The sequence below is a fragment of the Candidatus Margulisiibacteriota bacterium genome, assembly GCA_041658645.1.
Taxonomy (GTDB): domain Bacteria; phylum Margulisbacteria; class WOR-1; order O2-12-FULL-45-9; family XYB2-FULL-48-7; genus JBAZZV01.
This window is the reverse complement of the sequence record JBAZZV010000009.1, coordinates 1-57,671: the sequence shown is the minus strand read 5'-3', so window position 1 is coordinate 57,671 and position 57,671 is coordinate 1. Positions and strand designations below refer to the sequence as shown.

Genomic DNA, 57,671 nt, shown 5'->3' with positions numbered 1-57,671 from the left:
GAGAAACATCCCGAGTCCCCCTCTTTCGCCAAGGACCTCGATTACCTGAAAATGAAGGTTGAGGCGGGGGCCGAGTTCATCATCACCCAGCTCTTTTTCGATAACCGCCTCTTTTCCAGCTTCGTCCAGAGCTGTCTTAGGGCCGGGATAACTACCCCTATTTTACCTGGCCTTATGCCGATAACCAGCCTCCACCAGATCAAGCGCTTTACCGGGATTTGCGGCGCCACTATCCCCCCCGAGCTGATGGCCAAACTGGAAAAACATCAAGCTGACCCGCAGGCAATTAAGCAGATTGGCACGGAATTTACGATCGCCCAGGCGCGCGGGTTGCTGAAGTCGGGCGTCAAGGGGCTCCACTTTTTTGTCATGAACCAGGCGGAACCGATCTCGACCGTCCTTAGCGAATTGGGGTTTTAAAGCGATTTTCGTTATAAGAGGACCGTCGCCGCGCCGTTGTCGATAAAGAGGAAACCGCCCTGACAGTCCACCCCACCCTGCTCCCCGTTCTCCGCCAGATAACTGACCCGGCCAGCCGCTAAAGCGGTCGCCAGCGGGATGTGGCCAGCCAAAATGCCCAGTTCGCCATCAATGGCGCGGGCGGTCAAGGCGGTGATCGCCCCGGAGTAGACTTTCTTTTCCGGCGTCCTGATCTCCAGTTGGAATCCGGTCTTCATCACTTTGTTTCCGCCTTTGCTTTCGCCTCTTCGATCGTCCCTACCATGTAAAAGGCCTGTTCCGGCAGGTCGTCACAGCGGCCGGAGACGATCTCGTCAAACCCCTTGATGGTATCTTCGGTCTTGACGTATTTCCCCGGGATTTGGGTGAAGTTCTCACCGACAAAGAAAGGCTGGGAGAGGAAACGCTGCAGCTTGCGCGCCCGGCCGACCAGGATCTGGTCATCGGCCGGCAGTTCGGAGACGCCGAGGATGGCGATAATATCCTGCAACTCTTTATAGCGCTGGAGAATCTTCTGGACTTTGCGGGCGACGGCGTAATGCGCCTCGCCGACCACCGAGGGATCGAGGATGCGCGAAGTGGAAGCCAGCGGGTCAACCGCCGGGTAGATCCCCATCTCCACCAGTTCGCGGGAGAGGACGACGGTCGAATCAAGATGGGCAAAGGTCGCCGCCGCGGCCGGGTCGGTAATATCATCGGCCGGGACATAGACCGCCTGGACCGAGGTGATCGAGCCCCGCTTGGTCGAGACGATCCGTTCCTCGAAACGGCCGACCTCCGCCGCCAGGGTCGGCTGGTAACCGACGGCTGACGGGACACGGCCGAGCAAGGTCGAGACCTCGGAGCCGGCCTGGACAAAGCGGAAGATATTATCGACAAAGAAGAGAACATCTTTCCCTTCGCTATCGCGGAAATACTCGGCCATGGTCAGGCCGGAAATGCCGGCGATCATCCGCGAACCGGGCAACTCGTTCATCTGGCCAAAGACCATCACTGTCTTGGCAAGGACACCGGATTCCTTCATCTCCAGCCAGAGGTCGTTCCCCTCGCGGGTCCGCTCACCGACCCCGGCAAAGACGGAGATGCCGCCGTGCTCGGTGGCGATGTTGTGGATGAACTCCATGATCAGGACCGTCTTGCCGACCCCGGCGCCGCCGAAGAGGCCGATCTTACCACCCTTGGCGAACGGGATGAGGAGATCGACCACTTTAATGCCGGTCTCAAAGACCGCGGCGCGCGGGACAATTTCATCAAAGGGGGGCGGATCGCGGCGGATCGGGGCGAGTTGGACATCTTTAACTTCACCCAACCCGTCGATCGGTGAACCAAGAACGTTAAAGACCCGGCCGAGAGTTTTGGGGCCGACCGGGACGGAGATCGGCCGGCCCAGATCCTCGACCTCGGTACCGCGTTTCAATCCCTCGGTCGGATGGAGGGCGACCGCCTTGACCACCCCACCTTCGAGCAGCATGGCAACCTCGGCCACGATCGCCGGCTCCTTGATGACCAGGGTGTTCCGGATCTTCGGGATCGCGTCGGGCGGAAAAAGGACCTCGATCACCGCCGAACTGACCGCGATAACCCGGCCTTTGTGGTTAGTCATCTTCGTTTCTCCTCATCGCTTCGGCGGAAGAGATCACTTCGGCCAGGTCGCCGGTGATACTCGCCTGGCGCATTTTATTTATCCTGACCCGTAACTCGTCGATCAAGTCGCTCGAGTTGTCGACCGAACCGTGGAGGACCATCAGCCGGGCGGTCAGCTCGCTCAATTTAGAGTTGACCAGGAGCTGGTAGAAACGGGCCTCCAGGAAATGGGCAAACAGGCGCTCGACCAAACCTTCCGGCGTCGGCTCGAGGGTCATCTCGGCCAGTTTTTTGTCCGGCGTGAAATCTTGCGGCAAAGGATAGAGCCGGTAAATGGTCGGGGTCGTATTGATACTGCCGCGATAGTTGTTGTAGGCGACGTAGATCTCTTTATCGGGAGAGAAAAGTCCCCGCCAGAGCTCGGCCCCCCGGGCGTAGGTTAATTTTCCTTCATCGGCCAGCTTGACCAACTCGGCCCTCGGATGTTCTTTCTGAAAGCCTTCTGCTATCTGCAAAGCTTTTTCGTTAAAACCTCCGCAGAGTCCCCGCGCCGACTGGAGAACGATCACCTTCCGGCCCACCGTCTTGACCGGCTCGAGCCGGCCGTAGAGAACGTGTTTCATCGGCCGGAGATAGACCTCGGCCTGGGCGTAGCGCTCTTTCAGGCGCTGGAGCTGGACGGTCGTCACCACCTCCATCGCCGAGAGGATCGAGTTCAAGCTCTTGACCGCCCGGAAGCGGCCGCGCAGTTTCAAGACCGACATTAGAGCTGCTCCTTGGCCGCGGCTAATAGTTTTTTCAGCCGCTCTTCCGTCTCTTTCGAGAGGGCCTTCAATTCGGGGATCACCCCGGGATCGCTCTGGCGGACAAAATCGATCAGCCGCCCTTCCCAGCGGGTAAATTCCTCGGCCGGGAGATGGTCAAGATAGCCGTTGACCGCCGCGTAGATGATAATGATCTGGGACTCGATCGGCAGGGGACGGTTCTTCCCCTGCTTTAAAACTTCGGTCATCAGCGCGCCCCTTTTCAGCTGGCGGCGCGTCTCCTCATCGATCTCCGAAGCAAAGAGGGAGAAAGCTTGCTTCTCGCGGAACTGGGCAAGGTCAAGGCGGAGCCGCCCGGCGATCTTCCTGATCGCGGGAACTTGCGCCTTGCCGCCGACACGGGAGACCGAGATGCCGGCGTTGACCGCCGGCCGGATGCCGGAATTGAACAGATCGGCCTCGAGAAAGATCTGCCCGTCAGTGATCGAAATGACATTGGTCGGAATGTAGGAAGTGATGTCGCCGAGTTGCGTCTCGATCAACGGTAAGGCGGTCAACGAACCACCCCCCAGTTCGGGCCGGAGCTTGGCCGCCCGCTCGAGGAGCCGCGAGTGAAGATAGAAGACGTCGCCCGGATAGGCTTCGCGTCCCGGGGGCCGGCGCAGCAGGAGCGAGATCATCCGGTAAGCCTGGGCATGTTTGGTCAGGTCGTCGTAGATGACGAGCGCGTCGCGTCCGGAGAACATGATCTCTTCGGCCATGGCGCAGCCGGAGTACGGGGCCAGATATTGGAAGGCGACCGAGTCGGAAGCGGAAGCGGCAACCACACAGGTGTAAGCAAGCGCGCCATGTTCGCGCAAAGTTTCGACCGTGGCCGCAACGTTGGCCGCCTTCTGGCCGATCGCCACATAGAAACAGAGGACGTTCTGGTCTTTCTGGTTGAGGATCGTGTCGATGACGATAGTGCTTTTGCCGGTGGCGCGGTCGCCGATGATCAGCTCACGCTGGCCCCGCCCGATCGGAATGAGAGCGTCGATCAGCTTGTAGCCGGTCTGAAGCGGCTGGTTGACGGGGGTCCGATCGATGACGCCGGTCGCCAACCGTTCCACCGGGCGGAATTTATCACAGTTGATCGGGCCGAGACCGTCGAGCGGTTCGCCCAGGGCGTTGACCACCCGGCCGATCAGCGCGTCACCAGCCGGCACTTCGACGACCTTGCCGGTCAGCCGGGCAAAATCACCTTCCCGAACCGCGGTGTGCGGCCCGAAGAGGACCGCCTGGACGACGTCGCGCTCGAGATCAAAGACCATCCCGGAGTAGCCGTTCGGGAACTGGAGCAACTCCCCGGCCATGGCGTTGGGGAGCCCGGCGATATGGACAATACCGTCGCCCGACTCGACCACCATGCCGACCTGTTCGATGTCAGCCTTCGGCCGGAAGGCCTCCAGGTTCTGCCTGATTATGCCGGAAATATCTTTTTCATCCACCAGCCATTACCTCTTTTAATTGTTCCAGCCGTCCCCGGAAACTATCTTCAAAGAAACGGCCGTCGCTCGTCTTGACGCGGACCCCGCCCAGCAGGTCTGGCCGCAAGCTAAGCCGCAAGCGGACCTGGCCGCCGAGAAACTCTTTTATTTTCGCCTGCTCACCGTCGGTCAGCTCAAAGGCCGACTCGACCTGGGCATAGACCAGGCCGAAACGCCTGGCCGCCAGTTGCGAGAACTCTGCCGCGATCGAGGAGAGCTGGTTGCCCAACTGGTGGTCGACCAGCAAACCGACCACCCGGTAAAAAAGCGGCAACGCTCCCGGAAAAAGAGCGGCGATCGCCCCTTTCTGGCTGTCGGGGGAGACCAGCGGATTGTCCAGGAACATCCGCAGTTCGTGGTGGCCCGAGATCAGCCGCGACAGGTTATGGAGCGTCTCGCCCAGTTCGATCGCCTCATCGCCGGCGATCGTTAAAAGTTGTTCCAGATCGACCGATCTCACCTTCGCAAGCTCTCCTCGATCAATTGTTTATGGTCGTTGAGATCGACGGTGCGGCCCAGCACTTTGCTGGCCGCCAGGGCGACCAGGCTGGCCGCTTCGCTCCTAACCGCATCCAGCGCCTTATCTTTCTCCCGGGCGATTTCGAGCTTCGCCTCTTTCGCCAGGAGGGCCGACTGCTCGCCGACCCGTTCGACCAACTCCTTCTTCAGCCGGTCACCGGCGTCACGCGCCTGCGCCAGGATCTGGTTCGCCTGACCGCGCACCTCACGAAGCTCGGCCTTCTGTTTTTCAAGCAAAGAGGCGCGCTCAACTCTTCCCCGCTCCGCTTCGGCCAAAGAGGAGGCGATCAGCTTCTCCCGCTCCGCCAGAAATATTAGAATCGGCGGCAAGGCGACCTTGTATAACAGGACGACCAGCAGGCCAAAGGCCAGCGTCGTCCAGATCATTAAACCTGGTTCGAACTCGAGCATTTAGACCTTTGTCGCCAGGATGAGACAGACGACCAGAGCGTAAAGTGCAATCGCTTCCACGAAGGCGATCGCGAGGATCATGCTGGTCCGGATAGTATTCGACGCTTCCGGCTGGCGCGCCATCCCTTCCAGCGCCTTGGCCGCCAAGATACTGACCCCTATCCCCGTCCCCGCCGCCGCGAGTCCCATCCCCAGACCCGCGGCTAAAAAAGCCCCAAACGTAGCATTCATCATTTTACCTCCTTCTAATGTCCTTCTTGGGCCGTAGCAATATACAAAGCCGAGAGATACGTGAAGACAAAGGCCTGAATAAAGGCGATGAAGAGTTCAAAAGCGAGAAAAACCGTGTCGCCGACGACCGGCAGGGGGACGACCAGCCAGCTGTGAAAGAGGACGATCATCGAGAGGATGAGAAACATGACCGCGTGGCCGGCGAACATGTTGGCGAACAACCGCATCGCCAGAGAAAAAGGTTTGGCCAGCGTGCTGATCAGTTCGATCGGTACCATGAAGACGGCGATCGGGAGCGGCACCCCCTCCGGGATAAAGCTCTTGAGATACGGGAAGAAACCGTGCTCCCTGACCCCAACCACCTGAACAACAAAAAAGACGATCAGGGCGAGGGCCGCGGTCGTATTGATATTGGCGGTGGCGCTGGCAACTCCGGGGACTAGGCCGAGCAGGTTACAGGCCAGGATAAAAGTGAAAATGGCTGCCAGGAAAGGGAGCCAACGGTCCCGAGTATCGCCTAACTGGCCGCCGATCTCATCGCGGATAAACAGGACGAGGACCTCGGCCAGGTTCTGCATTTTGCCGGGGACCGGCCTAAGTTGGCGTGAGACTAGCCAGAAAAAAACAGTGACGAGCAGGACAGCCAGCCACATCGCGATGACCCCGTTGGTGATCGAGAGGTCGATCCCCCCGAACTGCAGCGGGCAAACAATTTTCTGGCTCAAGTGCTCAATTACGTTCATTTTATTGCCAGTTTATACGCGCTCCAGAAACCGGCCACCGCTCCCAGGACGACCCCGGCCGCCAAGCCCCACGGAGAACTGTGCCACCAGCCGTCAACCACGTAGCCGAGCCAGGCGCCGGCAAAAACCGCCGCCGCCATCTCGACCCCGAGCGAAGCCGCTTTGAGCCAATCAGCCGGCCGCAGGACAGGAGGCTGCGCCGCCATTTACTTAACGGGAGCCGCTGATTCTTTCTTGTTCAGCCAGATGGCTAAGCCGATCATGCTCACACTGACCGCGATGACCGTAAATCTGATCGCCGGCGCCGGCTGGGCCAACACGATCGGCACGAGCAACAGGGCGACCAGGTTCATTACTTTGATCATCGGGTTGAGCGCCGGCCCGGCGGTGTCTTTGAATGGATCGCCGACGGTATCGCCGATGACCGAGGCCTTATGGGAATCGCTCCCTTTGCAGTGCTCTTCCCCCATATGGCCCATTTCGATCGCCTTCTTGGCATTGTCCCAGATGGCGCCGGCGTTGGAGAGAAGGACCGCCAGCAATTGGCCGACCAGGATGACGCCGGCGAGAAATCCGCCGAGCGCCGCAATACCAAAGGAAAAGACAACCGCAACCGGGGCAAAGACCGCGAGCAGAGCCGGGCCGACCAGTTCGCGCTGAGCCGCGGTGGTAACAATATCGACACAGCGGTCATATTGCGGCTTGTTCTGGCCGGTCATGATCCCGGGGATCTCCCGGAATTGGCGCCGCACTTCTTCCACGACCAAAAAGGCCGCCTTGCTGACCGCGTTGATCAGGAACGAGGAGAAGAGGAACGCGACCCCGCCGCCGATCAGCAGGCCGATAAAGACGTCGCCCTGGTTGAGCTGGATGCCGACCTTGGCCAGGCCACCCTCTTCAATGAACGATTTAAAGAGGGCGATCGCCGCGATGACCGCGGTGGCAATGGCAAAACCCTTGGTCAGGGCCTTGGTGGTGTTGCCGACCGCGTCGAGCTCGGCGACGATCATTTCGGCGCGCGAGCCGCGGGTCTTATTAACGCCCGACATCTCGAAGATGCCGTTGGCATTGTCCGAGATCGGGCCAAAAGTGTCCATGGCCAGGATGAAACCGGTGGTCGTCAGCAAGCCGAGGCCGGCCAGAGCGACCCCGTAAGCGGAAAGAGCGACATTGCCGCCGAAGATCGCCATCGAACAGAAAATAGTGGCGGCGATCGCCAGGACCGCCCAAAAAGAAGATTCGAGACCTAGGCCGAAGCCGGTCAGGATCAGCGTCGCCGGACCAGTCTTGGAGGCGCGAGCAGTCTGTTTCACCGGCTTATGCTTGGTATGAGCGAAGTAGTTGGTCATCTCTTCGATCACCACCGCCAAGACGATCCCGGTCAGGGTCGCCAGCGAGAAACGCCAGTCGGGGAGCCCGGTCCGCGGATCTTTCAGGTAAAAGTAGTTGATCGTGACAAAACCAACGATGGACGAGAGCGCCGCCACCCAGAAGCCGAAGTTGATCGGCTTCATCGGGTCGCCGATCTTTTCGGTCTCCTTGGCCCGGACCGACCAGGTGCCGAGCATTGAGGCAAATACGCCAATGGCGCGGACGAGCAAAGGATACATCACTAACTTCAGCGCCATGAGCGAAGCCCCCGCCCCATACAAAGCGACAAAGCTCTTGTCGGCCAGCGTCGCCGCACCCAGGATGATCGCCGCGACCAGGGTCACTTCGTAGCTTTCGAACACGTCGGCCGCCATGCCGGCGCAGTCGCCGACGTTATCGCCGACGTTATCGGCGATGACCGCCGCGTTGCGCGGATCGTCTTCCGGGATCCCCTGCTCCACTTTGCCGACCAGGTCGGCCCCGACGTCAGCCGCCTTGGTATAGATGCCGCCGCCGATCCGCATAAAGAGCGCCACCAGACAGCCGCCGAAACCAAAGCCGACCAGGACCTTCATCGCGTCCTGGCGGAAGATCAGGAAGATGGTCGTGGCGCCGAGCAGGCCGAGCCCGACGGTGAACATGCCGGAAACGGAACCGGCCTGGAAAGCGGTTTCTAGCGCTTTCTTGAAACTGGTCAGCGCGGCGTTGGCCACGCGGACATTGGCCCGAACAGCCAAGCTCATTCCGACAAAACCGGCCCCGGCTGACGCACAGGCGCCGCAGAGAAAAGCCAGAGCAATGCCGATCGGGATCATTCCATTATGCGGATAGACCGGCCGGTAAAGAAAATAAAGGCCGACCGTGATCAGAGCGATAAAGATCGCCATGACCTTGAATTGGCGGGATAAATAAGCGGCCGCCCCTTCCTGGATCGCCTTGGCCACATTGACCATCTCGGGCGAACCTTGCGGCTCCTTGAGGACCTTCCAGGTCAGAAAAGCCCCGTATAATAGAGCGATCACGGCAGACCCCAGCACGAACCAAAGCATATTCATCTCGACGGCACGGAGCGCGGGCAGGACAATACTTCCTTCAGACATTTTTCTTTTCCTCCTCTTCGTTTTTGACCACTATCTTCAACTTCTCACGGTCGAGCTCGGCCAATTCAAACTCACCGGTCACCTCCAGCGCCCCCTTCAGGCAGGAATCGACGCACTGGCCGCAATAGATGCAGCGACCCAGGTCAAGGTCCATCTCAAAGCGCTTGTCGCCCAGTTTCTTGATGACGATCGCTCGGGCCGGGCAATCGCGGACGCAGAGCTGGCAGCCGATGCAGCGTTCGGGGTAAAACTTCAGTTTGCCGCGGAACCCTTCGATCGCGCCCGACTTATCATAAGGATACATTAAGGTGGCCGGCTTTTTCAAGAGAGCTTCGAGTAATTCGCGGAGCATCTGTCCCGGCCATCTCATCGGTAAAGCGCTCCTTTCACTATCAGATTTAGCAGCAGCTGGAGAAAAGCGAGCGGCGCGAGATATTTCCAGCAGAATTCGATCATCTGGTCGAGCCGGAGCCGGGCCAAGAGCGACCGGGCCAGGGCGACCAGGAAAACGATGAAGAATATTTTAATTAAGAAGATGACCAGGCCAAGGGCCGGATAGACATTCAGGCCGAACGGCAGGAAAACCGCCGCCAGCAGGGCCGAAGCAACGATCGTTTCGACGTTCATCGTCAGGCGGAGAAAGGCGAGCCGCTGGCCGCTGTATTCGGTGAACGGCCCGGCGACCACTTCGGTCTCCGCTTCCGCGATATCAAAAGGGACCTTCTCCAATTTACCGAGGAGGGTGACCAGGGCGACCCCAAAACCGAGCAGGTTAACGAGCCAGAGGCCGGGATGCGCCGCGTAAAAAGCGGTCAGGCCGCTCAGCGACCAGGTATTGGCCAGCAGGGCCGGCGCCAGGATCGCCAGGAAGAGCGGCACCTCATAAGCGAACAGTTGGATGAGGGCGCGGACCGCGCCAATCATCGAATAGACCGAACGGGAGTACCAGCCGCCGAGGAAAAAAGTGAGCGACGGGATGATCAGGAGATAAAGGACGACGATCAGGTCGCCGTTGAAAGAGAAGAGAGCGTTGGCCCCCCAGAGCGGGATATAGAAGAAGGCGGTGATCGTCGCGGCCAGGGCGATCGCCGGCATCAGGCGGAAGATCTGCAGATCGGAGCCGACGACCGTAACATTTTCTTTCCCGGCCAGCTTGATAATGTCGGCCAGCGGCTGGAACCAGGGGGGGCCCACCCGGTTCTGGAAGCGGGCGACCAGGTTCCGGTCGATATACTCCGCCGCCAGGCCGGCGACCAGGAGGAAGAGCATCCCCGGGAAGATAAATATCTGGAACAACGACATGATCATAGTTTAATTTTCATCCTTGAGAAATCGACGCCCTTATTTTTATACCAATCGATGCTGTAGCGGCGGAGGTCCTCCCAGTTCATCGTCCCCTCCTGGTCACCGGTCACTGTGATCAGCCGGTCGGTGCAGGAGAAACAGGGATCGATCGCCGCGACGACGATCGGCAGGTCGGCCAGATAGCGATCTTCCAGCATTTTAGAAACCGCCTGCAGGTTGGCCAGGGTCGGGGCACGGAGCTTGACCCGTTCCGGATTCTCCGTCCCGTTGGCGCGGACGTAATGGACATCCTCGCCGCGCGGCGCTTCATAGCGGCTAAGCACCTCCCCGGCCGGGATGCGGCGCGGGGCTTTAACGGTCAGCGGTCCATCCGGCAGCTCTCGGAGCGCCTGGCGGACGATCTTGTACGCTTCCATCAATTCGCCGACGCGGACCAGGGTCCGGCCGTAAACGTCACAATGGTTATCGGTCACTACCTTGAAATCTAGCTCGCCGTACGCGGCGTACGGGTCGTCGCGGCGGACATCTTGGTCGACACCCGAAGCGCGGCTGGTCGGGCCGACCGCGCCAAGGGTCACGGCGTCTTCCGGCGAGAGGTAGCCGACCTTGGACAACCGGTCGATCAGCGTCGGCTCGCTCGTCGCGATCCCGGCGTAATATTTGGTCCGCTCTTCGAGCGTGTCGAGCGCCTTGAGGATATCGCCGGCCAACTCCTTTCCGATATCGCGGCGGACGCCGCCGAGCGTGTTCATGGCGTAATTGACCCGGTTGCCGGAGATCCGCGCCAGCAGGTCCATGACGATCTCCCGGTCGCGCCAGGTATACATTAACAAAGTATCGAAGCCAACCTCGTGCCCGGCGACGCCGAGCCAGAGGAGATGGCTGTGGACCCGCTCGAGTTCCCCGACGATAGTCCGGAGGTAGCGGGCCCGCTTGGGAACTTCCAGCCCGGCAAGCTCCTCGACCGCCTGGATGAAGGCGCTGGAATGGGAATGCGAGCAGATCCCGCAGACCCGCTCAATGAGGTAGAGAGCTTGGGTATAATTGCGCCCTTCACACGCTTTCTCGATACCGCGATGGTTGTAGCCGAGCTTGACGCTGGCCGAGGTGATCTTTTCTCCGCGCAGGGTCAGCAGGAAACTCTCCGGCTCTTTCAGCGCCGGGTGCTGGGGGCCGATCGGTATTTTTACGTCATCAGGTTCAAACATTCTTCTTCTCCTCGTCCAGGCAGGAGACCCCTACCCAGTCTTTCCGCAGCGGATATTGCCCGGCCGGCCAACCGTCGGGGAGCGGATAGCTGTTGCCGGGAGGCAACCCTTCAACTTTGATCCCCAGCAAGTCGACCAATTCCCGCTCGTATATCTCGGCCGGAGGATAAATATCCATGACGCTCTTGAGGACTGGCGTTTCGCGGGAGATTTTGGTCTTGAGGTTCAAGACCAGCCCGGTCCCGTCGCTTAAGTGATAAATAACCGCAAAAGCCTCACGCTCGTCGAGGCCGGTGATCGTCAGAAGCTGGTAGAAATTTTGTGACTGGCGTAAATATTTCAGGACCTCGGGGAAATTGGCCATCTCCACCTCGACCCAGAGGCGGCGCGCCCGCTGTAACTTTATTTTTTCTTTAAGGAAGTTGAACTTATTTTCTAAAGAACTAATAATCTCTTGTTCGGTCATGTCAGCCTCCTTTATCCAGCGTGGCCAGTAATTTAACCACGGCATCGATGATCGCTTTGGGGCTGGCCGGGCACCCCGGGATGTAAGCTGAAACGGGGATCGCCTTGTCGATCCCTCCCTTGACGCTGTAGCAATCGTGGAAGACCCCGCCGGAACAGGCGCAGGTCCCGACCGCCAGGACGAACTTCGGCTCGGCCATCTGGTCGTAAATATTCTTCAACCGGCATTCCGTTTGCCGGGTGACCGGTCCGGAGCAGACCAGGACGTCGGCGTGGCGCGGTGATCCTTTCAAGATCATGCCGAAGCGCTCGATGTCGTAGCGCGGGGTAAGCGCCGCGATGATCTCGATATCGCAGGCGTTACACGCCCCGGTATTGAAATGGATGATCCAGGGCGATTTGATCCGCGCCCAGGTCACTATTTTCTTGACTAAACCCATCATTTACCTCCGCAACAGGATAAGCAGGCCGATCGCCGCCGTCGCCATGTAGGCCACGGCCAAACCAAAAACTTCCGGCGTCTCCACCGGCACCGTGGCGATGATCATCGCCACGACGTGCAGGATGGTGAAGAAAAAAGCGTAAGGGAAGAACTGGCTGTAATCGGGCTGGATCAGATGCTCCTCAAAATCTTCGCCGCAGGAATACGGGTCGGTCAGCCGCTCGCTTTGCCGGGCGGAGAAGATGTTGAGCAGCCGCGACAAGAGCCAGACCCCGGCCAGGACGACCAGGAAAGTGACCGGCGGGAGTAATAACCAGTTGTTCATCCCTTTAATTTCCTCAATTCTTGCGAATCGATCGTCCCGTAATGGCGGAAGAGCCAGAGGATGATCCCCCCGGCGACGACCATCAGGACGACCTCGATCACGATCAGGGTAATGACCAGGGCCTGGGCGGTACCGAGATTGCCGGTCAGGTAACCGGCCAGGATCAGCGAGAGGGTCGCCCCTTTCATTAAGATCTCAATACCGATGATCGCCCGCATTAAATTAAATGAAGCAATGAGGCAATAGAGTCCGCAGATCGTCACCAGGATAATGGCGACGCTGTAATAATAGAAAAGCTGTGAGGCGAGTTCGTTCATTTCTCCCCTCCCCGGAAAAAGATCACCGTGCCAAAAATACCGATCAGCAAAATAGCGATCTGGCCGGCCAGATCGAGCTGGCGCAGGTTCCAAATGACATTACGCGCGTCAAGCGCCTGCCCGGCCGCCAGTTGCGGGATGAGCGGCGCCTTAACGAACATTAAAAGGGCGGCAGCGACCACGGCCAGGAGGATCGGGAGGGGCCAGAATTTACTCCAGCGCTCTTTTTGCCGGACGAGGAAACGGGCCGCGCTGACCCGCTCGGTAAAGCTGATCGTAGTAACAAAGATGACGGAGATCAACCCGGCGCAGACCGAGAGCTCAAAAACGGCGGCCAGCGGCGAATTGAGCCGGAACATGATGATCGTCAGGATAATACTGGTCACGGCCAGCCCGATGACCGAGCGGAGGAGCCGCACCGTCATCACCGTCCAGAGGGCGGAGAGGAGGAACAAGACCAGCATTAATATATCTAAATTATTCATGGCAACACCACTAAAGCCTTAATTGGCAAGATCAACCCTTGCATCACAAAAGGAAAGCAGACCCCAACCCCCACCGTGATCAACGCCAGAATGATCGCCGTCGTAGTGATCCCCCACCCCGCTTCGCGCACCCCGTCCAACCCCGGGACCAATTTACCAAAGAAGACCCGGCGTTGCAGCGAGAGGAAATAAGCCAGGGTCAGAACGCTGGCCAGCAGAGCGAAAAGGGCGTAACCGGACTGGCCTGCCTGCCACAAAGCGAGAATGATCATCAGCTTGCTCCAGAAACCGGCCAGCGGCGGGATCCCGGCCGCGGAGAGGAAACCGATCACCGAAGTGAAGCCGGTCACCGGCATCCGGGCGGATAAACCGCCCAGCGCGTCGATCTCCTGGGTTTCAACTTGCTGCTCGATCGCCGCCGCGTTGACGAAGAGGAGCGACTTGAAGACCGCGTGGTTGAAGAAATGGAAAACCGCCCCGGCGATAGCGAGCGGCGTGCCGCAACCGAGCGCCAGGATAATATAACCGACCTGGCTGATGCTCGAATAGGCAAGCAGCCGTTTGAGGTTTTGCTGGGTCAGCGCGGCCAGCGCCCCGATCAGGATCGAAGCGGCACCGAGGAACATGACCGCGGCGTCGATCCGGCTATCAAAGCCAAAGACCGAAACGAAGAGCCGGATCAGGACGTAAACGCCGGAAACCTTGGTAATGATCCCGGCCAGGAGGACCGAAGCGTAGGTCGGCGCCGCCGTGTAAACATCGGGCAGCCAGCCGTGAAAGGGGACTACCCCTGACTTGATCAGCGCGCCGCAGACAAAGAGGGCTAGCGCCAGCCGGGCCGGCCAGGTACCGGCCGAAGCCGCGACCGCCGGCCCGACGGCGGCAAACGAAGTGCCGCCGGCGAACAGGATGACCAAAGAGAGCGCGGTCAGCATCAGGACCGAAGAAAGGGCCGAAAAAAGGAGATATTTGAAAGCTCCTTCCAGGCCGAGCGGATCTTTGCGGAAAGCGATCAGAATAAAAGAGGCGATCGCCGCGATCTCGATGAAGAGATACATGGTGAAGAGGTCTTTAGCCAGGGCCAACCCGTTCAGACCGATCAGGACAAGCATTAACAGGTTGACGAAATAGAATTTTTTCTTTGGCTCTTTGATGAGATGTTCCGCGCAGAGGAGCGTGGCCAGCGCCACCAGACCGACCGCCAGGATGACAACCAGGCTGATCGCGTCGACCGAGGCGTCAAAATGAAAGAAACATTCGAGCGGGTTGAAACGCATATCCCAGAGGCCGGTCGGCAGAAGAGCCACGACCGCCAGCTGGGCCAGGATGACCAACAAGCCGAGCCAGAAAGCCCCTTTGATAAAACCTTGCTTGAAGTGGAGGTTGAGCACCACCAGACAAGCTAACGGCACTAATATTAATAATAATGACATATTTTCTTTTCCTTATCGGAACGCCAGGAACAGGACGAACGAGCCGCCGACTAGGATCCAAACGATATAGACGGCATAATTGCCGCCGTGCGCCCAACGGATAACCCGGGAAGAGAGGAGCGCCAGCCCGGGGGCGAGCGTTTCGTAGAACCAATCGATCATTCGGTCAATAAAATAACCGGTCCGGGCGACCAGGTCGGCCAGTTTCAAGCCGAGATCGTAGGGATCGTACCAGCGTTTTTCCGCTCCGTCATAAATTTGTTTTAGCCCCGGCGCGTAATGGATATGGTCGACCGCCTTTAAGCCTGAACCGAATTTCTTCACTCCGAACAGATGGTTAAGGTATGCTCCCGCCAGGACGACCACCGTCATGACGATCAGGAAGAGGTTGCGCGGCAAGCCGGCAAAGTCCTGTCCTTCGAGCCGGGCGTGACCGAGGACCGGCTGGACCAGGCGATGGAGCGGCCAGTGGTTCATCAGGCCAAAAACGATACAGACTGCGGCGATCAGGAGCATCGGCACCAGCATTGGCCAGGGGGCTTCTGCCACCCCCACCCTTTTCTTTCCCCAGAAAGCGGCGTGGCCCAGTTTCAAGAACGAGGCGGCGGTAAAGAACGAACCGCCGACCGCGGCCAGGTAGAAGATCCACCCCCGCTCGAGCGCCGCGTCATAGACCAATTCTTTGGAAAAGAAACCGTTGAAAGGCGGAACGCCGCAGATCGAAGCGGCTGCGACGCAGAAAGCGCCAAACGTCAATGGCATCGCCCAACCGAGCCCGCCCAGTTTGGCCAGGTCGGTCGTCCCGGCCTGTTTCTCGACGGCGCCGCCGGTCAGGAAGAGACACGACTTGTAGAGGGCGTTGTTGATCATGTGGAAAAGGCCGCCGACGATCCCGGCCGGAACGCAGGTGCCGATGCCGAGGATCATGTAACCGACCTGGCTGACGGCGTGGTAAGCCAGGAGCCGCTTGTAATCTTTCTGGACCAGCGCCATCATCACCGCGAAAAGGATGGTCAGAGCACCGACGATCATCATTAAATAACTTAGCCACGACTGGGGGACAAGCTGGTAGAGCTGAAGGGAGATCCGGCCCAGGAAATAGATACCGAGGAGCTTTTCCAGCGAAGCCGGCAAGATCGCCATAAAGGGGAGCGGCGCGTCGAGGGCCGCGTCGGGGATCCAGCTATGGAACGGCATCGCACCGGCCTTGGCGATCGCGCCGATCATCAGGCAGACAAAAGCGACCGTCGCCAATGGCGAAAGCGGGATACTGATGGCCGACATGGTCAAGGTCTTCGCCAAATAGCCGGTCAAACCGATCCCGAGCATCAGGCAGAGGTCGGAAATACCGATGATAATGAACGCCTTGGTCGCCGTCTTGATCGCCTCCGGGCTGCCCAACCGGATCAGACCGAACATGGCCAGGAGTAAACCTTCCCAGAAGAAGAGCATCACGACCAGGTTGTTGGCCAGGACGGCGCCGTTGACCAGGGCGACCGAAAGCAATAAATATGAATAGAACTGGTTCCCCCGCTCCTTCCCGAGCATGAAAGCGGTCGAATAGAGGGCGATCATCAGGCCAAAGAAAGCAGCGCCCAGGAGGATGAACGCGCTAAAGCTGTCGAGCCGGAGAGCGAACTCTATCCCGTAACCGGCCCACGGTAATTTAAGGGTTTCATTTAAGGGGAAAAGCCGGAACGCCAACCCCATGACCCAGGTCGAAGCGATCAGCGTGACTGCTTCGCGCAGATACTTGGCCCGTCCCGGTATCAGCAGGACGGCTAACCCGGCGATCGCCGGGACAAGGATCGGCCAGAGTAAGATCATGGGAGCATCCCCCGCACCACTGATTGGACCAGATCAGCCGGATAATTGATGAACACGCCGCCAGCCAGGGACAAGATGGCCAGGATAACGACCGAGGCGATCATCATGACCGAGCTTTCTTTCGCCGGCGTTTTTTTCGCTTCGCCCATAAAGACGGCGTTGAAAAGACGGAAAAGGTAGAGGACAGTCAGGAAGGCCGCGACTATAAAAAGCAGGGCGACCACCGGCTGTTTGGCCTGGAGCGCCCCGGCGATCACCATATATTTACTGAAGAAACCGCCGAAAGGCGGGATCCCCATGATCGAGAAAGAGCAGAAGAGGAAAGCAAAAGCGGTCCACGGCATCGTCTTGGCCAGGCCCCCCAGCTCATCGATCCGTTTCGTTTTGGCATTCTGCTCCACTATCCCGGCGCAAAGGAAAAGCCCGCCTTTGGCCAGGCCGTGCATTAATATGTAAAGGAGCGCCCCAGCCACCCCGATCGCCGTCCCGGAAGCTAAACCGAGGAAGATGAAACCGATCTGGCTGACGGTCGAGTAAGCGATGATCCGTTTCAGATCTTTATCGATCAGGGCGGCGCCGGCCGAGACGAGCGCGCTGACCAGGGCGATCCACATTACCAGCACCTGCCAGTCGATTGGCAACGGCCAGGTAACGACAAATAAGCGGGCAAAGACGTAGACGCCGATCTTGACCAGGACGGCGGCATGGAGGAGAGCGGTGACCGGTGAAGGGGCGACGCCGGCATCCGGGAGCCAGGTCTGGAAAGGTAAAGTGGCCGATTTAGAGAGGATCCCGGCCAGGATAAAGAGAATAGCTAGGCCCGGAAGCGCCTGCCCCCTGACTACCGCCAGGTCAAAAGACCCGGCCTGCTGATAGACCATGATAAAACCGGCTAACATTAATAAGGCGCCGGTCACGGTTACCAGGAACGACTTGTCCGCTTTCAAAATCTGATATTTCTCCCGGAAGAACCCGATCAGCCGCCAGCTGGAAAGAGCGGTCATCTCCCAAAAGATGTAGAGGAGGATCAGGTTGGCCGAGAAGACCAGGCCCATCATTGAGCCGAGGAAGAGGAGTACCATCAGGTAGTATTCGTTCTGGTTGTCGTAATGGCTGATGTAGTCGAAAGAATAAAAGACGATGATCGCGCTGATAAAGGAAGAGACAGCCGCCATGAAGAGGGCCAGGCCATCGGCGGTTAGGGCGAAGTTCGCTCCCAGCGGAAGTGGAAAGTTGATCGTGATCGTTTGGCCGCGGTAGATCAGCAGCAGCACACTGACCAGAGGGACCAGCGCTAGAAATAGCGCCGAAAAGTTACGCAGCTTGGGGGAAAGCTTGCCTAACAAGGGCAATAGAAAAGCCCCTAATATAGGAACGATGACAGCGGCGAGTAACAAGCGCAAAGTTATCCCTTTCTAGTAAGATGACTCTCTTACTGGGTCATTTTATCATTATTCGACCGGGCTGGCAAGATAACGGCTGACCCCGGCGGCCGCCTGCCGCCCCTCGCTAATCGCCCAAACGATCAGAGCTTGCCCGCGCCGGGCGTCGCCGGCGGCAAAAACCCCGGGGAGCGAGGTCTGGTAATATTCATCGGTCTTAAAGTTCTTTCTGGCATCCAGTTCAATGTCTAAACCTTTGACCGGTTCAGGGTGGAGAAAGCCGAGGGCAAGCAGTACCAGGTCAGCTTCAATCTCAAATTCCGTCCCCGGTATCTCTTTTAACTTAGCATCGACCTTAACGCATTCTAATCCCGTGACTCGTGATTCGTGGTTCGTGAATCGTTTAGTCAACACCGCCCACTGCCTCTCCCCGCCCTCCTCATGGCTGGTCGAGGTCTTTAAAACGACAGGATATTTCGGCCATGGTTGTTCCGGCGGCCGGGTTTCGCCCGGTTTCGGCAATAATTCGATCTGGATAACGCAGGCCGCTCCCTGGCGATGCGCCGTCCCGACGCAATCCGAGCCGGTATCTCCCCCGCCGATGACGACGACTTTTTTACCTTTGGCGTGGATCGTGGTTCGTGATTCGTGGTTCGCGACTATTTTATTAGCCTGGGTTAGATATTCTAGCGCAAAGTGGATTCCCTCAAATTCGCGGCCCGGCACTTTGAGATCGCGCGGGACCCGGGAACCGCTGGCCAGAACGACCGCGTCAAACTCATCACGCATTATATCCAGAGTTAGATCGACCCCCACCTTGACCCCCGTCTTAAAGGTGATCCCCTCCTTCCGCCAAAGCCCGATCCGGCGGTCGAGGATGTTCTTCTCCAGTTTGAAATCAGGGATGCCGTAACGCATCAGACCGCCCGGCTGGTCGTCTTTTTCGAAGACCGTGACCAGGTGCCCCGCCCGGTTCAGCTCCGCGGCGCAGGACAATCCGGCCGGACCGGAGCCGACGACCGCCACCCTCTTGCCGCTCCTGATCCGGGGGGGACGCGGCTTGACCAGGCCATGCTGGAAAGCGTATTCAATGATCGCCAGCTCGTTCTCGCGAATAGTGACCGGATCGTCATTGATCCCGAGGACGCAGGCGTATTCGCAGAGGGCCGGACAGACCCGTCCGGTGATCTCGGGGAGATTATTAGAAGCATCAAGGAGTTCAAAAGCGTGTTCCCAATTGCCATTATAAGCGCTATCGTTCCACTCCGGAATATAATTGCCGAGCGGGCAGGCCCAGTGGCAGAACGGGGTGCCGCAATCCATGCAGCGCGACGCCTGTTCTTTGACTTGCGGAATAGTCCGGAGCTTAAAGACCGGCGCGTGGTCCTGGACCCGGTCGCAGACCGGCCGGTATTCCCCTTTTTGCCGCTTTATTTTCAGGAAACCTTTCGGATTACCCATCGGAGACCCCCAACTTATTGAGCTCCTCCTGTTTCATCGCCCGTTCTTGCAAGACTCGCTTGAATTCGATCGGCAGAACTTTGACAAAGTGGCTGGTTTCCTGACCGAAGTTGTCCAGGATCGTCTTGGCTATCCCGCTGCCGGTCGCCGCGTGATGGTCGTGCAGGAGTTCGCGCAGCATAATTTCATCCAGCTCGTCCAAGGCATCCAGCCTGACCATTTCCCGATTGCACTTCTCGGTAAAGTCGCCCCGCTGGTCATAAACATAGGCTATCCCGCCCGACATCCCGGCGGCAAAGTTACGCCCGGTCGGGCCAAGAACGACGACCCGGCCGCCGGTCATGTATTCGCAGCCATGGTCGCCCACCCCTTCGACGACGGCGTACAGGCCGGAATTGCGGATGCAGAAACGCTCTCCGGCCACGCCGCGAATAAAAGCGCGGCCGGCGATCGCCCCGTAAAAAGTGGTGTTGCCGATAATGATATTCTTTTCCGGCCGGTAGGTCGTTCGGCTGTTCGGATAGATAATAAGCTTACCGCCGGAGAGCCCTTTACCGACATAATCGTTGGCCATTCCCTCCAGCTCAAAAGTGATCCCGCGCGCCAGCCAGGCGCCAAAGCTCTGCCCGGCCACGCCGCTGAATTTGATATGGATCGTCCCTTCCGGCAGGCCCGCTTCGCCATGCAGCCGGCAAACCTCGCCGCTCAACATCGCCCCGGTCGTCCGGTTAAAGTTCTCCAGCGGCAGCTCGGCCTTGACCTGGCGGCCGTTGACCAGGGCCGGCTGGGCTAATTCGATCAGCTTCCGGTCCAGAACCTGATCGATCCCGTGGTCCTGCTTCTGGGTGCAGCGCGCCGCCCCCTGCGGCTTAAAAAGTATCTTCGAATAATCAAGTTTTTTGGCTTTCCAGGGGAGGATCGCCTGGTCCAGCTCCAGCCGGTCGGTCTGGCCGACCATCTCGTCCAGGGTTCGGAAACCTAAGGAAGCCATGATCTCGCGCAGCTCCTCAGCCACAAAGCGCATGAAGTTCATGACATATTCCGGCCGGCCGGCAAAGCGCTGGCCCAGATATTCGTCTTGGGTCGCCACGCCGACCGAGCAGTTGTTGAGATGGCAATGGCGGAGCATAACACAGCCGCAGGCGACCAGGGTCGCCGTGCAAAAACCGAACTCTTCCGCCCCGAGCAGGGCGGCGATCGCCACGTCGCGTCCCGTCCGGAGCTGGCCGTCGGTCTGGAGCCGGACCCGGCTCCGCAGATCGTTCAGGACGAGGGTCTGGTGCGCTTCCGATAAACCAAGTTCCCACGGCAGGCCGGCATGTTTGATCGAGGTCAGCGGCGAAGCGCCGGTCCCGCCATCCCCGCCGGAGATCAGGATCATATCGGCATGCCCCTTGGCTACGCCGGCCGCGACCGTCCCCACGCCGATCTCCGAAACGAGCTTGACGCTGATCCGGGCGCGCGGGTTGACGTTCTTCAGATCAAAGATCAGCTGGGCCAGGTCCTCGATCGAATAAATATCATGGTGCGGCGGCGGCGAGATGAGCGTCACGCCCGGCGTGGTAAAACGGGTCCGGGCGATGATCGCGCTCACTTTATGGCCGGGGAGTTGGCCGCCTTCGCCCGGCTTGGCCCCCTGGGCCATCTTGATCTGCAATTCGTCGGCATTGACCAGATAATTGGTATTAACGCCAAAGCGGCCCGAAGCGACCTGCTTGATGGCGCTCCGCCGCTCGTCCTTGAACCGCTCCGGCTCTTCCCCACCCTCGCCGGTATTGGAGCGGCCGCCGAGCCGGTTCATGGCGATCGCCAGCGTCTCGTGGGCGCCGCGGCTAATCGAACCAAAGCTCATCGCCCCGGTGGCGAACCGTTTGACCAGGCTCTCGACCGATTCAACTTCCTTTAAGGGAATGGGTTGGCCGATCTTGAAGCGGAGCAAACTGCGCAAGGTCGTCGGGTTCTTCGACTGGTCGTTGATCAGGTTAGAAAATTCCTTGAAACGGCTGAAATCTTCTTTCCGGACCGCATCCTGCAGGGCGGCAATGCTCTCCGGGTTCCAGAGGTGGAACTCACCGTCGCGTTTCCACTGATAAACGCCGCCGGTCGAAAGAAGCGGCCGGTCGTTGGCAAAAGCGGCCTTGTGCCGGGCCAGGGTTTCACTGGCAATGACGGCAAAGTCGGCGCCGCCGATCCGCGAGGTCGTCCCCTCAAAACAGCGCTCGATCACTTCGTCGTTGAGGCCGAGCGCCTCAAAGATCTGCGCCCCGCGATAACTATTCAGGGTCGAGATCCCCATCTTGGAGAAGATCTTGAGCAGACCATGGTGGACCGCCTCCCGGAAATTGTCGGCCGCAGTCAGGGTGTCATGGGTCAGGTCATTTTCGTTGATCAAGAGGTCGATCGCTTCATAGGCCAGGTAAGGATTGACCAGGTCGACGCCATAGCCGAACAGCAGGGCAAAATGATGCGTTTCGCGCGGCTCGCCCGATTCCAGAATGATCCCGATCTTCGTCCGGAGCGACTTCTGGACCAGATGGTGATGGACGGCGCCGACCGCCAGCAGGGCCGGCAACGCGGCATGTTTGGCGTCCACGTCACGATCGCTCAAAATGATAAAGGTATAGCCCTCTTCGATCGCCGCGACCGCCTCGCCGCAAACCCGGTCGAGCGCCTCCATAAAATACTTCTCATTCTGAACGTGGAATAACAGCGAGATCGTTCTGGCACGGAAACTATTTTTCCGGATCGAGCGGATCTGTTCCAGCTCGCCATTGGTCAGGATCGGCGTCTTGACCCGGAGCTTGTGGCCATGTTCCGGCGTCTCGGCCAGGAAATCGAGCTGGGGACCGACGTAACTCTCCAGGCTCATGACCAGCTCCTCGCGGATCGGGTCGACCGGCGGGTTGGTCACTTGGGCGAACAGCTGTTTGAAATAGTTATAAAGGGGCTGCGGCCGTTGCGAGAGGACGGCGTGCGGGGTATCGTTCCCCATCGAGCCGATCGGCTCGGCCCCGCTCTCGGCCATCGGTTTGAGGATGATCTTCAGGTCTTCCCGGCTGTAACCGAAGGCGCCTAAGGTTGATATCAAATCTCGCGGCGGTTCCACGGTCGGCGCGACGCGCGGCAATTTTTCCAGCTCGACCATCTGGTCGTTCAGCCAGTCGCCGTACGGTTGGCGGCCGCAGATCTCGGCCTTGACCTCGGCATCCTGGACGATCCGACCCTTGGCCGTATCGATGTAGAAGATCTTGCCCGGCTCGAGCCGGCCGGAGAGCTCGATCTCGCCCGGTTCGATCGGCAGCACGCCGACTTCGGACGCCATCACCACCAGCCCGCTCTTGGTCACCAGATAGCGGGCGGGGCGCAAGCCGTTCCGGTCGAGCACCGCTCCGACCGAGACCCCGTCGGTAAATGCGATCGCCGCCGGGCCATCCCACGGCTCCATAAAGCAGGCGTGGTAGCGGTAGAAATCCCGGGCTTGCTTAGCCATCGCTCCGTTATGTTCCCAGGCGGGCGGGATCAGCATCATCATGGCGTGCGGGAGGGAACGCCCCTCCAGGACGAGGAGCTCAAAAACATTGTCGAGCGCGGCCGAGTCGCTCCCGCCGGGGACGATGACCGGTTTCAAGCCGCTCTCCCGCGCCCGCATCCAGTTGATATTGCCGCGCAGGGTGTTGATCTCGCCGTTATGGGCCAGAAAACGGAACGGCTGGGAGAGGTCCCAGGTCGGGAAAGTATTGGTGCTGTAGCGCGAATGGACCAGGGCCAGGGCGCTCCGCAGCGCCGGCTCTTTCAGGTCAAGGAAATAGCGGGCCACCTGGCGCGGCATCAGCAACCCCTTGTAAGCGACGGTCCGCGACGAGAGGTTGGTGATGTAGAACGAGGCTTTTTGTTTCAGCTCGCAGATCCGGACGATATTCTCGATCCTCTTGCGGATACCATAAAGCCGTTTTTCCAGCTCCAGCTGGCTGTTGACCTTTTTCCCTTTACCGATAAAGACCTGTTCGATCGCCGGCTCGCTCTCCCGGGCGCTTTTGCCGATGACGGTATTATCGACCGGCACGGTTCGCCAGCCGATCAACTCCTGCCCTTCTTCCTCAACCACTTTAGCGAAAAGCTCTTTGCAGTATTGCCGCTCTGCCAGGTCGGTCGGGAGAAAAATGAGCCCGGTCCCGTAAGCGCCGGCCGGCGGGATTTTTAGTTGCGCGGCGTAGAACTCATGCGGGATCTGGAGGAGGATGCCGGCGCCGTCGCCGGTGTCGGGATCGGCCCCGACCGCGCCGCGGTGAGCCAGCCGCTCGAGGACGGCCAACCCCTGGCAAACGATCTCGTTCGACCGTTTCCCCTTAATATCAACGACGAACCCGACCCCGCAACTGTCGTGTTCGTAGCTTGGATCATATAGACCCTGTTTTTTTGGATAACTATTCATTTTCAATCCCTAGTCCCCGGCACCTAGCACCTGATACCTAACTTCCTCATCTTCGCCCGCAACGTATTCCGATTGATCCCGAGGATCCGGGCCGTCTTCAACTGGTTGCAAAGGGTCATCGCCAGGACCTTCTCGATCAGCGGCTTCTCGACTGATTCTATCAAATTTCGATAAACTTTACCCGAATTCTCCTTGATGAAAAAGTCGCTAAGTTTATTGACTTCGTCCGTTATCGCCATCGTTACTCACCTCCTCCTGGTCATGCCCATATTTTGGGCATCTAAGAGCAAAAATAAGCGGGACATTGCTGCCCCGCTTAGCGAATAAACAGGATCACAATATCGTTAAAAGTTCCTGGTACTTAGCCATCGGCCAGAACCGGTCGGCGACCAGAGTTTCGGCCTGATCAACGCTCGAGCGCAGATCGGCTAAAGCATTGGCCCCATTCTTGGCGTACAGTTTTGCTTTCTTTTCCAGGTTTTCTTCCCGCTCGCAAATAACAATAGCTTTCTCCAGCCCCTTGATCGCCGCTTTGATATCGGCATAGAGAGCGGAAGCGACCTTCAGATCAGCGGCCATGGCACTGGCTTTGGAAGTCGCTTGGACAGCTTCGCCTAACAGCGCGATCTGCTCCAAAACAGCAGGCAGGACCAGCGTTCTGGCAATGTCCAGGCCAGCCTTAAGCTCAACATCCTTAATCTTGATGTAGGCATCCAGCTTGATCTCCACTTTTGAATGGAGCTCCCGCTTGGAAAGAACGCCGTATTTCTCAAAAAGTGCCGCGTTATCTTTCTCCAGCATCAGCTCCAGCGCGTCTGGGGTGTTCTTGGTATTGGGCAGTCCCCTTTTGGCGGCTTCTTTGTGCCAGGCTTCTGAATAATTGTTCCCTTCAAACCGGACCTTCTTGGTCTCTGTCAGGACGTCCTTCATGACCAGGATCGCGTTTTCCTTGACGTTCCCGCCTTTTTTCGCTGACAGCCGTTTTGCTATCTCATCATAGCCGTAAGCCACGACCAAATTAAGTGTGGTCGCTGCTTCCGAGCAGTTCTGGGATGAACCCACGGCGCGGAATTCGAACTTATTGCCCGTAAAAGCTACCGGCGAGGTCCGATTCCGGTCGGAGGTATCCTTGGCCACCTTAGGCAGGTTCTTAACGCCTAAGTTAATGTGAGAAAGGATCTTTTCGTTCACTTTATTGCCGATCCCCTCGATCTCATCCATCAATCCGGCCAGATATTCGCCCAGATAAACGGACATGATGGCCGGCGGTGCTTCGTTCGCGCCGAGCCGGTGATCGTTCCCGGCGTCCGCTACTGCCGCCCGCAACAGGCCGCCGAATTTGTTCACCCCAAGCAGGATCGCGCCTAGGGTGAGAAGAAAATTGATGTTCTTGACCGGCGAATCGGACGGTTCCAGGTAATTTGTACCGCTGTCATCTCCCATTGACCAGTTGAAATGCTTGCCCGAGCCGTTGACCCCCGCAAAAGGTTTTTCATATAGTATTGCTACCATCCCGTGCTTATCGGCGACTTTGCGGATAATATCCATCAGCTGCAGGTTGTGATCGATGGCCAGGTTAGCTTCCTCATAAAGAGGCGCTATTTCGAACTGGTTGGGAGAAACTTCATTATGCCTGGTCTTCGACGGGATCCCGTGCCGGTAAAGCTCGGTATCAAAATCTTCCATGAACATCATCACTTTGTCTTTGATCGCGCCGAAGTAATGGTCTTCCAGCTGCTGGCCTTTGGCTGGTGGCGCGCCAAAAAGTGTCCGGCCGGTTATGCGCAGATCGGGCCGCGTATCGTATTGCTCCTTGGAAACCAGGAAATATTCCTGCTCTGGCCCGCCGTAAACCTTCATCCTTTTGACTGAATTGTTCCCTAACAGTTTCTGCAGTTTTATCGCCGCTTCGGTCAGGGCCTTCATGGAACGGAGGAGCGGGGTTTTCAGGTCCAGCACCTCGCCGGTCCAGGAAAGATAAACTGTCGGGATGACCAGGGTCTTGGTATCCCCTGCTTCCAGCAAAAATGCCGAGCTGGTCGGGTCCCACGCGGTATATCCTCTGGCTTCAAATGTGGAACGTATTCCGCCGGAGGGGAAGCTGGAAGCGTCCGGCTCCGACTGGATCAGCTGTTTCGCGCTGAAACGCTCGGTCATCTCTCCATCTTTTCCATAGCTAAGGAAAGCATCGTGCTTTTCAGCCGTGCCGCCGCGCTGCGGCTGGAACCAGTGCGTAAAATGCGTGGCGCCATTCTCCATGGCCCATTCTTTCATCGCATGGGCCACGTCGCTGGCGATAGTTTCGTCCAAGGGGGCCCCGCCATCCAACGTAGCAACCAACTTGGCGTAGACCTCTTTACTTAATTTTTCCTTCATCACCTTTTTGCTGAAAGTGAGCTCTCCGAAGATCTGACTCGCGGTTTTTACCATGGCGATTCTCCTTTATCTTGGAATTGATGGTTTTAGTAAAGCAACCTTATTGCCAGCCACAACCCCTCTTAGGCAAGACAATTTTGTATATTAGGGCAATATCTGCTACATTTTTGTGCAATCAAAGGGCCTTGGCCCCCTGTTCGCCGGTCCTGGCCTGGTAAAATTTACGCTATTTTTACTGTTATAGCTTGTATTTTTACAACAATTTGACTTGACAGAGTGTTACTATTTATCAGTCCGATCAAAATAATGCTGAACAAGGCTATTATTTTTTAGGCTCTAACGGGAGGAAGCTATGGCTATTGTTGCCGGGATAATATTTATTGTTATATTTAATATTTTGCTGTTTGTTGCGGCATACTATATTGCCTTGGCTGTTACCATATTAATCCTAAAAGCAGCCAATAAATTGAGGGGGATAAAATTATGGGCTTTATTTTGGCCGGAATAATAGCGGCCGCTTTGCTGGTTTATCTTGCTTACGCCATGTTCAATCCTGAGAAATTTTAATGTAGCGGCGACCTTTAGGTCGCCATGAGGGGATAGAGACCTAAAGGCCTCCTCTACATTTTATTTTAACCAGTTTCATAACAATCCTTTAAGGAGAAGTAATTTATGAAAGTGACCGATTATTTACAGGTATTTATTTTTTGTTTAGCGCTGATCGGCCTAACACCGCCTTTGGGGCTGTACCTGGCCAGGGTCTTTGAAGGCAAGAGAACATTCATGTCGCCGGTGCTGGGCTGGCTGGAAGATCTGCTCTACAGCTTGTGCGGCATTAAGAAAGACGAAGAGATGGATTGGAAAGTTTATACCAAAGCCCTGCTTTATTTTAACCTGCTCGGTTTTCTCTTTCTTTTTGGGCTGCAGCTGGTCCAGAGGTTCCTCCCGCTCAACCCGGCCAACCTGCCCAATGTCGCCTGGGACGCTGCTTTCAACACAGCCGTGAGTTTTACTACTAACACCAACTGGCAGTCATATGCCGGGGAAACGACCATGAGCTATCTGACCCAGATGATCGGGTTAACCGTGCAGAATTTTCTTAGCGCGGCGACTGGGATAACCGTTTTCCTGGCCCTGACTCGCGGTTTGATCTCCAAATCAAAAAGTTCGCTGGGCAATTTCTGGGTCGATCTGGTCCGCTCGCTGGTCTATGTCCTTTTGCCTCTATCGATCCTACTGGCGGTGGTTTTAAACGCCCAGGGGGTCGTGCAAACACTGTCTCCCTATAAAGATGTCGTGACTCTGCAGGGGACGAAACAAACTATTCCCTTAGGTCCGGCCGCTTCGCAGATCGCCATCAAACAGCTCGGAACCAACGGCGGCGGCTTCTTTAACGCCAACAGTGCCCATCCATATGAAAATCCAACGCCACTGGCCAATTGGCTGGAGATGCTGGCCATTCTGCTGATCCCAGCCGCGCTGGTTTATACTTACGGGGTGATGATCGGCAATCGGAAGCACGGTTGGCTGTTATTTTTTGTCATGTTCGCTATATTTGCGGTCGGTTTGGGAGTCGCGCTTTTTTCAGAATTCTCGGTTCCCGGGACAATTCACGAAGGGCAGGAAACCCGATTCGGTATTACCAATAGCGTGATCTGGGCGATGGCAACGACCAGTGCTTCCAACGGTTCGGTTAACGCAATGCATTCATCCTTAACGCCGCTGGCTGGAGGAATGGCACTATTCAATATAATGCTCGGTGAAATTGTTTTTGGCGGGGTCGGTTCAGGACTATACGGTATGCTCCATATCGTTTTGCTGACGGTTTTCTTAGCCGGCCTGATGGTCGGACGCACACCGGAATATCTTGGCAAAAAGATCGAGCGAAAGGAAGTGCAGATGGTCATCCTCTCCATTCTGCTCCCTGCGGCGGCAATTCTGATCGGGGCCGGGGCTGCCTGCGTTTTACCGGTTGCGCTGGCCAGTTTATCCAGTAAGGGGCCGCACGGCTTAAGCGAGATCCTCTACGCCTTTACTTCGGCCTCGCAAAACAACGGCAGTGCCTTTGCCGGCCTGAACGCCAACACAGTCTTTTATAATATAGCGCTCGGCCTCTGCATGATCATCGGCCGGTTCGGCGTTATCATTCCGGCCATGATCATTGCCGGCAGTTTAGCGGTCAAAAGGATCGCCCCGGTCTCGGCCGGGACTTTTACGACCGACAACTTTCTCTTTGCCGCCCTGCTGGTCGGCGTCCTTGTCGTGGTCGGCGTTTTGACCTTCTTCCCCGCTCTTTCGCTCGGGCCACTAGTCGAGCATTTACTAATGCTTAAGGGAAGGGTGTTCTAAAATGACCAAGAATATAGAAACAAATGATAACAAGATTATGTTGACTGCCATTAAGGATTCATTCTTGAAACTGGACCCGAGGGAAGAGATGCGTAACCCGGTCATGTTCGTGACCTTTGTCTGCTCCGCGATCACAACAGTTTTCTTTTTTCATCACCTGTCCGTCGGCATTTTTTCCCTGTTCGAGCTGCTGATCAGTATCTGGCTCTGGTTCACCGTCCTGTTCGCCAACTTTGCCGAGGCGCTGGCGGAGGGGAGAGGCAAGGCCCAGGCGGAGAGCCTGAAAAGATCAAGAAAAGAGGTCATGGCCAGACTGCTGATTAACAGTAAAGAAACGTCCGTTCCAGCGGGAAGACTGAAGAAAAACGATGTCGTCGTCTGCGAAACTAACGATATTATCCCCGCTGACGGCGAGGTGATCGAAGGGATCGCCAGCGTCGATGAATCAGCGATCACCGGAGAATCCGCCCCGGTCATCCGGGAGAGCGGCGGCGACCGGAGCGCCGTGACCGGCGGGACCCGGGTCATCAGCGACCGGATCGTGATTAGAATTACCGCCGATCCGGGCGGCAACTTTATCGACCGGATGATCGCCCTGATCGAAGGAGCTAAACGACAAAGGACCCCCAATGAGATCGCTTTAAGTATTGTCCTCTCCGGGCTGACCATCATTTTCCTGTTAGCCGTTGCCACTCTGAAACTGTTCGCCGATTACAGCGGCGCAGCGGCCGGCCAGAACCTCTCCTCGATCGTCACGGTGCCGGTCTTGGTTTCTTTGTTAGTTTGCCTGATCCCGACGACGATCGGCGGGCTTTTGAGCGCGATCGGCATCGCCGGGATGGACCGTTTGATCAGGCGGCACGTCATCGCCAAGAGCGGCCGGGCCGTCGAGGCAGCAGGCGACATCGATGTCCTGCTGCTAGATAAAACCGGCACGATCACTCTGGGCAACCGGATGGCGGCCGAGTTTATCCCCGCAGCCGGAATTGAGCAGAAGAAACTGGCAGAGGTCGCCCAGCTCTCTTCGCTTTCTGACGAAACTCCGGAAGGCCGTTCGATAGTTGTACTGGCCAAAGATAAATTTGAACTGAGAGCGCAAAGCCTCCACCCCAACGACGCTACCTTTATTCCTTTTTCCGCCGCCACCCAGATGAGCGGCGTTGATTTTCACGATAAAGATAAAAAGGTTTACCGTTCGATCCGCAAAGGCGCGGTCGAGGCGATCAAAAAGGATATTGAAGCGCGCGGCGGCGTTTTCCCCGCCAATCTGGAGGCGGAAGTGAGAAAAGTCGGCAGCAGCGGAGGCACGCCGCTGGCGGTTTCCGACGGTAATCAAATTCTCGGCCTCATCCACCTGAAAGACATCGTCAAAGGCGGGATCAAGGAACGATTCCGGGAACTGCGTAAGATGGGGATCCGGACCGTAATGATCACCGGCGACAATCCAATCACCGCGGCCGCCATCGCCGCCGAAGCCGGCGTGGACGACTTTATTGCTCAGGCGACACCTGAATCGAAGATGGAACGCATCCGCAACGAGCAGGCGGGCGGCCATCTTGTGGCCATGACCGGAGACGGGACCAACGACGCGCCGGCGCTGGCGCAGGCGGACGTCGGCGTCACGATGAACACCGGAACACAGGCGGCGCGCGAAGCGGGCAACATGGTCGATCTGGAAAGCAATCCGACCAAACTTATCGAAATTGTTGAGATCGGCAAACAACTGCTGATGACCAGAGGAGCGCTGACGACTTTCAGTATCGCCAACGATGTGGCCAAATATTTTGCGATCATTCCGGCAATGTTTGGCTTGCTTTACGCCGAAGCGGGCGAGAACGGTCCGTTGTCGGCCCTCAACATAATGCGCCTCCATTCACCGGAGAGCGCGATCTTAAGCGCGGTGATCTTTAACGCGATCATTATTGTCATTCTTATCCCGCTGGCCCTGCGGGGCGTAGCCTATCACAGTCAGAGCGCCCGCTCCTTGTTGAAGCGTAATTTGCAGATCTATGGATTGGGCGGCCTGGTCTCGCCATTTCTCGGCATCAAATTGATCGATCTGTTGATCGTTTCTTTACGGGTGGTGAAATAATATGAAAAATATAGTAATTGGCGTCAAATTCTTTATCGCCGCAACGATCCTGACCGGCCTGTTTTATCCGCTGTTTATAACCTTGATCGGGCAGACCTTTTTTTCACCAAGCTCGAACGGACGCCTTGATTTGATCGCCCAGAAGTTCGACCAGGATAAATATTTCTGGTCCAGGCCTTCTTCCCAAGACTATAATCCCCTACCCTCAGGCGGCAGTAATCTTTCAGCGACAAGTAAACAGTTAAAAGATACGGTCGAAGGAAGAAAACAGCAGCTGCTTAAGGCCGATCCAACCAAAACTGTCGCTGAGGTGCCGGCCGATCTCATCTACGCTTCCGGCTCCGGGCTGGACCCGCACCTCAGTCCTGCCGCAGCCGTCTTCCAGCTTACCCGGGTGGTGAAGGCCCGCGGACTTGATTCAGCTATGAAAGGTGAGATAATTAAACTGATCGCGAAATCGACGGAAGGCCGGGATTTGAACCTTTTCGGCGAACCGAGGGTTAACGTCTTAAAATTGAACGCCGAACTGGATAACATCCGTTAAGTGAGGACCTAATTGGAAGACTTTTCGCGCCGGTTGACCCCGGAAGAAGCCTTAAAGATAGCCACTGAACATCCCCAGCGGGGCAAACTGAAGATCTTTATCGGTTACGCCCCCGGCGTCGGCAAATCTTTCACCATGCTCAACGAGGGGAACCGCCGCCGCCAGCGGGGAGAAGACCTCGTCATCGGCTACGTGGAACTGCACGGCCGCCAGGAGACCGAAAAGCAGATCGGCACCCTGGAAGTAGTCCCCCGCAAAAAGATCGAGTACGGCGGCAAGCGCCTGGAAGAGATGGATACTGAGGCTATCGTAAAGCGTCACCCCACCACCGTCCTGGTCGACGAACTGGCCCACACCAACGTCCCCGGCTCAAAATACGTCAAACGCTATGAAGACGTGGATGAGATCCTCCGGGCCGGGATCAATGTCATCACTACGCTGAACGTCCAGCACCTGGAAAGCCTGAACGACGTCATCAAACAGATCACCGGCGTCACGGTCCGGGAAACGATCCCTGACGGGATCGTGGAAAACGCCGATGAGATCGTCGCCGTTGATATCACGGTGGAAGCCCTGCTCAACCGGTTAAAGCGCGGCGACATCTATAAAAAAGATAAGATCACCGACGCTTTGAGCAACTTTTTCCGCGAAGGCAACCTCAACGCGCTCCGGGAGATCTCCCTCCGGCAGACCGCCCAGGAAGTCGACGAAGAATTAGAGCTGTACATGAAAGCGCACGGCATCCGGGAAAGCTGGCAAACCACCGAACGGATCCTGGTTTGCGTCAGCCCGAGCCCGAACGCGAAAAGATTGATCCGCCGGGGAGCGCTGATCGCCAGGCGGTACCGCTGCGAATGGTTCGTCGTCGCCGTTGAAAGCACCGGGTTGTTCTCGCAAAAATGGAACCAGAAAGACAAGGAAGACCTCGAGAACAATTTTTCGCTGGCCAAACAGCTGGGGGCGGCCGCGACGATCCTCTCCGGCCGGAGCATTTCGGACGCGCTGGCAAAATTCGCTAAAGAAAAGAACGTCACTCAGATCGTGATCGGCCACTCCGAGAAAAGCCCCTTTCAATCGCTCTTCACCGGCTCCACCGCCGGCGCGCTGCTCAGCGAAACAAAAAATATCGCCATCCATGTGATCCCGACCGGCGGCGAGACGCCGGCCGGCGAGAACTGGCTCAAGTCGATCTTCGGCTCGGAAACGCCAATGAGCGACTTCTGGAAGACCGCGATCATTATTATGGCGATTTCGCTCATTAACTATCTCCTCTCCCCCTACCTCGGATACGAGGCGATCGGCTTCGTCTTTTTCTTTGCCGTCCTGATCTTAAGCCTGTTCGTTTCGTTCATTTACATCGTCTTGTTCGCCGTCTTGAGCGCTTTGATCTGGAATTTCTTTTTTATCCCGCCGACCGGGACTTTTGTCATCGGCAACCCGACCGATCTCGTCATGAGCGTGGTCTATATTATTACCGCGATCGTGACCGGCTATCTGACCAGCAAGATCAGAAGGGACGAAAGGCTGCTGGCGCTAAGAGAAGCCCGGACCGACACGATGCACCGGATCACGACGATCATCGCCGGGGCCAGGGACAGCCTGACCTGCGTTAAAGACATTGAAAGGGAGATCGGCGTGATCCTCCCCGGGAAATGCAAGGTCATCGTCAAACGCGACAAGACCAAGTTTGATGAATCCTTGCGCCAGACCATCACCGGTGACGAAAAAGAACTATCGGTCGCGATGTGGGCTTTCGAAAAAGGGGAAACGGCCGGTTGGTCGACCGACACCCTCTCTTTTGCCGGCGCCCTGTACCTCCCGCTCAAAGGCCCGTCGGAAAATATCGGTGTCTTGTTATACCGGCCGGAGCATTATCGGACCTTGTCCCAAGATGAAAAGAATTTTTTAAGCGCGGCGGCCAATCAGCTGGCTATATATCTCGAGCGGGAGATATTAAAAGAACGCTCGCTGGAAGCGGACGAGCTGAAAAAATCGGAAAGCCTCTACCGGACGATCCTCGACAGCGTTTCTCACGAGATCAAGACGCCGGTCACTTCGATCGTCGGTATTTCCTCGGCCATGCAGGATGAGAATATCATTTGCGACCGGAATAAAATGGCCGAACTGGCCCGCGACCTGGCCGATTCGGCGGAACGGTTGAACCGGATCGTCACTAATTTACTGGATATGTCGCGGCTCGCTTCCGGCATGCTCTCGATCAAGAAAGACTGGCAGGAGGTCCGCGAGCTGGTCAACATTTGCGTCCTCCGCTTGAGCAATAAACTGGCCAAACATCAGGTCAGGATCGAGATCGCGGACGGTTTGCCGCTGGTCAAGATCGATTTTGCCCTGCTGGAGCAAGCCTTGCAGAATGTCCTCTGGAACTCGCTCAATTACACGCCGGAAGGGACGGAGATCGTCATCCGGGCCATTAGGGAACAGAACAGGATCGCTATTATCGTTGCCGACAACGGTCCCGGAGTAAAAGAAGCTGAATTACCGTATATCTTTGATAAGTTCTACCGGACCAAAGAAGCGCCGCCCGGCGGCACCGGCCTCGGATTGGCGATCACCAAGGCGATCGTGGAAGCGCATGACGGCGAGATAACGGCCCGAAATAGAAAAGAAGGGGGCCTGGAGATCAAGATCACTCTGCCGATCGAAGAGCAGCCGGTCCTCAAAGAATTGCCCGATGAGTAACGGGGCCAAGATCCTGGTCATTGACGATGAGAAGTCGATGCGCAAACTGCTGGAGATCAGCCTGACCACCGAAGGCTATCAGGTTGAGTCGGCTAAAACCGCCAAAGAGGGACTGACCCAGTTAAGTAATTTCCGGCCTGACATCGTTATCCTCGACCTGGGCCTGCCGGACATGACCGGCAATGAGGTCATGAAAAAGATCAGGGAAAGAACGGGCACGCCGGTGATCGTTTTGACCGTCCGGAATTCCGATCATGATAAAGTTTCCTTACTTGACGCGGGAGCCGACGATTATCTGACCAAACCCTTCAATCTCCCCGAATTATCGGCCCGCATCAGGGTGGCTTTAAGGCACAGCCTGAACCTCAAGGAGGAACCGGTCTATCATCACGGGCCGCTGAAGATCGATTTCACTCTTCGCGCCGTAGAAATAAACGGCGAGCCGCTAAAACTGACCAACACCGAATTCGACCTGCTCAAGGCGCTGGTCCAAAACGCGGGCAAGATCGTCACCCAAAAACAATTATTATCAGAGATCTGGGGGCCAGAGTCAGTCGAGCAATCCCATTATCTTCGGATCTATTTCAGCCAGCTGCGCAAAAAACTGGAAAAACACGATCTGTCCGATATTATTGTCACGGAACCTGGCGTCGGTTACCGGTTAGCGATCTGACTACAGGGCCTTGGTCCCCTGCTCGCCGGTCCTGATCCGGATGACATTCTCCACCGGGGAGACAAAGATCTTGCCGTCGCCGACCTTCCCGGTCGTGCAGACAGTCGTGATCACCCCAATGGCCATCTCAACCTTCTCGGCCGCGACGACCATCTCCACTTTAATCTTGGGGATGAACTCTACCCGGTAATCACCGACCCGCCACTCGAGAGTGATCCCCTTCTGGGCCCCCCGCCCCTTGACCTCGGTCACGGTCATGGAAGACAACCCCTTGGCATCCAACGCCTCCCGCAGCTCCTCCAGTTTCTCCGACCTGATTATTGCTTCAATTTTCTTCATATTATTTCCCCCTTAAACCGTTTCCGCGTGCTGGGAAATATCGAGCCCGACCAGCTCCTCGTGCTCCTTGACCCGCAGTCCGACCAATCCATCGATCACTTTGGCAATGATATAAGTCACCGTGAAGGAAAAGAAGGCGACGAAGCAGGCAGAGAAAAGCTGGATCCAGAACTGATGCTGGCTGCCAAAGAAGAGGCCGTTCGCTCCGGCCGCGTTAATGTTTTTATCCGCAAATAGACCGACCGCGATCACCCCCCAAAAACTCCCCATGCCGTGGCAGGCAAAAACATCGAGCGACTCGTCGATCCGGAGTTTCATCCGGAGGACGATCATATAGTAGGCGATGAGCGAAGCGACTGCGCCGATCAGCATCGCGAAAAGCGGAGAAACATACCCGGCAGCTGGTGTAATAGCCGCCAGACCGACGATCGCTCCCGTCGCTACCCCCAGGACGCTCGGCCGCCGCTGCATCCAGCTCAAGATCATCCAGACCGCCGCGGCAGCCGCCGCCGAAGCATTGGTCACGACAAAGGCCGAAGTCGCCAGGCCATTGGCCGCCAGCGCCGACCCGCCGTTAAAACCGAACCAACCGAACCAAAGCAAGACCGCCCCCAGCAGGACAAAGGGGATATTGCTCGGTTCCATATTGTCTTTACCATAACCGACCCGTTTGCCGATGACCAGGGCGATCGCCAGGGCGGAAAAACCGGCCGTGATGTGGACAACAAGTCCCCCGGCAAAATCGAGCGCCCCAAAGGCTCTTAACCAGCCACCGGTCGACCAGACCCAATGAGCGACCGGATCGTAAACGATAGTCGCCCAGATCAGGGAAAAGAAAAGGAAAGTTGAGAATCTGATCCTTTCTACGAAAGCGCCAACGATCAGGGCCGGGGCAATGATCGCGAACGCCCCTTGAAAGACCATGAAAGCGAGAAAAGGGATCGTCGCCGCATAGGCGGCGTTTGGCAATGCGCCAACACCAATCAGACCAAGCCAATCAAAGTTACCAATCATTCCCCGGACCGAAGGGGCAAAAGAGAGGGTAAAGCCGACCAGGAACCATTGCAAACTTAAAACGATCAGGACCGCGAAACACATCATAACCGTAGACAAAATATTCTTTTTCCTGACCATACCGCCATAAAAGAAACCAACGGCAGGGGTCATCAGGATAACTAAAGCGGTTGAGATCAAAACCCAGGCCGTATCACCAGCGTTTATCATGGCGAGCCTCCTTCACTTCTTCAAGAAGGAAGCAATAACATTGCCACGCTTAACCCAGGCTGCGCAGCCGGTAAAAAGATACGTTTTTGTATTTTCTGGACCGTTTATCTACAATATTAGATGGCGCCGTGTCCCTTTTCTTTGGTCCGGATCCGGATCACTTCCTCGACCGGCGAGATAAAGATCTTGCCGTCGCCGACCTTGCCGGTCGAACAAACTGACAAGATCGTTTCAATCACCTGATCGACCATTTTAGCGTTAACAACCAGTTCTACCTTGATCTTGGGGATAAACTCGACCCGGTACTCACCAACCCGCCACTCGAGGGTGATCCCCTTCTGGGCCCCCCGCCCCTTGACCTCGGTCACGGTCATGGCCGAGAGTCCCTTGGCATCCAGCGCTTCCCGCAAGTCGTCCAGTTTCTCCGACCGGATTATCGCTTCTATTTTCTTCATTTTATCTCCTCCATTTATACGCTTTCCGCGTGCTGGGAAATATCGAGCCCGACCAGTTCCTCGTTCTCGCTGACCCGTAGGCCGATGAAAAGGTCGATCAACGTGGCCAGGACATACGTAACAACAAATGAGAAACTAGCCGTGACCGCGACCGTCACGATCTGGACCCAGAGCTGGGCGGGGTTTCCAAAAAGCAGACCATCAGCTCCCGCCGAATTGATCGCTTTACTGGCAAAGATCCCGGTGGCGATAGATCCCCACAGCCCACCCATCCCGTGGCAGGCAAAGACGTCAAGCGATTCGTCGATCCGTAATTTCATCCGGAGGACGATCATATAATAAGAGATGATTGCAGCAATACCGCCAATGGCCAGGGCCGCTAACGGATCAACATACCCGGACGCAGGCGTGATCGCGACTAAACCGACAACCGCTCCGGTGGCGACGCCAAGAACGCTCGGCCGCCGATGAAGCCAGCTTAAGATCATCCAGACCAGGGCCGCTGCCGCCGCCGCCGTGTTGGTCACTACGATCGCGGAGGCCGCCAAACCGTTCGCCGCCAGAGCGGAGCCGCCATTGAACCCGAACCAGCCGAACCATAATAGGACGGCGCCGATGACGACCAACGGGATGTTGCTCGGCTCCATATTGTCCTTGCCGTAGCCGATCCGCTTCCCGATGACCAGAGCAATGGCTAAGGCGGCAAAGCCGGCCGTAATGTGGACCACCGTTCCGCCGGCAAAATCGAGCGCGCCTAATACCCGGAGCCAGCCGCCAACCCCCCAAACCCAATGGGCGACCGGGTTATAGACCAGCGTTGACCAAAGAGCGGTAAAGATCAGGAAAGCGCCAAATTTGATCCGCTCGACAAAAGCGCCAACGATCAGTGAGGGAGTGACAATGGCAAAAGCCGCCTGGAAAAACATGAAAGCGAGCGCCGGGATAGTGGCGGCGTAATCCGGGTTAGGCGCTTGGCCCACTCCGAGCAGGCCGAACCATTTGAAGCTGCCGATCAGGCCGCCGTGGGTCGGCCCGAAGGAGAGGGTATAGCCGATCAGGACCCACTGGACACTGATCAGAAAAAGGGCCGCGAAACACATCATGATCGTGGAGAGGATGCTTTTTTTACGCACCATCCCTCCGTAAAAGAACCCGACCGCCGGCGTCATCAGGATCACCAGAGCGGCTGAGACCAGGACCCAGGCTGTATCACCACTGTTGATCATTATAATCGCCTCCTTAAATATTAATGTCCAACTGCGTGGTCACAGTTGGCTTAGCGCCATTATTATACGTGCCGTAACCAAATATTATAGAAGTGTTGGGGGCGAATAACCAGGAAAATCCGTAAAAAGTGGCGCCAAGCGTTGATTGTCCGCTGGCATAGTCAACGCAAGCCCAGACTTTATCGGTCAAGGCTTTATCCCAGGTCAGGATATAACCCTTGTTGTCGGCGCCAATCGTGGCCGCGTTCCCGGTGAAATAACCGGCTGATATCCTGCCCAGCGGAAAGGTTTTAGCCGCCAGGCCATAGATCACGTTCATATCGGTCAAACCAGGCAGGGTCCCCAGACCGTAACTACCCAGCGCCAAGGCCGGCAGGACTTCCCCCTCCGGGAAACCATATTTGGCGTTAAAGAGCAGGCCGCTCCCCGGCAGATTTTGCGGCAACATTGCGTCGATCCCAACTTCCAACCCCGGCAGTAAGCCATAGGTCAGCCCAACGTCGGTCGGGAACGCATAGCCACCCGAAGTTCGGTCCTCAACCGTGAAATAATCATCGATCCCAAAGTGCCAGGCCCCCTTCGCCTGGATATCGGTCGACGGGTTCCAGATCTGGGTCGACGGTGTCGCTCCAGCCGGAATGGCTAACAATAATCCGCCCAGGAACAGCCAATTAAATAAACAACGCTTCATTATGATACTCCTCCCTTTCCTTAATTTTGAAAACCAATAGTTCATTTCTTTCCTCCTTCCTGATAGTAAACGGCCATAACTTTTTCCACTGGTCGGTCAACGCCATCCCTGGCTGTTTATTAATATCTTCAGTTTTGATCGTGTTTGGCATGACACTGTTAGGGGAGCAAGTTTATTGCCAAGAAAAAAGAGCCGTCGACAGGCGTCGCAGCTCCATTTTTGTAGACCGTTATACTTTTTTGTAGATACGGTCTTCAGTCATTGCTACTACGTAATCTTGTACTTGCCGATCTTATAACCGAGCATCCGCTCGGTGATACCGAGCGCTTTGGCCGCCTTGCGCTGTGATTTGTGCTTGGCCAGAGCATCGCTGATCCGCTGCTTTTCGATCGACTCGACGATCTCGGGGAGGCTGGCGCCGGCCGAAGGGACGTCTACCGCGTCACCGCTCCGGATATTCTGGGGAAGTTCCTGGGCGGTGATCAATTCTTTCTGGCAGATGACGACCGCCCGCTCGACCACGTTCTGGACCTCGCGCACGTTCCCCGGCCAGCCGTAGGCCAGGAGCATGTCGAGGGCAGACCGGTTGATCCCCCGGACCTTCTTATTGTTCTCTTTGTTGAATTTGTGGAGGAAATGGTCGACCAGGAGGGGGATATCTTCTTTCCGGTCGCGGAGCGGCGGCAGGTTGACCGGGAAAACGTTGATCCGGTAATAAAGGTCTTCGCGAAATTTACCGGACTTGGCCATTTCCGCCAGGTTGCGGTGGGTCGCGCAGATCACCCGGACATTGGTTTTGACCGTCTGCGTACCGCCGAGCCGCTCAAATTCCCGCTCTTGCAGGACTCGCAGCAATTTAACTTGAGTAGCCGGGGTCAGGTCCCCGATCTCATCGAGAAAGAGGGTCCCGCCGTTAGCCAGCTCGAACCGTCCCATTTTCCGCTCCAGCGCGCCAGTAAAGGCCCCTTTTTCGTAGCCGAAGAGCTCGGACTCGAGGAGATTCTCCGGCAAAGCGGCGCAGGCGACCTTGATGAACGGCTTGTCGATCCGCGGGCTGGCGTAATGGATGGCCGAAGCGAAGAGTTCCTTGCCGGTCCCCGATTCCCCGAAGAGGAGGACCGTCGCTTGGCTGTCGGCAACTTGCAGTGCTGCTTCAAGCGCCGACTCCATCACTTTGGAGCTGTAAATGATGTTGCCGAACTTGTATTTTCCCCGCAGTTCGCGTTTTAGCTTAAGATTTTCGAAGACGACCGTTTGTTTGTCTTTTTCCGCCAGCTGGCGGATCATGACCGCCTGGCCAACCATCGAGGCAATGATCGTCAGCAGCCGGATATCCTCCTCATAGGAAATATCACCACGGAAAAGATGGTCGACCGAGAGGGCGCCAATGACCTTGTTGCCGGCCTTGACCGGAACACAGAGAAAAGCAAAGTTCCGCTCTTTCAGTTCGCGGCGGGCCTGCGTCCGATTGAGAAAAAGAGGCTCCGCCTTGATATCCCGAACGATCATCGGCTGGCCACTGGCCACGACCTGTCCGGTTATCCCCTCGCCGATCTGGTAGCGGCCCCGCTCCTTTTCCGCCGGCGACAGCCCCTGAGCGACCTCGATATGCAGTTCATTGGTCGCCGGGTCGACCAGGGTGATCGTGCCGCGCTGCATCTCCAACTGGTCGGTCAGGATCTTGAGGATAGCGTTGAGGGTCTTCTCGATGTCGAGCGAAGAGGCCAGCGCGCTGCTGATATCGACCAGGACTTTGACGGTTACATCTCGGGTCGGAGTCATAGTACAATATTGTAGCACCACCTACATATTTGTCAAACACCTTATGGTATAATATTATTAAGAGGTGCAAAAATGAAAAAACTGACGATCGGGCTTTTAATTGGCGCGGGGGCCGGACTGGTCTTGACCGGTTGTTTTCCAGCTGCGCCTCAAACCAAAACGATCCAGCAGTTAAACACCCCGGCTTTGGCCAAAGGAGTGAAAAGTACCCAAATGATAAAAACCGTAGAGATCATCGTCGCCAATGAAGACGGTAAACCGATCAAGCGGCAAAAAGCCGGCACCTGCACTTTTTTTGCTGATTATTCATTCAAGATAAGCAGCGCTCAACCAGAAGTGGTCAATAAACTGACGGCCGCGATCAAGCGCGCCCGGCAAAAAGCCAGCCTGCTCCTCCGCACCGAAGAGAAGGTCGGCGACACCCTGGTGATGTCGGGAGAAATGCTCCAGCCGGGTGACCAGAATTATATTTACGCCTTGATCATTGAATCGACCCGCTTGCTGAACGAAGAGAGCCCGGGCCAATACTTCAGTTTGGAATGAGGCTGAATAGTCGTATAATACTACATTATTGCCCCGGACAAGACCACCCGCTCCCCTCAACCCTGCCAGGGCGAATGGAAATTCGAGTTCCTGATCGTTGATCTAATGAATAACAACCAAGAAGACCTTGGCGCCCAGCAGGAACAACAGCGGCAGGCGGCGGCCGCCATCACCACCACTACTACCTCAACAACGACTACGGTCAAAAAGAAGAAATAACCCGCCGTCGTTAGTAGCCGCGATCGAAATCAAGCAGTTCCCTGACCAAGCGGGCGTCCCGTTCCAACCAGCAATAGGCCGGATAATATATTTTCATATTTCCTGAACAAGATCTTTTTCCCGGAATACTCAACCTCTCCTTCAATATTTCTGGAAACGATCAAACCGCCCAAAGTATTCGGATAGTTATCAATAAACACCTTGAAAGCCCTGGGAACCTCCAGCCCGCCTAGGGTTGTCTTTGCTTCGATCAAGAAAGGTTTTCTGTCCCGGAGCAAAACAAAATCGATCTCCAGGCCAGCCCTGTTTCTCCAGAATTTAATTTCCATATTCGGCCTTAGAATACTAAGAACTTGCAGCAGAACAAATGTTTCATGTAACGCCCCTTGGTCAGGCCTTGAATCAACAGCAGAAAAGTCTTTTAACAATGCCGCCCTTATGCCAAGATCAAACAGGTAGATCTTTTGCGATTTTTTCAGCTCGTTAGCAAGATTACGCGAATAAGAATGGACGCGGTGGCAGATATAGGTTTTCTCCAAAATGGAGAGATACCTGTTCACCGCAGCCGCGGTAAGCCCAATCTCCTTGGACAGGTTGTTTTCTGAAATAAGCGAACCCTGGTATTGCGCCAACAAATACAAAAGATTATTGAACGCCCTGATATTTTCTTCTTTAACCAGCGATTTAATGTCTTTTTGAATATATGCCTCAAGGATATCATTCAACATCTTTATTTTCTGGTCTGGTTCGGCAATATTGATCAAACCGGGCATTCCTCCGTAGAGCAAATACTCTTCCAAACTTTGTGCCGGGTCATGATTAGATGGTTTTTGCTTGAACTCCTCAAAAGAAAGCGGAGCTATTATTGACACAAAACGCCTTCCAGATAAGCTTTCCTTTAAATGTTTGTGTATTTCAATGGAGGACGACCCGGAAACAAATATTTTGATCTTTTGGCCGCTGTCAAAGACCGCTTTTAATATCTTGGAAGCGTTTTTCAAATAATGGAACTCATCAATAAAAACCACGTCCCCACCAGCCAGGATCAGGTCAAATATTTCCGAATCGGGTTTATTAAACTGCATTAAGTCATGGGGAATCTCAAGATTATAATATGTTGTTTTTAAATTCTGTTTTTCCGCTATTTTTTTTAATTCCTTCAATAAGAAGGTCTTGCCTACCTGTCTCGGGCCTAACAATATTGAAGATTCCGGAGAATTTAATTCTGTTACCAAATGGTCAAGCACAGCTCGCTTAATTACAATCATAAGACGATTTTATACCACCACTATAAACTTGTCAATATGCTGATTATTTGCTGTTATTATGCCTATAACTTAATAGCCGCGATCGAAATCAAGCAGTTCCCTGACCAAGCGGGCGCCCCGCTCGGACTCGGCCAGCAGGCGGGCCGTTTCACCACGGGAAAGTTGTTCAAAAGGACTAAGATAATTCGTTTTGATGTACGACAGCCGGCCCGCTTGCTTGGCCCCCTGCACCAGCTCGCTCGCCCAATTGCCCGCCGGCAGGTCCACATAGGGTGGACCATCGCCCAGTGGGGCGGACAGATGATCGAAACGGGCGATCAAGGCTATCCCCTCGAGGCGCGTGATGGTGTTATCCGGCCGGAAGGTCCCGTCGGGAAAGCCGGTCATCAACCCCAACTCACTGCTTGACCTGATCGGCTCGGCCGCCCAATGCGACGACGGCACGTCGCTAAACGCCCTGGGAGGGTATCTCCTGCTTTCATTTTTAGCCAATTTAACGATGAGCGCCGTCAGCTCGGCGCGGGTGATAGAGTTATTCGGCAGGAAACGGTTATCAGGATAGCCCCGGATCAAGCCGAGAGTCAGCATCCGTTCAACCGGCTCTTTTGACCAATAGTCTTTAGTCAGGTCAGCGAATGTCGCCAGGCGGAGGACCCGCCGCGTGGCCAAAGAGAGGACCTTACCACTCCCATCCAATATTTCTATCTGGAGCAAGTTCTTGCCGATAGCCAGCGGAATCTCCTGGTTAAAAGCTCCACCCGCCTGCGGCAGGACCGGTAATTTTTGAACAATGAGCGCCGAGGAGCCTGCAACAGAGGCTTTCCCTCGGACCATTGCCGACTCATCGTAAGTGATGGCCCGATCATCGGGGGAGAAAATGACCAGATCAGGGTTTGGCGCGGCCAGGACCGTCCCCGTCAAAATGAGCAGGCAGGCCCCCACCCGTTTAAGCATGGTAGCGGTTGGTAATCGGCAAACGCCAATCTTTGCCAAAGGCGCGCGCGGTAATGCGGGGCCCGGGGGCGGCCTGCCGGCGCTTGTATTCCGACCGGTCGATCAGCCTGATGACCTGCCGGACCGTCTCTTCGGCCAGCCCCAGCCGGACGATCTCTTTGACGCTTTTATTCTCTTCGACATAGGCGGCCATGATCCGGTCCAGGACATCATAAGGGGGGAGCGTGTCCTGATCGGTCTGGTCAGGCTTTAATTCCGCCGTCGGCGGCCGGTCAATGACGCTTTGCGGGATAATTTCCCCGCTCCGGTTGCGCCATTTGACTAACTGATAGACGGCCGTCTTCGGCACATCTTTTAAAACAGCATAACCCCCGGCCATGTCGCCGTAAAGAGTGCAGTAGCCGGTCGACATTTCCGACTTGTTGCCGGTCGCCAGGACCAGCCAGTTAAATTTGTTGGAAAGGGCCATTAAATAATTGCCCCGGACCCGCGCCTGCAGATTCTCTTCGGTAACATCCGCCGCCCGGCCTTTGAAGTTCGGGTTAAGCTTATCCAGATAGGCCGCGGTCACATCGTTGATCGGGATAACGCTCAACTCAACACCCAGGTTTCTGGCGACTTTCTCGGCATCCTGCCGGCTCTGCTCGGCCGAATACTGGGAGGGCATATAAACGGCGTGGACTTTATCTTTCCCCAGGGCATCGACGGCGATCGCCAGCGTCAGGGCCGAATCGATCCCCCCCGACAACCCGATCACTACCTCACTAAAACCATTTTTCAGCACATAGTCCCTAGTCCCTAGGACCAGGGCACTGTAAATTTCGAGCTCTTCCTCCATCCAGGCCGTTTTCATCCGGTCATTCTCCAGATCGACGATCAACATCTCTTCCCGGTATTGGTCACAGCTGACCGCCAGCTTCCCCCGGGGATCAAAAAGCATGCTCCCGCCGTCAAAAACAAGTTCGTCCTGGCCGCCGACCATGTTGACGTAAGCCAGGTAGGCTTGGCTCTTTTTGGCCCGGCCGCTTAACAATTTTTGCCGTTCGGCGACCTTGCCGACGTGATACGGGGAGGCGTTGATGTTGATGATCAGTTTCGCTCCCTTTTTAACCTCCGCCCGGTGCGGTCCCGTCTCCACCCAGATATCTTCGCAGATACCAAGGCCGATCTTTAGCCCCTGATAACTGACGACTGACGGCTGACGGCCTTTATGAAAATAACGTTTCTCGTCAAAAACGCCATAATTCGGCAGGTTCATCTTGTGGTAGATAGTTTTGATCTTCCCATCAACGATAAAAGCGCCGGCGTTGTAGAGCCTCCCTTTTTTTTGGTCGACAAAACCGACATAAGCGGCGATCCCCCGGCTCTTTTTAACTACCAGATCGAGCGCCTGGAGATTGTCTTTAATAAACTGCGGCTTGAGGAGGAGGTCTTCGGGGGGATAACCGGTAATGGCCAGCTCCGGGAAAATAACGAGGTCAACTTCTTCTTCCCGCGCCTCGTCCAGGAGGGAAATTATCTTCACAGCGTTAGCCGTCAAGTCGCCGACGGTCGGATTGATCTGGGCGAGAGCCAGTTTCATGACCGAAATTATACCATTTCTTTCAAGATCATAGCACCGGCGTTGAAAAAGAAATAAAGCAGAGCAGACAGTATTAAATATAAAACTGTCAGCACGCCCAGCCGCCAGGCAATACCGGTCAGCATGGCGGAATAATCTTTTACCCCCGCCACTTCCGGCAGGGCGTTTTCCAGGACAAATTTTGCCGCCAGATAGATCAACGCCAGCACCAAGCCTGCGCTGATCACCCAGATGACCAAGTCTCCCAACAACGACATGTTGAACGCCCGCTTGACCTGGAAGGTTTCATAGACCAGAGAAAATGTATTCTGGATCTTAACCCAAATGAAAAGGCAAGCCAGGACCGGTTGATACAAGATATTCAATAAAAGTTCCATTGTTCCCTCCTCAAGGGGAGTTTAGAGCCATTTAGGTCAAAGTTCAAGCTTGACGGCCGTGACAGTCCGCCCCTTGGTGTCCGCCTTCCAGAACCCCGCCTGGAACCAGGCAAAAGTAAGCAGCGCCAGCACGATCTGAGCGATAAGTATCGCGACCCAGATCCCCGTGAGCCCCATCGTGCCGGAAAGATAAAAAGCCAGCGGCACCTGGATGAACCAAAGCGCGATAAGCGTAAAGACGGCAGGCGGCAAACTGTCTCCTGCCCCGTTGAGCGACCTGCCCAGCACCAGCCCAACCACGACAAAAGGCAAGCCTGCCGCGGTATACCGGAGGAGCTCGGCGCCAATACTTATGACCTGAAGCTGTTCATTGAAGACCATCATCAGCCGCTCCGGGAAGACTAAAAACAACACCCCCAGCAAGATCGATATGACCAGGTAATAACCGACCGCCAGCCAGGACGAGGTCACCGCCCGCTCCGGTTTTTTCGCTCCGAGGTTTTGGCCGACCAGGGTTCCGGCCGCATTGGCCAGAGCAAAGCCGGGCATCATGGCCAGCATATTGAGCCGCAGGCCTACTCCGTACGCGGCGACCGCCGCCATACCGAACTTCGCCACGATAGCGATGAGCGCGATCCCCATCAGGCCGCGCAGGCTCATTTGGACCGAGGCGGGAAGCCCAATTTTTAAGATGCGCCACATCACCGGCCAGTCAATCCTAAGGTCGGCCAGCTTCACCTGAACGCGCGAGCGGCCGTGCAGCAAAACCTCCAGCGCGATCAGCGAGCCGATCCCCTCGGCAATGACGGTCGCCCAGGCGGCGCCATTGACCCCCATTTTGGGGAAACCGATGCCAAAGATCATTAGGGGGTCGAGAACGATGTTGAGCAGAACGGAGATCGCCAGGACCACCATCGGGGTAATGGCGTCCCCCGCCCCCTGAAGGATAGCGGCGATAAGGAACATAAAGAACATGACGATCACTCCGATGAACATGATCTGCAGGTAGCCGGTCCCCAGACTGGCCACGGTCGGGTCCGCCCCGAGCAGTGTCAATAGGAACGGAGAAATAAAATAGCCGATCAAGCCGAAAAACACCGAGCCGATCAAGCCGAGCACCAGCGATTGCATGGCAAAATGGTCCGCCTGCGCTTTTTCCTTCGCGCCGATCGCCCGCGCGACCAGCGCTGTCGTGCCGACCCCGACCCCGATCATGACGAACATCAGGACCATGAGGATCGAACCACTCATGGAAACCGCCGCCAGGGCATCTGGGCCGAGCCGGCCTACCCACGCCATGTCGACCAGGTTAAAAGCGGTTTGCAGCAGGTTGCCGATCATCATCGGTACGGCCAGGACCCAGACCGCTTTGGAGAGCGAGCCGCTCGTCAGGTCGCGCTCGCGGGTAAACTTGTGCAGTAGATTTCTGATCATTCCGATCCAGGGGATAATAATTTATGGATCGCCTTGGCCGCCACTTTGCCGTCACCCATGGCGGAAATGACGGTCGCGGCGCCGCGAACGATGTCGCCGCCGGCATAAACCCCGGGGAGCGAAGTTAATCCTTCCGGGGTCACGATCACCCCGCCCCATTTTTCGGTGCGGAGCGCCGGGGTGCGAAGCGGAATTAATGGATTCGGCGCATTGCCGATCGCGACGACAACGGTGTCAACCGGAAGTCGGAATTGGGAATTAGGAACTTCAACTGGTCGGCGCCGGCCGGAAGCATCAGGTGCCCCCAGCTCCATTTGTAAACACTCGGCTTCCGCCACCCAGCCCTCTTGATTAGCATGATAGGCGACCGGGAGGGTCAGGATCTTGAAAACGATCCCCTCTTCAACAGCCCGCTTGATCTCTTCGATCCGCGCCGGCATCTCTTCCTCGGTCCGGCGGTAAAGTATGCAGACTTCTTCCGCCCCCAAGCGCAAGGAAACTCGCGCCGAGTCCATGGCGACATTGCCGCCGCCGACCACCGCGACCCGTTTACCTATTTTAACCGGGGTCAGTTGTTCGGGAAACTGCCAGCCTTTCATCATGTTGACCCGGAAGAGGTATTCGTTGGCCGAGTAAACGCCTTCCAGATTTTCGCCCGGTATCCCCATGAATTTAGGGAGCCCGGCGCCGGAGCCGACAAACACGGCCTTATATTCTAATAGTAATTCTTCGATCGTATAAACATTGCCGACGAGCATATCGGTTTTGACCTCAACGCCGAGGCTTTTGACATATTCGACCTCCAGCTCAACGATCTTTTTCGGCAGGCGAAACTCGGGAATGCCGTAAGTTAAAACCCCGCCAGTCACGTGGAGCGACTCGAAGATGGTGACCTGATAACCAAGCCGGGCGAGATCACCGGCACAGGTCAACCCGGCCGGGCCGGAACCGATCACTGCCACCTTAACGGAACCTGCGGCTGAACGCCGCGGTTCCTGTGTTCTGTGTTCCGTGTTCTGTGTTCCGTGTTCCCTCTCCCAATCCGCCACAAATCGTTCCAGCGTTCCGATCGCGACCGGTTCCCCTTTGACCCCCAGGACACATTTCAACTCGCACTGCTCTTCCTGCGGGCAGACGCGGCCACAGACGGCGGGGAGGCCGTTCGTCTCTTTGATCTTTTGGGCCGCTTCAGCGAATTTCCCTTCGGCTAAGAGCTTGATGAACTCGGGAATTTTAACTTCAACCGGGCACCCTTTGACACAGGGCGGGTTCTGGCATTGGATACAGCGTTTCGCTTCCTCGATCGCCTCTTCCGGCGTAAACCCAAGCGGGACTTCATTAAAGTCGCGGGTCCGCTCCGCCGCCGAGCGCTCTTGCATGTGTTGTCTTTTCTTTTTCTCAGCCATGACTTAATAACCTGCAAACATGGTCCAAGGCCTTCTGCTCGACATCTTTATACATCTTGAGCCGGCTGACCAGTTCGTTGAAGTCGACCTGATGGCCGTCGAACTCGGGCCCTTCGACACAAGCGAACTTTATCTGGCCGCCGACGGTAACGCGACAGACGCCGCACATCCCGGTCGCGTCAAGCATCAGCGGATTAAGCGAAACCTTTGTTTTGATCCAGTGCGCTCTCGTCACGTCACAGCAGACCTTCATCATCGGCACGGGACCGACCGCAATGACCAGATCGATCTTTTTCCCAGAGGCGATAATATCCTTTAACTCGTCGGAGACGAAACCTTTGCGCCCGGCTGAACCGTCATCTGTTGTAACTAACAACTGACTACTAACAACTGACAACTCTTTCTCATATATTAATAGATCCTTGTTCCGGGCGCCAATTATCGTGATGACCTCGTTGCCGGCCGCGGCCAGCGCCTTGACTGCCGGGTAGATCTCGGCTACCCCCACCCCGCCGCCGATGACCACAACCGTGCCGAACTTCTCGATCTGGGCCGGGACACCGAGCGGGCCGAGCAGGTGCGGGATATCTGATCCTTCGGTCAGGGAATCTAGTAGTTTGGTCGTCGCGCCGACGATCTGGAAGATGATCGTGATCAGCCCGCTTTGGGGATCGGCATCAGCGATGGTCAGCGGGATCCGTTCAGCTTTTTCCGTGGGGACAATGACGACAAACTGTCCCGGCTTGGCGGCGCGGGCAATAGGCGGCGCCTCCACGGTGAGCCGCGTGACCTGCTCGTTCAGTTTTTCTTTCTTGACTATCCGGTTCATCAGGGGATCAGAGGATGCGGATAACATTGCCGATCTTTTTGACCATCGGCAGGCGGCTGATCACTTTCAGCGCTGACCGCAAGTTCCTTTCTTCGACGTTGTGCAGTAAAATTACGATCGTCGCCTGGTGTCCCAGGTTCTCTTTCTGGGTAACGGCGGCGATGCTGACCTTTTTATCGGCAAAGGCTTTCGAGATGCCGGCCAGGACGCCATGCTTGTCGGCCGCCTGGAGCCGGATATAGTAGCGGCTGGTGGTCTCTGCGATCGGGCGCAGGGCCAATTTCTTCCCCGCAACCGCCGGAGAGCAACATTCATCGTGGTCGCAACCACAATCGCTCCCGCACTCCTCCCCGCCGCAACCCTTGGCGATGCTGATCAGGTCGGAAATAACGGCTGACGCGGTCGGCCCGCCGCCGGCTCCCGGCCCGTAGAACATCAGCTCGCCAACCGGGGAACCTTTCAGGTAAATAGCATTATTATTATCGGCCACATTGGCCAAAGGATGGGACTTGGCAACCAGCGCCGGGTGGACGCGGACCTCAACCTCTCCGTCTTTTTTCTTGGCAATGGCTAGCAATTTAACAACATAACCAATCTCTCCGGCGAACTGGATATCTTCCGCCGTGATCTTTTCGATCCCTTCGCGGTAAACATCCTCCCAGCTCACTTTCACCCCAAAAGCGAGTGAGGCGAGGATCGTCGCCTTGTAGGAGGCATCGTACCCTTCGATATCGGCTTTCGGGTCCGCTTCGGCGTAACCGAGCTTCTGGGCAGCCTTCAGCGCGTCGGCAAATTCCCACCCTTCCGCAGTCATTTTGGAGAGGATATAGTTGGTCGTCCCGTTGACGATGCCGTAAATCTCGTTGATCTCGTTAGCCGCCAGGTTATCACGGATCGTGTTGAGGATCGGTATCCCGCCGCCGACCGCTCCCTCGAACAGGAGGCAAACCCCGTTGGCGTCGGCCGCGGGAAGCAACTCCCCCAGCGCTTTGGCGATCAGCTCTTTGTTCGGAGTAACGACATGCTTGCCGGCCCGCAGGGCGGCCAGGACCAGTTTCCTGGCCGGTTCCAGCCCGCCGATCGCTTCGACAATGACGTCGATCTCGGGATCGTTGATCAGGACCATCGGATCGTGGGTCAAGGGGTAAGGAGAACTTATTCGGCGGACATCGCAAACCCTTTTGACCTTGATCTGCACCCCCGCCTGCTCGGCAATGACTTGCGCGTTCTTCTTGAGCGTCGCGGCCACAGCCGCCCCCACCGTCCCCAGACCGATGATCCCGATGTTTATCTTGTTCATATGTTCTTCCTTTTACCCCTATCCCCCATCCCCTTCCCCCTTATTAAGGGGGAAGGGGAGAAGAGGGGTTAGGGGTCAATCAAATAATGACGTAATGGACTGATTTTCGTAGTTTCGCCTGATCGCTTCGCCTAACAACTCCGCCGCGGAGAGGATCTTGAGCCCTTTGAATTGTTTCTCTTTCGGGATCGGGACCGAGTCGGTCACGACGACCTCGGCAAAACCGGCCTGGGACATCCGCTCAACCGCCGGACCGGAAAAGAGGCCATGCGTGGCCACGACGTAAATATCCGGGTTACAGCCGTTAGCCTTGAGCGCGGTGACCCCGTTGCAGATCGTGCCGGCGGTATCGATCATGTCGTCGGTAATGACGACCGTCTTCCCCCGGACGTCGCCGACCACGTGGGTTACTTCCGACTGATGGTGCTCGCCGCGCACTTTATGCAGGATCGCGAGCTTGGCGCCGACCCGGTCGGCCAATTTTTTGGCGACCTTGGCCCGGCCGGTGTCAGGGGCGACCACGACCAGCTCTTTCATCTTTTTGCTATCGATATAATTGGCTAAGAGCGGCAAGGCGGTCAGGGTGTCGACCGGGATATTAAAGAAACCCTGGATCTGGTCGGAATGGAGGTCCATGGCGACGACCCGGTCGGCCCCCGCCGTTTCGATCAGGTTGGCAACCAGCCGGGCCGAGATCGGCTCGCGGGAAGCGGCCTTGCGGTCCTGCCGCGCGTAGCCGAAATGCGGGATGACGGCGGTGACCGATTTGGCCGAAGCGCGCTTCATCGCGTCGATGATCAGGAAGAGCTCCATCAGGTCGCCGTTGACCCGGTCAGTGCAAGTTTGGATGATCACGCATGAGGCGCCGCGGACATTCTCGTTGATCCGGGCGTAGATCTCCCCGCCGGAGAAGCGCGAGATCTTGATGTCGCCATTCTTGATCCCGAGATGCCCAACGATCTTCGCCCCCAGCTCCGGATGTGACGTCCCGTAAAAGACCCGCAATTCAGAATTTACCATGGCGCTCCTCCTAAGAAAAGTCGAACTCAAACAAGTATAGCATAAATAATAAACGCGACAATAATGGTTTTAGAAGAGAAAATAGCGGACAAAAGCCATATTATAGTAACGCGTGCCGGTGCCGGTAAAGGTCATCATTTCGCCGGACAGACCAAGCAGTACCGGATAAGAGAGCAACTCATAATCAAGCGACGCTTCGTAATCGAACAGCTGGGCAGGCTGGCCAAGAGCCGACGGGGAAACCTGCGCTCTGACCAGCGGCAGCGACCAGAAGCCGCGCAGTAAAAGATTACGGCCGAAAGCTTTGGCGGAAGTGACCAGCCCGGCGTTAAAACCGGTAAAATTGGTCGGCGCGGTCGGATTGCTTAAACTGATATATTTAGCGCCCAGCAGGAGTTTGCCGCTGACCCCCCAGCGGTCGACCACCGGATAGATCGTGTTCAACTCCAACTCGTAACGGTTCTCGTTAACCGGTCCGCCGTTAACGGCGCCTCCGCTGCCGGGGACCAGGTAAACGATTTGGTTAAATCCGTATTTACCGGCCAGCTCGTAGTTGCCGGCTAAAGACCAGAGCTTAAAAGTATCGCCGTAAGCGGCGGTCGCGCTAAAACCGCGCCAGTTGTTCGTGCCGGAAGCGCTCTCATTAACATTCCCCAGGCCGCCGGAGATGGAAGCTTGCGGTTTGGCCGTTATGGCCACCGCCTGTTCGATCCGGGAAGCGGAAACCGGCCCGGCATTCGCTAATTTTGCCTCGGATAGCTCGATCAGTTTGGCTCCGGAAAGGGCAACATCAAAACGGGTCGCGGCCTGACCGCCTTTAAAGGACCAGTTGTTCGACTTCTTATCTTTAAATTTTTCCATGATCCCGAGCCTGACCAGCAAAGACACATCTTGCAACGCCCAGTGCGCCGGTTTAACATCTTTCAAGCTGACCGCCTCGGCAGTCCCCGCCTCCGGATTAACCAGCCTAACGGCCTTCGCCAGGATAGTCGCCAGTTCAAAACGGCTAATCGTCTTGGCCGGCCGGAAAGTCTGGTCGGGATAACCGGAGAGGAGCTTGTACTTGGTGACCAGCGCGATGATAGGAGCGTAGGCCCAGTGGTCGCGCTTGAGGTCTTTGAAGGAAACTTCGGCCGTGGCCGGTGCCGCCGCCAGCGAAGTCCCGAACTTCTTTTCGAGGTAAGCCAACGCTTGGGTCATGACCTTGGCGAATTCCGCCCGGGTGATAGTCTTTCCGCCGCGGAAAGTTTTATCCGGATAACCGGAAATCGCCTCGTAAGAGACGACCATCCGCATGACATAGGGAAAAACTGGGTTTTGGGGCTTTAGGTCCTTGAAGGCCGGCGCCTTCTTGACTATAGCTTCCCCGGAAGACGCTTTCGAAACAGTTTCCCCAGTCGCGGCACTCTGCGGCTTGACCGCCGCGAAGAGAGGCAGTGCCAGAATTAAGGCGAGAAAACAGACCAACGCTTTTTTCATTAATTACTGGATCGTCGCCTCTCCCGCGCCTGAAGCGGCGTTGCCGGACAGGTCCTTGACACCCGTGCCGACCGTAATGATCTGCGTCGCCACGAAAGCGGTATCGACAGTTATTTTAACTATCGAATAGGCACTACCGGTCCAGAAGGCCGCGGGATCCAGATCAATACTGGCATTGGTCAGCAGGGTCGCGTCAGTTACCGTGCCGGCCGTAGAAGTGAAATTGGCGGCCTTGACAGTTGACGAGTCAAGCGGTTCCCGGAAAGTGATATACGCCACCTTGGTGTCAGTTCCGGCGGTCAAGGTTGGCAGGGGATATTTGTTGCTCAAAACCGCCGCGGTAAATCCGCCTCCGGTCCGGCCGCTGTAGGCTTGCGTGATCACCCGCGGTCCGACTAAATCTATCGCGCTGGCTTCGGCTGAAGCAGACTCATATTCACCGTTAAAAGCCACCACCTTAAAATAAGTCGACCGGTTAATCATCGGGTAATTGGCGGAACCTATCGGATCGATATAAGTCGTGCCGTAAAGCGCGCTTAAGATCTTGGTCATTGTGGTTGTGAAGTAAACATTGGGTGTGTAGGTCGTCGGAGCGGATGATTGCTCCAGCAGCCGATAATTATTGGTTGAGCTGTCGGAGACATAAACCTTATAACCGGTCAGGTTGCCGGAACCGGCGGTCCAGTTCAGGCCGATCGTGGCCGAGCCAAGAATGTCCGCAAAGTCGGCCCCGACCGCGGCGTCGCTGCTGAACGGCTTGCTGCTAGCGGTGACCAGAATACTGCCCGGCGCGCCCGGCGCGCCACCGGTCGAAGTTTTATAGGTAAAATAATCATTGTTCTCGATCACGTCGCCATGCTCTTCGACCGGGACGCCGTAGCTGGTCGAGGTAGCGCTGGCCAGCATATTCCCATCTTTGTCTTTGACCTGATCGAACGCAGTGGCCAGATAAAGGAGATAAACCTGGTTAGGGAGCAGCGGCAAGCTCGGGGTAACCGCTAAGACCGTGTCGCCGTTGCTCCAAGCGGACGTAACGTTAGTCGTATCGCCGACGGCGGCGGTGCGGGTACCGGCAGAAATGATCCGCGGCCGGATCGTGGCAGTATCCATCGGTTTATTAAAAGTAATGGTAAAAACGGCGGTCGTTTCGATCGTGCTATTAGGCAGCGGCAAAACGGAGCGCATCACCGGATTGGCAAACATGTCGAGATCGGCCGTAAAGATCGTGCCGTCGGGAGCGACAACGAGGTAGTTGGTCGAGAGGTAACCCTCTCCCATCTGGTAGCCTTCTTTAGTCGCCTCCAGCTGGAAATCACCGCTCTTGATATTTTCAAAGACATATTCCCCCTTATCATTGGTCACGGCACTCTTGGTCTCATAACTGCCGACCAGGCAAACGACGGCGCCGGCGACCGGCCCGATGACATGAGAATCGTAATAAGAAGATTCCGGTAAATAATAGTTACCGTACACTATCCCTTTACAGACCAGATTTTGCGGTGTCGAAGCGGCGCTCTTGATCTCCGGCATCGTCTGACTGCAACCGGACATAACAACTCCGAGTGTCATAGCCATTAATAACCCTATAGCAATCCCGATAACCTTTCTCATACTAGATACCCCCTTATGTTTTGGTTCATGCTGTGAATTGTAGCATTCTGAAGTTATTATGCAAGCGCCAGAAGATCACGGTTAGCTTCGATCAGCCTTTGCAGCCTGGCCTGTTTAACCTCTTCCGGCAGTTGCCCCGGCAATTTAGCCGCGGCGACCAGCGGGCGCTCCGAATAAGCGAAGGAGTGGACATCGTTGAAGCGGCAAAGCTCCAGTGCCTTAAGCGTGCTCTGGAACTGTTCTTCGGTCTCCCCGGGGAAGCCGACGATCAGGTCACTGCTGATCCGAGCGGTCGGGATCAGTTCCCGGATCTTGTTGATCCGGCCAAGATAATAGTCGAAGGTGTAGCCTCGGTTCATCCTGGCCAGTATCTCGTCATCGCCCGACTGCAGGGGCAAAACAAAGTCTTTGACGACATAGGGGAGTCCGGCGACAGTTTGGATAAGCTCGTCGTTAAGGTCGCGGGGGTGGCTGGTCAGGAAACGAATGACTAATGACGAATGACTAATGACGAATGAATGTATTTCTCGCAATAGTCCCGCTAATCCGAATTTATATGAATTCACGTTCTGTCCCAGCAGGGTAATGTCCGTAGCCCCCTGGTCGAGCAAACCTTTGATCTCGGCTAAAACTTCGTCCATCGGCCGTGAGGTTTCGCGACCACGAACATAGGGTACGACGCAGTATGAGCAGTAGTTGTCGCAGCCAGTCATGATCGAAACAAAGCTGGTCGTCACAGCCCTCACCCCCTGCTGACGATCAACCAACCCTCCCCCTCTCCCAATGGGAGAGGGGGAAAGAGGGGGTGAGGGCTCTAAAAACCTTTTCAGTGTCTCCGGCGAGTTCGGCGGGATGAAAAAGTCAACGTGCGGGAATTGCTTTTTAACATCCCTGCCCGGTTCGGTCACGATACAGCCGCACAGCCCGATCCGCAAGTTGGGGTTTAGCTCTTTGAGCCCTTTCATCGAGGTCACGAACCAGGCGGCGCGGTCCTCGGCGTTCTGGCGGACGACGCAGGTGTTGATCAGCATCAAGTCGGCGAGTTCGGAGTTCGGTGCTGGGAGATACCCAGCCGCCTCGAGTACGGCGGCAAGTTTAGCCGAGTCGGCCACGTTCATTTGGCATCCGTAAGTCTTGATGAAGTAGCGGCGCATTTTTCTCCTTCCTTCAATAAAAATGAAGATTTTGCATGGATTTTCCCAAACGGCTCAAAAAAGACGGGCAAAACCCGCGAATTGGGGCGCGCGCGGTCTGAATTCTTTATAATAATGTTTTTTAAAAGCAACGCCAGGAGCTCTTTTTTCGCGGCAACGTCAAGCTCTTTCTTTTCGCTGTCGTAAGAAGCCAGAAAGTCTTTTACTTTGTCTAAATAGATGGCGGAATTTTCCCTCTCCGACAAGAATAATTCAACGCCCGCCTTTTTAGTCCTTAATTCTTCTTCTTCACTTCTAAGAGATTCGTTTTTCTCCTTAAAAGTATCCTCGGACAACAGATTTTTTAGACAGAGATCGGTCAGTTTTAACTGCTTTTCCTGGTTGACTTTGAGCGCTTTTTTAACGCTGGAAAGGTCAGCGTTAAAAAAGTCCAGATCAGGGAGCTTTTTGAGTTGAGTCGGCCATAACCATCGGTTATCCCGGAACCGATCGCTTTCCAACATATTTTGAATTGCCGACAAGATCACATTCTCAATGACGCTCTCTTTGATCCCTTTGGCATTGCATCTAACATAATGAAATTGACGGCCAGCGCAACGATACCAGCGATCCAGGATGCCGGTAATGTGGTTAGCAACCTTGGTCACCCCATAAAATCGATAGTTACATTTTGAGCAGTACATTAACCGGCTAAAAGTAAAAATTCCGCGCTTGCCCCGATTGAAAGGCGTTTGCCTAGATTCAATTGCCTTTTGGACACTGGCAAACTCTTCTTCGGAAATGATCGGTTCATGCCGGCCTTTGGCAATTATTACTTTAGAAGGGTCATTCTTGACCGCTTTATATCCTTTACCAGTCTTCTGGTTCTTATCATAGCGATATTTATTCCAAACGATCTGACCGATATAAACGCGGCTACGCAGGATATCCCGAACAAGCTTGGTATAGAAATATCTGCCTACCCGGGTCTCGTGCTTGCTCTTATTAAGATAATCGGCAATTTGATTGATACTGCAACCGGCAAGGTATTTCCGATAAATTAACTTGACGACTTTTGCTTCGGCATCATTTACCTCAAGGACCCCGGTCCCTTTCTTATATGTATAACCGAAAGGGCTATATCTGGCACCATGCCAATTCCCGTTCTGAACGCTTTTTATCATACCCGGGACAACTCGTTCCGCAAGTCGATTTCGCTCAAATTCGGCAAAACTACCCAATTGTTGAAACATTAATTTACCGGCAGAAGTAGTCGTATCAAATGGCTCGGTCGCCGATTTAAAACCAACCCCACATTTTTCCAACCGATCGACCAGCTCCAAGAGGTCCTTTAAACGGCGACTGAACCGATCGATCTTATAAACGATCACTAAAGAGATCTTTTTATCTTTAGCGTCCTTTAGCAATCTTTGCAAGGCCGGTCGGTCGGTCGTGCCCGCGCTAATCCCCTCGTCCGCGTAGCAATCGAATATCTCATATCCATTTTGGTGAGCGTAATTGGTGAGATATTCTTTTTGGACCTCCAGCGAATACCCCTCTCTCACTTGATCCTCGGTACTTACTCTAATATAAATCGCTACTTTCATGACTGGCCCTCCCCCTTTATACTTTGAGAGTATTCATCCACTTAATGATCCGACTCAAATCCGCTGCCGTGAAAACGGGATAATTCCTATAATCCCGCCTCGGCTTGATCCAACCTTTCTTGATCCAGTAATAAATAGTTTGGCGAGGGACCTTCAACTCTTCCGCAGCCTTGGTTAGATTAAAAACACCTTGCTTATGACGCATAGGCAATATTCTACACTTACTTACAGTTTGAGTCAATTAAATTCCGCCAGCGCTCCAATGCAATTGGAGCGATAAAAGGCGAAGCCTTTTATATTTAGACAAAGTAAAAGGCTCTGGCTTCTTTGACAGCGAAAAGAAAGAAGTTTGACGTTGCCTGCGGGAAAAGAGCTGCTGGGGCTGCTTTTAAAAAATACATTATAGAAACTCAGACCGCGCGCGCCCCAATTCGCGGGTTTTGCCCGTCTTTTTTGAGCCGTTTGGGAAAATCCATGCAAAATCTTCATTTTTATTGAAGGAAGGAGAAAAATGCGCCGCTACTTCATCAAGACTTACGGATGAAGCCTGGCGGGACATCTATCATCGGCTAAAACCTATCCTGGAATTCATTTATATTGGGCAATTATAGTGCGTCTTTCCCGGGCCGTTCAGCACCATCCCTATATAGTCTACCTAGGCACACAGG

At 55.9% G+C, this 57,671-nt stretch carries 52 protein-coding genes (1 of these 52 running past the window's edge); 8 read left to right on the top strand and 44 right to left on the bottom strand.

The features are described 5' to 3' along the window. Positions 1 to 420 carry the end of a methylenetetrahydrofolate reductase [NAD(P)H] gene (gene metF / locus WC903_07705; GenBank protein MFA5893825.1) on the top strand. Its footprint begins 447 nt before the window's first position, so only the last 420 of its 867 coding nucleotides appear in the window; its start codon lies beyond the left edge, outside the window; the stop codon is at positions 418 to 420. 11 nt (positions 421 to 431) lie between these two features. Here metF and WC903_07700 read toward each other — a convergent pair whose 3' ends face one another. From WC903_07700 to WC903_07580, 25 genes are all read right to left on the bottom strand, one after another. Then, a complete protein-coding gene (locus WC903_07700; protein ID MFA5893824.1) occupies positions 432 to 677 on the bottom strand; it encodes a F0F1 ATP synthase subunit epsilon in 246 nt (81 codons plus the stop codon). Then, entirely contained in the window at positions 677 to 2,062 is a 1,386-nt protein-coding gene (gene atpD / locus WC903_07695; GenBank protein MFA5893823.1) for a F0F1 ATP synthase subunit beta, read from the bottom strand. The genes WC903_07700 and atpD overlap by 1 nt, the downstream gene beginning before the upstream one ends. Continuing rightward, a complete protein-coding gene (locus WC903_07690) occupies positions 2,055 to 2,807 on the bottom strand; it encodes a FoF1 ATP synthase subunit gamma (protein ID MFA5893822.1) in 753 nt (250 codons plus the stop codon). The genes atpD and WC903_07690 overlap by 8 nt, the downstream gene beginning before the upstream one ends. Continuing rightward, positions 2,807 to 4,294 (bottom strand): F0F1 ATP synthase subunit alpha, encoded by a 1,488-nt coding sequence (gene atpA, locus WC903_07685; GenBank protein ID MFA5893821.1) that lies wholly within the window; start codon positions 4,292 to 4,294, stop codon positions 2,807 to 2,809. Before atpA ends, WC903_07690 begins: the two co-directional genes overlap by 1 nt. Beyond that, entirely contained in the window at positions 4,287 to 4,793 is a 507-nt protein-coding gene (atpH, locus tag WC903_07680; protein MFA5893820.1) for an ATP synthase F1 subunit delta, read from the bottom strand. Before atpH ends, atpA begins: the two co-directional genes overlap by 8 nt. Further along, a complete protein-coding gene (gene atpF / locus WC903_07675; protein ID MFA5893819.1) occupies positions 4,790 to 5,263 on the bottom strand; it encodes a F0F1 ATP synthase subunit B in 474 nt (157 codons plus the stop codon). Before atpF ends, atpH begins: the two co-directional genes overlap by 4 nt. Further along, positions 5,264 to 5,497, bottom strand: a complete 234-nt coding sequence (gene atpE / locus WC903_07670; protein ID MFA5893818.1) for an ATP synthase F0 subunit C — start codon at positions 5,495 to 5,497, stop codon at positions 5,264 to 5,266. A gap of 11 nt (positions 5,498 to 5,508) precedes the next feature. Next, positions 5,509 to 6,237: a F0F1 ATP synthase subunit A gene (gene atpB, locus WC903_07665; protein ID MFA5893817.1), complete on the bottom strand. Its 729-nt coding sequence runs from the start codon at positions 6,235 to 6,237 to the stop codon at positions 5,509 to 5,511. Next, positions 6,234 to 6,443: an AtpZ/AtpI family protein gene (locus tag WC903_07660; GenBank protein MFA5893816.1), complete on the bottom strand. Its 210-nt coding sequence runs from the start codon at positions 6,441 to 6,443 to the stop codon at positions 6,234 to 6,236. Before WC903_07660 ends, atpB begins: the two co-directional genes overlap by 4 nt. Further along, entirely contained in the window at positions 6,444 to 8,708 is a 2,265-nt protein-coding gene (locus WC903_07655) for a sodium-translocating pyrophosphatase (protein ID MFA5893815.1), read from the bottom strand. Then, positions 8,701 to 9,078 (bottom strand): 4Fe-4S dicluster domain-containing protein, encoded by a 378-nt coding sequence (locus WC903_07650; GenBank protein MFA5893814.1) that lies wholly within the window; start codon positions 9,076 to 9,078, stop codon positions 8,701 to 8,703. Before WC903_07650 ends, WC903_07655 begins: the two co-directional genes overlap by 8 nt. Continuing rightward, on the bottom strand, positions 9,075 to 10,016 hold the full coding sequence (locus tag WC903_07645) for a complex I subunit 1 family protein (GenBank protein MFA5893813.1): 942 nt from the start codon (positions 10,014 to 10,016) through the stop codon (positions 9,075 to 9,077). Before WC903_07645 ends, WC903_07650 begins: the two co-directional genes overlap by 4 nt. Beyond that, complete coding sequence (locus WC903_07640; protein MFA5893812.1) at positions 10,013 to 11,221, bottom strand: nickel-dependent hydrogenase large subunit; 1,209 nt, start codon at positions 11,219 to 11,221, stop codon at positions 10,013 to 10,015. Before WC903_07640 ends, WC903_07645 begins: the two co-directional genes overlap by 4 nt. Beyond that, positions 11,214 to 11,687 (bottom strand): NADH-quinone oxidoreductase subunit C, encoded by a 474-nt coding sequence (locus WC903_07635; protein ID MFA5893811.1) that lies wholly within the window; start codon positions 11,685 to 11,687, stop codon positions 11,214 to 11,216. Before WC903_07635 ends, WC903_07640 begins: the two co-directional genes overlap by 8 nt. 1 nt (position 11,688) lies before the next feature. After that, positions 11,689 to 12,129 (bottom strand): NADH-quinone oxidoreductase subunit B family protein, encoded by a 441-nt coding sequence (locus WC903_07630; GenBank protein MFA5893810.1) that lies wholly within the window; start codon positions 12,127 to 12,129, stop codon positions 11,689 to 11,691. Further along, positions 12,130 to 12,453 carry a hypothetical protein gene (locus WC903_07625; GenBank protein ID MFA5893809.1) on the bottom strand — a complete coding sequence of 108 codons (324 nt, stop codon included), beginning with the start codon at positions 12,451 to 12,453 and terminating at the stop codon, positions 12,130 to 12,132. Next, on the bottom strand, positions 12,450 to 12,770 hold the full coding sequence (locus WC903_07620) for an NADH-quinone oxidoreductase subunit K (protein ID MFA5893808.1): 321 nt from the start codon (positions 12,768 to 12,770) through the stop codon (positions 12,450 to 12,452). Before WC903_07620 ends, WC903_07625 begins: the two co-directional genes overlap by 4 nt. Next, positions 12,767 to 13,255, bottom strand: a complete 489-nt coding sequence (locus WC903_07615) for a hypothetical protein (protein MFA5893807.1) — start codon at positions 13,253 to 13,255, stop codon at positions 12,767 to 12,769. Before WC903_07615 ends, WC903_07620 begins: the two co-directional genes overlap by 4 nt. Next, positions 13,252 to 14,688, bottom strand: a complete 1,437-nt coding sequence (locus tag WC903_07610) for a proton-conducting transporter membrane subunit (GenBank protein MFA5893806.1) — start codon at positions 14,686 to 14,688, stop codon at positions 13,252 to 13,254. The genes WC903_07615 and WC903_07610 overlap by 4 nt, the downstream gene beginning before the upstream one ends. A gap of 12 nt (positions 14,689 to 14,700) precedes the next feature. Next, positions 14,701 to 16,515, bottom strand: coding sequence for a proton-conducting transporter membrane subunit (locus WC903_07605; GenBank protein ID MFA5893805.1), 1,815 nt, complete (start codon positions 16,513 to 16,515; stop codon positions 14,701 to 14,703). Further along, a complete protein-coding gene (locus WC903_07600; GenBank protein ID MFA5893804.1) occupies positions 16,512 to 17,912 on the bottom strand; it encodes an NADH-quinone oxidoreductase subunit L in 1,401 nt (466 codons plus the stop codon). Before WC903_07600 ends, WC903_07605 begins: the two co-directional genes overlap by 4 nt. A 54-nt stretch (positions 17,913 to 17,966) precedes the next feature. Then, positions 17,967 to 19,358, bottom strand: coding sequence for a glutamate synthase subunit beta (locus tag WC903_07595; GenBank protein MFA5893803.1), 1,392 nt, complete (start codon positions 19,356 to 19,358; stop codon positions 17,967 to 17,969). Then, complete coding sequence (gene gltB, locus WC903_07590; protein ID MFA5893802.1) at positions 19,351 to 23,790, bottom strand: glutamate synthase large subunit; 4,440 nt, start codon at positions 23,788 to 23,790, stop codon at positions 19,351 to 19,353. Before gltB ends, WC903_07595 begins: the two co-directional genes overlap by 8 nt. A gap of 23 nt (positions 23,791 to 23,813) precedes the next feature. Beyond that, positions 23,814 to 24,029, bottom strand: a complete 216-nt coding sequence (locus tag WC903_07585; protein ID MFA5893801.1) for a helix-turn-helix domain-containing protein — start codon at positions 24,027 to 24,029, stop codon at positions 23,814 to 23,816. Between the two features lie 94 nt (positions 24,030 to 24,123). Next, positions 24,124 to 26,220, bottom strand: coding sequence for a glutamine synthetase III (locus WC903_07580; GenBank protein ID MFA5893800.1), 2,097 nt, complete (start codon positions 26,218 to 26,220; stop codon positions 24,124 to 24,126). A gap of 298 nt (positions 26,221 to 26,518) precedes the next feature. Here WC903_07580 and WC903_07575 point away from each other — a divergent pair, with 298 nt between their 5' ends. From WC903_07575 to WC903_07550, 6 genes are all read left to right on the top strand, one after another. Next, positions 26,519 to 26,674, top strand: coding sequence for a hypothetical protein (locus WC903_07575; protein MFA5893799.1), 156 nt, complete (start codon positions 26,519 to 26,521; stop codon positions 26,672 to 26,674). Between the two features lie 164 nt (positions 26,675 to 26,838). Next, positions 26,839 to 28,515, top strand: coding sequence for a potassium-transporting ATPase subunit KdpA (gene kdpA / locus WC903_07570; protein ID MFA5893798.1), 1,677 nt, complete (start codon positions 26,839 to 26,841; stop codon positions 28,513 to 28,515). 1 nt (position 28,516) lies between these two features. Beyond that, positions 28,517 to 30,607, top strand: a complete 2,091-nt coding sequence (gene kdpB / locus WC903_07565; GenBank protein ID MFA5893797.1) for a potassium-transporting ATPase subunit KdpB — start codon at positions 28,517 to 28,519, stop codon at positions 30,605 to 30,607. 1 nt (position 30,608) lies between these two features. Further along, positions 30,609 to 31,151 (top strand): potassium-transporting ATPase subunit C, encoded by a 543-nt coding sequence (locus WC903_07560; GenBank protein MFA5893796.1) that lies wholly within the window; start codon positions 30,609 to 30,611, stop codon positions 31,149 to 31,151. 12 nt (positions 31,152 to 31,163) lie between these two features. Continuing rightward, the gene (locus tag WC903_07555) at positions 31,164 to 33,851 is read left to right on the top strand and encodes a sensor histidine kinase KdpD (GenBank protein MFA5893795.1); all 2,688 of its coding nucleotides are present in this window, start codon (positions 31,164 to 31,166) and stop codon (positions 33,849 to 33,851) included. Continuing rightward, a complete protein-coding gene (locus WC903_07550) occupies positions 33,844 to 34,524 on the top strand; it encodes a response regulator transcription factor (GenBank protein ID MFA5893794.1) in 681 nt (226 codons plus the stop codon). Before WC903_07555 ends, WC903_07550 begins: the two co-directional genes overlap by 8 nt. On the opposite strand, the gene WC903_07545 is transcribed toward WC903_07550, so the two are convergent. From WC903_07545 to WC903_07520, 6 genes are all read right to left on the bottom strand, one after another. Beyond that, positions 34,525 to 34,863, bottom strand: coding sequence for a P-II family nitrogen regulator (locus tag WC903_07545; protein MFA5893793.1), 339 nt, complete (start codon positions 34,861 to 34,863; stop codon positions 34,525 to 34,527). Between the two features lie 12 nt (positions 34,864 to 34,875). Then, complete coding sequence (locus tag WC903_07540; protein MFA5893792.1) at positions 34,876 to 36,087, bottom strand: ammonium transporter; 1,212 nt, start codon at positions 36,085 to 36,087, stop codon at positions 34,876 to 34,878. A gap of 116 nt (positions 36,088 to 36,203) precedes the next feature. Continuing rightward, positions 36,204 to 36,542 carry a P-II family nitrogen regulator gene (locus WC903_07535; protein ID MFA5893791.1) on the bottom strand — a complete coding sequence of 113 codons (339 nt, stop codon included), beginning with the start codon at positions 36,540 to 36,542 and terminating at the stop codon, positions 36,204 to 36,206. A 14-nt stretch (positions 36,543 to 36,556) separates the two neighbouring features. Next, positions 36,557 to 37,768, bottom strand: a complete 1,212-nt coding sequence (locus tag WC903_07530; GenBank protein ID MFA5893790.1) for an ammonium transporter — start codon at positions 37,766 to 37,768, stop codon at positions 36,557 to 36,559. A gap of 13 nt (positions 37,769 to 37,781) precedes the next feature. Further along, positions 37,782 to 38,459 (bottom strand): hypothetical protein, encoded by a 678-nt coding sequence (locus tag WC903_07525; protein MFA5893789.1) that lies wholly within the window; start codon positions 38,457 to 38,459, stop codon positions 37,782 to 37,784. Positions 38,460 to 38,726: 267 nt separating this feature from the next. After that, positions 38,727 to 40,241: a sigma 54-interacting transcriptional regulator gene (locus WC903_07520; GenBank protein ID MFA5893788.1), complete on the bottom strand. Its 1,515-nt coding sequence runs from the start codon at positions 40,239 to 40,241 to the stop codon at positions 38,727 to 38,729. Between the two features lie 72 nt (positions 40,242 to 40,313). Between WC903_07520 and WC903_07515 the strand changes: the two genes are divergently transcribed. After that, the gene (locus WC903_07515) at positions 40,314 to 40,784 is read left to right on the top strand and encodes a hypothetical protein (GenBank protein ID MFA5893787.1); all 471 of its coding nucleotides are present in this window, start codon (positions 40,314 to 40,316) and stop codon (positions 40,782 to 40,784) included. A 248-nt stretch (positions 40,785 to 41,032) separates the two neighbouring features. Here WC903_07515 and WC903_07510 read toward each other — a convergent pair whose 3' ends face one another. The 13 genes from WC903_07510 to WC903_07450 all read right to left on the bottom strand — a co-directional run bounded on the left by WC903_07510 (position 41,033) and on the right by WC903_07450 (position 57,003). Next, on the bottom strand, positions 41,033 to 42,271 hold the full coding sequence (locus tag WC903_07510; GenBank protein ID MFA5893786.1) for an ATP-binding protein: 1,239 nt from the start codon (positions 42,269 to 42,271) through the stop codon (positions 41,033 to 41,035). A 69-nt stretch (positions 42,272 to 42,340) separates the two neighbouring features. Next, positions 42,341 to 43,225 carry an S-layer homology domain-containing protein gene (locus WC903_07505; protein MFA5893785.1) on the bottom strand — a complete coding sequence of 295 codons (885 nt, stop codon included), beginning with the start codon at positions 43,223 to 43,225 and terminating at the stop codon, positions 42,341 to 42,343. Then, entirely contained in the window at positions 43,218 to 44,807 is a 1,590-nt protein-coding gene (locus WC903_07500) for an NAD+ synthase (protein MFA5893784.1), read from the bottom strand. Before WC903_07500 ends, WC903_07505 begins: the two co-directional genes overlap by 8 nt. Before the next feature lie 8 nt (positions 44,808 to 44,815). Beyond that, positions 44,816 to 45,184 carry a hypothetical protein gene (locus WC903_07495; protein MFA5893783.1) on the bottom strand — a complete coding sequence of 123 codons (369 nt, stop codon included), beginning with the start codon at positions 45,182 to 45,184 and terminating at the stop codon, positions 44,816 to 44,818. Between the two features lie 36 nt (positions 45,185 to 45,220). Continuing rightward, positions 45,221 to 46,618, bottom strand: coding sequence for an MATE family efflux transporter (locus WC903_07490; GenBank protein ID MFA5893782.1), 1,398 nt, complete (start codon positions 46,616 to 46,618; stop codon positions 45,221 to 45,223). Further along, a complete protein-coding gene (gene gltA, locus WC903_07485; protein ID MFA5893781.1) occupies positions 46,615 to 48,024 on the bottom strand; it encodes an NADPH-dependent glutamate synthase in 1,410 nt (469 codons plus the stop codon). The genes WC903_07490 and gltA overlap by 4 nt, the downstream gene beginning before the upstream one ends. Further along, positions 48,017 to 48,853, bottom strand: coding sequence for a sulfide/dihydroorotate dehydrogenase-like FAD/NAD-binding protein (locus WC903_07480; protein MFA5893780.1), 837 nt, complete (start codon positions 48,851 to 48,853; stop codon positions 48,017 to 48,019). The genes gltA and WC903_07480 overlap by 8 nt, the downstream gene beginning before the upstream one ends. Before the next feature lie 7 nt (positions 48,854 to 48,860). Then, positions 48,861 to 50,153: a homoserine dehydrogenase gene (locus WC903_07475; GenBank protein ID MFA5893779.1), complete on the bottom strand. Its 1,293-nt coding sequence runs from the start codon at positions 50,151 to 50,153 to the stop codon at positions 48,861 to 48,863. 75 nt (positions 50,154 to 50,228) lie between these two features. After that, entirely contained in the window at positions 50,229 to 51,173 is a 945-nt protein-coding gene (locus WC903_07470) for a ribose-phosphate pyrophosphokinase (protein MFA5893778.1), read from the bottom strand. Between the two features lie 69 nt (positions 51,174 to 51,242). After that, the gene (locus tag WC903_07465; protein ID MFA5893777.1) at positions 51,243 to 52,652 is read right to left on the bottom strand and encodes an S-layer homology domain-containing protein; all 1,410 of its coding nucleotides are present in this window, start codon (positions 52,650 to 52,652) and stop codon (positions 51,243 to 51,245) included. A 3-nt stretch (positions 52,653 to 52,655) separates the two neighbouring features. Beyond that, complete coding sequence (locus WC903_07460; protein ID MFA5893776.1) at positions 52,656 to 54,227, bottom strand: Ig-like domain-containing protein; 1,572 nt, start codon at positions 54,225 to 54,227, stop codon at positions 52,656 to 52,658. A gap of 92 nt (positions 54,228 to 54,319) precedes the next feature. Beyond that, positions 54,320 to 55,417, bottom strand: coding sequence for a tRNA (N6-isopentenyl adenosine(37)-C2)-methylthiotransferase MiaB (gene miaB, locus WC903_07455; protein ID MFA5893775.1), 1,098 nt, complete (start codon positions 55,415 to 55,417; stop codon positions 54,320 to 54,322). Beyond that, a complete protein-coding gene (locus WC903_07450) occupies positions 55,378 to 57,003 on the bottom strand; it encodes a recombinase family protein (GenBank protein ID MFA5893774.1) in 1,626 nt (541 codons plus the stop codon). The genes miaB and WC903_07450 overlap by 40 nt, the downstream gene beginning before the upstream one ends. Between the last annotated feature and the right edge of the window lie 668 nt (positions 57,004 to 57,671).

Excerpts from the sequence above, each read along its gene's own strand:
- WC903_07525 (MFA5893789.1), bottom strand. The coding sequence starts at position 38,459 with ATGAAGCGTTGTTTATTTAATTGGCTGTTCCTGGGCGGATTATTGTTA.
- kdpB (MFA5893797.1), top strand. The coding sequence starts at position 28,517 with ATGACCAAGAATATAGAAACAAATGATAACAAGATTATGTTGACTGCC.
- WC903_07495 (MFA5893783.1), bottom strand. The coding sequence starts at position 45,184 with ATGGAACTTTTATTGAATATCTTGTATCAACCGGTCCTGGCTTGCCTT.
- WC903_07475 (MFA5893779.1), bottom strand. The coding sequence starts at position 50,153 with ATGAACAAGATAAACATCGGGATCATCGGTCTGGGGACGGTGGGGGCG.
- atpD (MFA5893823.1), bottom strand. The coding sequence starts at position 2,062 with ATGACTAACCACAAAGGCCGGGTTATCGCGGTCAGTTCGGCGGTGATC.
- WC903_07545 (MFA5893793.1), bottom strand. The coding sequence starts at position 34,863 with ATGAAGAAAATTGAAGCAATAATCAGGTCGGAGAAACTGGAGGAGCTG.
- WC903_07510 (MFA5893786.1), bottom strand. The coding sequence starts at position 42,271 with ATGATTGTAATTAAGCGAGCTGTGCTTGACCATTTGGTAACAGAATTA.
- WC903_07595 (MFA5893803.1), bottom strand. The coding sequence starts at position 19,358 with ATGGGTAATCCGAAAGGTTTCCTGAAAATAAAGCGGCAAAAAGGGGAA.
- WC903_07490 (MFA5893782.1), bottom strand. The coding sequence starts at position 46,618 with ATGATCAGAAATCTACTGCACAAGTTTACCCGCGAGCGCGACCTGACG.
- WC903_07520 (MFA5893788.1), bottom strand. The coding sequence starts at position 40,241 with ATGACTCCGACCCGAGATGTAACCGTCAAAGTCCTGGTCGATATCAGC.
- WC903_07470 (MFA5893778.1), bottom strand. The coding sequence starts at position 51,173 with ATGGTAAATTCTGAATTGCGGGTCTTTTACGGGACGTCACATCCGGAG.
- WC903_07580 (MFA5893800.1), bottom strand. The coding sequence starts at position 26,220 with ATGGTAAAAACCGCGAGTCAGATCTTCGGAGAGCTCACTTTCAGCAAA.
- WC903_07625 (MFA5893809.1), bottom strand. The coding sequence starts at position 12,453 with ATGAACAACTGGTTATTACTCCCGCCGGTCACTTTCCTGGTCGTCCTG.
- WC903_07460 (MFA5893776.1), bottom strand. The coding sequence starts at position 54,227 with ATGGCTATGACACTCGGAGTTGTTATGTCCGGTTGCAGTCAGACGATG.
- WC903_07535 (MFA5893791.1), bottom strand. The coding sequence starts at position 36,542 with ATGAAGAAAATAGAAGCGATAATCCGGTCGGAGAAACTGGACGACTTG.
- WC903_07480 (MFA5893780.1), bottom strand. The coding sequence starts at position 48,853 with ATGAACCGGATAGTCAAGAAAGAAAAACTGAACGAGCAGGTCACGCGG.
- WC903_07500 (MFA5893784.1), bottom strand. The coding sequence starts at position 44,807 with ATGAAACTGGCTCTCGCCCAGATCAATCCGACCGTCGGCGACTTGACG.
- WC903_07655 (MFA5893815.1), bottom strand. The coding sequence starts at position 8,708 with ATGTCTGAAGGAAGTATTGTCCTGCCCGCGCTCCGTGCCGTCGAGATG.
- WC903_07540 (MFA5893792.1), bottom strand. The coding sequence starts at position 36,087 with ATGATAAACGCTGGTGATACGGCCTGGGTTTTGATCTCAACCGCTTTA.
- WC903_07550 (MFA5893794.1), top strand. The coding sequence starts at position 33,844 with ATGAGTAACGGGGCCAAGATCCTGGTCATTGACGATGAGAAGTCGATG.
- WC903_07640 (MFA5893812.1), bottom strand. The coding sequence starts at position 11,221 with ATGTTTGAACCTGATGACGTAAAAATACCGATCGGCCCCCAGCACCCG.
- WC903_07530 (MFA5893790.1), bottom strand. The coding sequence starts at position 37,768 with ATGATCAACAGTGGTGATACAGCCTGGGTCCTGGTCTCAGCCGCTCTG.
- WC903_07450 (MFA5893774.1), bottom strand. The coding sequence starts at position 57,003 with ATGAAAGTAGCGATTTATATTAGAGTAAGTACCGAGGATCAAGTGAGA.
- miaB (MFA5893775.1), bottom strand. The coding sequence starts at position 55,417 with ATGCGCCGCTACTTCATCAAGACTTACGGATGCCAAATGAACGTGGCC.
- WC903_07660 (MFA5893816.1), bottom strand. The coding sequence starts at position 6,443 with ATGGCGGCGCAGCCTCCTGTCCTGCGGCCGGCTGATTGGCTCAAAGCG.
- WC903_07630 (MFA5893810.1), bottom strand. The coding sequence starts at position 12,129 with ATGATGGGTTTAGTCAAGAAAATAGTGACCTGGGCGCGGATCAAATCG.
- gltA (MFA5893781.1), bottom strand. The coding sequence starts at position 48,024 with ATGGCTGAGAAAAAGAAAAGACAACACATGCAAGAGCGCTCGGCGGCG.
- WC903_07700 (MFA5893824.1), bottom strand. The coding sequence starts at position 677 with ATGAAGACCGGATTCCAACTGGAGATCAGGACGCCGGAAAAGAAAGTC.
- atpF (MFA5893819.1), bottom strand. The coding sequence starts at position 5,263 with ATGCTCGAGTTCGAACCAGGTTTAATGATCTGGACGACGCTGGCCTTT.
- WC903_07635 (MFA5893811.1), bottom strand. The coding sequence starts at position 11,687 with ATGACCGAACAAGAGATTATTAGTTCTTTAGAAAATAAGTTCAACTTC.
- WC903_07575 (MFA5893799.1), top strand. The coding sequence starts at position 26,519 with ATGGCTATTGTTGCCGGGATAATATTTATTGTTATATTTAATATTTTG.
- WC903_07610 (MFA5893806.1), bottom strand. The coding sequence starts at position 14,688 with ATGTCATTATTATTAATATTAGTGCCGTTAGCTTGTCTGGTGGTGCTC.
- WC903_07690 (MFA5893822.1), bottom strand. The coding sequence starts at position 2,807 with ATGTCGGTCTTGAAACTGCGCGGCCGCTTCCGGGCGGTCAAGAGCTTG.
- WC903_07505 (MFA5893785.1), bottom strand. The coding sequence starts at position 43,225 with ATGCTTAAACGGGTGGGGGCCTGCCTGCTCATTTTGACGGGGACGGTC.
- WC903_07560 (MFA5893796.1), top strand. The coding sequence starts at position 30,609 with ATGAAAAATATAGTAATTGGCGTCAAATTCTTTATCGCCGCAACGATC.
- WC903_07650 (MFA5893814.1), bottom strand. The coding sequence starts at position 9,078 with ATGAGATGGCCGGGACAGATGCTCCGCGAATTACTCGAAGCTCTCTTG.
- WC903_07615 (MFA5893807.1), bottom strand. The coding sequence starts at position 13,255 with ATGAATAATTTAGATATATTAATGCTGGTCTTGTTCCTCCTCTCCGCC.
- WC903_07515 (MFA5893787.1), top strand. The coding sequence starts at position 40,314 with ATGAAAAAACTGACGATCGGGCTTTTAATTGGCGCGGGGGCCGGACTG.
- WC903_07585 (MFA5893801.1), bottom strand. The coding sequence starts at position 24,029 with ATGGCGATAACGGACGAAGTCAATAAACTTAGCGACTTTTTCATCAAG.
- WC903_07645 (MFA5893813.1), bottom strand. The coding sequence starts at position 10,016 with ATGATCATGTCGTTGTTCCAGATATTTATCTTCCCGGGGATGCTCTTC.
- gltB (MFA5893802.1), bottom strand. The coding sequence starts at position 23,790 with ATGAATAGTTATCCAAAAAAACAGGGTCTATATGATCCAAGCTACGAA.
- atpE (MFA5893818.1), bottom strand. The coding sequence starts at position 5,497 with ATGATGAATGCTACGTTTGGGGCTTTTTTAGCCGCGGGTCTGGGGATG.
- kdpA (MFA5893798.1), top strand. The coding sequence starts at position 26,839 with ATGAAAGTGACCGATTATTTACAGGTATTTATTTTTTGTTTAGCGCTG.
- atpB (MFA5893817.1), bottom strand. The coding sequence starts at position 6,237 with ATGAACGTAATTGAGCACTTGAGCCAGAAAATTGTTTGCCCGCTGCAG.
- WC903_07465 (MFA5893777.1), bottom strand. The coding sequence starts at position 52,652 with ATGAAAAAAGCGTTGGTCTGTTTTCTCGCCTTAATTCTGGCACTGCCT.
- WC903_07605 (MFA5893805.1), bottom strand. The coding sequence starts at position 16,515 with ATGATCTTACTCTGGCCGATCCTTGTCCCGGCGATCGCCGGGTTAGCC.
- WC903_07620 (MFA5893808.1), bottom strand. The coding sequence starts at position 12,770 with ATGAACGAACTCGCCTCACAGCTTTTCTATTATTACAGCGTCGCCATT.